Source organism: Pigmentiphaga sp. NML080357 (genome assembly GCF_002188465.1).
In the GTDB taxonomy this organism is placed as follows: Bacteria; Pseudomonadota; Gammaproteobacteria; order Burkholderiales; family Burkholderiaceae_B; genus Pigmentiphaga.
The window spans coordinates 390645-446620 of sequence record NZ_NINW01000049.1 but is presented as its reverse complement, the minus strand read 5'-3'; the positions used below and the strand labels follow the sequence as shown (position 1 = coordinate 446620).

At 67.9% G+C, this 55976-nt stretch carries 52 protein-coding genes and 1 pseudogene (1 of these 53 only partly in view); 24 read left to right on the top strand and 29 right to left on the bottom strand.

The genetic code is table 11. The features are described 5' to 3' along the window. Nucleotides 1-180 precede the first annotated feature (180 nt). The 4 genes from CDO44_RS24615 (at nt 181) to CDO44_RS24600 (ending at nt 4160) form a co-directional block, all read left to right on the top strand. Nucleotides 181-1212 (top strand): ketopantoate reductase family protein, encoded by a 1032-nt coding sequence (locus tag CDO44_RS24615; RefSeq protein WP_233146332.1) that lies wholly within the window; start codon nt 181-183, stop codon nt 1210-1212. A gap of 115 nt (nt 1213-1327) precedes the next feature. Continuing rightward, on the top strand, nt 1328-2308 hold the full coding sequence (locus CDO44_RS24610) for a tripartite tricarboxylate transporter substrate binding protein (RefSeq protein WP_158213429.1): 981 nt from the start codon (nt 1328-1330) through the stop codon (nt 2306-2308). Between the two features lie 21 nt (nt 2309-2329). After that, nucleotides 2330-3616, top strand: a complete 1287-nt coding sequence (locus tag CDO44_RS24605; RefSeq protein WP_087782864.1) for an aconitase family protein — start codon at nt 2330-2332, stop codon at nt 3614-3616. Between the two features lie 13 nt (nt 3617-3629). Beyond that, nucleotides 3630-4160, top strand: coding sequence for a 3-isopropylmalate dehydratase (locus CDO44_RS24600; RefSeq protein WP_087782863.1), 531 nt, complete (start codon nt 3630-3632; stop codon nt 4158-4160). Nucleotides 4161-4193: 33 nt separating this feature from the next. On the opposite strand, the gene CDO44_RS24595 is transcribed toward CDO44_RS24600, so the two are convergent. Then, nucleotides 4194-4826, bottom strand: a complete 633-nt coding sequence (locus CDO44_RS24595) for a glutathione S-transferase family protein (RefSeq protein ID WP_158213428.1) — start codon at nt 4824-4826, stop codon at nt 4194-4196. A 169-nt stretch (nt 4827-4995) separates the two neighbouring features. On the opposite strand from CDO44_RS24595, the gene CDO44_RS24590 reads away from it, so the two are divergent. Further along, nucleotides 4996-5865 carry a fumarate hydratase gene (locus CDO44_RS24590; protein WP_087782862.1) on the top strand — a complete coding sequence of 290 codons (870 nt, stop codon included), beginning with the start codon at nt 4996-4998 and terminating at the stop codon, nt 5863-5865. A gap of 28 nt (nt 5866-5893) precedes the next feature. After that, on the top strand, nt 5894-6520 hold the full coding sequence (locus CDO44_RS24585; protein ID WP_087782861.1) for a fumarate hydratase C-terminal domain-containing protein: 627 nt from the start codon (nt 5894-5896) through the stop codon (nt 6518-6520). 3 nt (nt 6521-6523) lie between these two features. Here the strand turns inward: CDO44_RS24585 and CDO44_RS24580 are convergent, their stop codons facing one another. From CDO44_RS24580 to CDO44_RS24555, 6 genes and pseudogenes are all read right to left on the bottom strand, one after another. Beyond that, the gene (locus tag CDO44_RS24580) at nt 6524-7171 is read right to left on the bottom strand and encodes a flavin reductase family protein (RefSeq protein WP_087782860.1); all 648 of its coding nucleotides are present in this window, start codon (nt 7169-7171) and stop codon (nt 6524-6526) included. Between the two features lie 49 nt (nt 7172-7220). Further along, entirely contained in the window at nt 7221-8198 is a 978-nt protein-coding gene (locus tag CDO44_RS24575; RefSeq protein WP_233146331.1) for a tripartite tricarboxylate transporter substrate binding protein, read from the bottom strand. A 149-nt stretch (nt 8199-8347) separates the two neighbouring features. Further along, the gene (locus tag CDO44_RS24570; RefSeq protein ID WP_087782858.1) at nt 8348-9319 is read right to left on the bottom strand and encodes a tripartite tricarboxylate transporter substrate binding protein; all 972 of its coding nucleotides are present in this window, start codon (nt 9317-9319) and stop codon (nt 8348-8350) included. Nucleotides 9320-9364: 45 nt separating this feature from the next. Continuing rightward, the gene (locus CDO44_RS24565; protein ID WP_087782857.1) at nt 9365-10501 is read right to left on the bottom strand and encodes a CaiB/BaiF CoA-transferase family protein; all 1137 of its coding nucleotides are present in this window, start codon (nt 10499-10501) and stop codon (nt 9365-9367) included. A 1-nt stretch (nt 10502) separates the two neighbouring features. Next, the gene (locus CDO44_RS24560; protein WP_087782856.1) at nt 10503-11357 is read right to left on the bottom strand and encodes a CoA ester lyase; all 855 of its coding nucleotides are present in this window, start codon (nt 11355-11357) and stop codon (nt 10503-10505) included. A 9-nt stretch (nt 11358-11366) separates the two neighbouring features. Next, nucleotides 11367-11825, bottom strand: a pseudogene (locus CDO44_RS24555) (MaoC family dehydratase); the annotation flags it as partial. 124 nt (nt 11826-11949) lie between these two features. Here CDO44_RS24555 and CDO44_RS24550 point away from each other — a divergent pair. Next, on the top strand, nt 11950-12702 hold the full coding sequence (locus CDO44_RS24550; protein ID WP_087782854.1) for an IclR family transcriptional regulator: 753 nt from the start codon (nt 11950-11952) through the stop codon (nt 12700-12702). Between the two features lie 36 nt (nt 12703-12738). Here the strand turns inward: CDO44_RS24550 and CDO44_RS24545 are convergent, their stop codons facing one another. From CDO44_RS24545 to CDO44_RS24535, 3 genes are all read right to left on the bottom strand, one after another. Beyond that, nucleotides 12739-14532 carry a PAS domain S-box protein gene (locus CDO44_RS24545; RefSeq protein WP_087782853.1) on the bottom strand — a complete coding sequence of 598 codons (1794 nt, stop codon included), beginning with the start codon at nt 14530-14532 and terminating at the stop codon, nt 12739-12741. A gap of 283 nt (nt 14533-14815) precedes the next feature. Then, nucleotides 14816-15817, bottom strand: coding sequence for a tripartite tricarboxylate transporter substrate binding protein (locus CDO44_RS24540; protein ID WP_087782852.1), 1002 nt, complete (start codon nt 15815-15817; stop codon nt 14816-14818). Between the two features lie 41 nt (nt 15818-15858). Continuing rightward, entirely contained in the window at nt 15859-16776 is a 918-nt protein-coding gene (locus tag CDO44_RS24535; RefSeq protein ID WP_158213427.1) for an amidohydrolase family protein, read from the bottom strand. 108 nt (nt 16777-16884) lie between these two features. Between CDO44_RS24535 and CDO44_RS24530 the strand changes: the two genes are divergently transcribed. Then, nucleotides 16885-17349 carry a MarR family winged helix-turn-helix transcriptional regulator gene (locus CDO44_RS24530; RefSeq protein ID WP_087782850.1) on the top strand — a complete coding sequence of 155 codons (465 nt, stop codon included), beginning with the start codon at nt 16885-16887 and terminating at the stop codon, nt 17347-17349. A 73-nt stretch (nt 17350-17422) separates the two neighbouring features. Here CDO44_RS24530 and CDO44_RS24525 read toward each other — a convergent pair whose 3' ends face one another. Further along, complete coding sequence (locus tag CDO44_RS24525) at nt 17423-18013, bottom strand: hypothetical protein (protein ID WP_144389590.1); 591 nt, start codon at nt 18011-18013, stop codon at nt 17423-17425. 276 nt (nt 18014-18289) lie between these two features. Beyond that, nucleotides 18290-20518 (bottom strand): NADP-dependent isocitrate dehydrogenase, encoded by a 2229-nt coding sequence (locus CDO44_RS24520; RefSeq protein ID WP_087782848.1) that lies wholly within the window; start codon nt 20516-20518, stop codon nt 18290-18292. Between the two features lie 449 nt (nt 20519-20967). Between CDO44_RS24520 and CDO44_RS27735 the strand changes: the two genes are divergently transcribed. From CDO44_RS27735 to CDO44_RS24500, 4 genes are all read left to right on the top strand, one after another. After that, nucleotides 20968-21882 (top strand): hypothetical protein, encoded by a 915-nt coding sequence (locus CDO44_RS27735; protein ID WP_087782847.1) that lies wholly within the window; start codon nt 20968-20970, stop codon nt 21880-21882. A gap of 159 nt (nt 21883-22041) precedes the next feature. Further along, nucleotides 22042-23241 (top strand): MFS transporter, encoded by a 1200-nt coding sequence (locus CDO44_RS24510; protein ID WP_087782846.1) that lies wholly within the window; start codon nt 22042-22044, stop codon nt 23239-23241. A 145-nt stretch (nt 23242-23386) separates the two neighbouring features. Next, the gene (locus CDO44_RS24505) at nt 23387-25342 is read left to right on the top strand and encodes a PAS domain S-box protein (RefSeq protein ID WP_233146330.1); all 1956 of its coding nucleotides are present in this window, start codon (nt 23387-23389) and stop codon (nt 25340-25342) included. Nucleotides 25343-25370: 28 nt separating this feature from the next. Then, entirely contained in the window at nt 25371-26012 is a 642-nt protein-coding gene (locus CDO44_RS24500) for a glutathione S-transferase family protein (protein ID WP_087782844.1), read from the top strand. Nucleotides 26013-26025: 13 nt separating this feature from the next. Here CDO44_RS24500 and CDO44_RS24495 read toward each other — a convergent pair whose 3' ends face one another. Next, on the bottom strand, nt 26026-27975 hold the full coding sequence (locus CDO44_RS24495) for a choline BCCT transporter BetT (protein WP_087782843.1): 1950 nt from the start codon (nt 27973-27975) through the stop codon (nt 26026-26028). A gap of 178 nt (nt 27976-28153) precedes the next feature. Between CDO44_RS24495 and CDO44_RS24490 the strand changes: the two genes are divergently transcribed. Both CDO44_RS24490 and CDO44_RS24485 read left to right on the top strand, forming a co-directional pair. Further along, nucleotides 28154-29122 (top strand): tripartite tricarboxylate transporter substrate binding protein, encoded by a 969-nt coding sequence (locus CDO44_RS24490; RefSeq protein ID WP_087782842.1) that lies wholly within the window; start codon nt 28154-28156, stop codon nt 29120-29122. 8 nt (nt 29123-29130) lie between these two features. Further along, nucleotides 29131-29553 carry a RidA family protein gene (locus CDO44_RS24485; RefSeq protein ID WP_087782841.1) on the top strand — a complete coding sequence of 141 codons (423 nt, stop codon included), beginning with the start codon at nt 29131-29133 and terminating at the stop codon, nt 29551-29553. Here the strand turns inward: CDO44_RS24485 and CDO44_RS24480 are convergent. After that, entirely contained in the window at nt 29535-30218 is a 684-nt protein-coding gene (locus tag CDO44_RS24480; protein WP_087782840.1) for a Crp/Fnr family transcriptional regulator, read from the bottom strand. The genes CDO44_RS24485 and CDO44_RS24480 overlap by 19 nt on opposite strands. A gap of 106 nt (nt 30219-30324) precedes the next feature. Here CDO44_RS24480 and CDO44_RS24475 point away from each other — a divergent pair, with 106 nt between their 5' ends. Next, complete coding sequence (locus CDO44_RS24475) at nt 30325-31596, top strand: cyclopropane-fatty-acyl-phospholipid synthase family protein (protein ID WP_087782839.1); 1272 nt, start codon at nt 30325-30327, stop codon at nt 31594-31596. Between the two features lie 60 nt (nt 31597-31656). Here the strand turns inward: CDO44_RS24475 and CDO44_RS24470 are convergent, their stop codons facing one another. From CDO44_RS24470 to CDO44_RS24445, 6 genes are all read right to left on the bottom strand, one after another. Next, nucleotides 31657-32394 (bottom strand): sulfite exporter TauE/SafE family protein, encoded by a 738-nt coding sequence (locus CDO44_RS24470; protein WP_087782838.1) that lies wholly within the window; start codon nt 32392-32394, stop codon nt 31657-31659. A 10-nt stretch (nt 32395-32404) separates the two neighbouring features. After that, nucleotides 32405-33808, bottom strand: a complete 1404-nt coding sequence (locus CDO44_RS24465) for an FAD-binding oxidoreductase (protein ID WP_087782837.1) — start codon at nt 33806-33808, stop codon at nt 32405-32407. Beyond that, entirely contained in the window at nt 33805-35133 is a 1329-nt protein-coding gene (locus CDO44_RS24460; protein WP_087782836.1) for a M28 family peptidase, read from the bottom strand. The genes CDO44_RS24465 and CDO44_RS24460 overlap by 4 nt, the downstream gene beginning before the upstream one ends. After that, on the bottom strand, nt 35130-35801 hold the full coding sequence (locus tag CDO44_RS24455) for a dienelactone hydrolase family protein (RefSeq protein ID WP_087782835.1): 672 nt from the start codon (nt 35799-35801) through the stop codon (nt 35130-35132). Before CDO44_RS24455 ends, CDO44_RS24460 begins: the two co-directional genes overlap by 4 nt. A 46-nt stretch (nt 35802-35847) precedes the next feature. Further along, complete coding sequence (locus CDO44_RS24450; RefSeq protein ID WP_087782834.1) at nt 35848-36822, bottom strand: tripartite tricarboxylate transporter substrate binding protein; 975 nt, start codon at nt 36820-36822, stop codon at nt 35848-35850. A 78-nt stretch (nt 36823-36900) separates the two neighbouring features. Then, on the bottom strand, nt 36901-37842 hold the full coding sequence (locus tag CDO44_RS24445; protein WP_087782833.1) for a LysR substrate-binding domain-containing protein: 942 nt from the start codon (nt 37840-37842) through the stop codon (nt 36901-36903). A gap of 160 nt (nt 37843-38002) precedes the next feature. Here CDO44_RS24445 and CDO44_RS24440 point away from each other — a divergent pair, with 160 nt between their 5' ends. The 5 genes from CDO44_RS24440 to CDO44_RS24420 are packed head-to-tail and all read left to right on the top strand — an operon-like array spanning nt 38003 to nt 43099. After that, complete coding sequence (locus CDO44_RS24440) at nt 38003-39040, top strand: glutamate cyclase domain-containing protein (RefSeq protein ID WP_087782832.1); 1038 nt, start codon at nt 38003-38005, stop codon at nt 39038-39040. A gap of 23 nt (nt 39041-39063) precedes the next feature. Continuing rightward, the gene (locus CDO44_RS24435) at nt 39064-40041 is read left to right on the top strand and encodes a tripartite tricarboxylate transporter substrate binding protein (protein WP_087782831.1); all 978 of its coding nucleotides are present in this window, start codon (nt 39064-39066) and stop codon (nt 40039-40041) included. A 24-nt stretch (nt 40042-40065) separates the two neighbouring features. Further along, the gene (locus tag CDO44_RS24430) at nt 40066-40866 is read left to right on the top strand and encodes an aspartate/glutamate racemase family protein (protein ID WP_087782830.1); all 801 of its coding nucleotides are present in this window, start codon (nt 40066-40068) and stop codon (nt 40864-40866) included. Beyond that, nucleotides 40769-41833, top strand: a complete 1065-nt coding sequence (locus tag CDO44_RS24425; RefSeq protein WP_087782829.1) for a LysR family transcriptional regulator — start codon at nt 40769-40771, stop codon at nt 41831-41833. The genes CDO44_RS24430 and CDO44_RS24425 overlap by 98 nt, the downstream gene beginning before the upstream one ends. 33 nt (nt 41834-41866) lie before the next feature. Next, on the top strand, nt 41867-43099 hold the full coding sequence (locus CDO44_RS24420) for a cystathionine gamma-synthase family protein (protein WP_087782828.1): 1233 nt from the start codon (nt 41867-41869) through the stop codon (nt 43097-43099). Here CDO44_RS24420 and CDO44_RS24415 read toward each other — a convergent pair. Next, complete coding sequence (locus CDO44_RS24415; RefSeq protein WP_087782827.1) at nt 43096-44784, bottom strand: ATP-binding protein; 1689 nt, start codon at nt 44782-44784, stop codon at nt 43096-43098. The two genes, CDO44_RS24420 and CDO44_RS24415, sit on opposite strands and share 4 nt — an antisense overlap. 183 nt (nt 44785-44967) lie before the next feature. Between CDO44_RS24415 and CDO44_RS24410 the strand changes: the two genes are divergently transcribed. Continuing rightward, nucleotides 44968-45306, top strand: coding sequence for a 2Fe-2S iron-sulfur cluster-binding protein (locus CDO44_RS24410; RefSeq protein ID WP_087782826.1), 339 nt, complete (start codon nt 44968-44970; stop codon nt 45304-45306). Here the strand turns inward: CDO44_RS24410 and CDO44_RS24405 are convergent. Next, on the bottom strand, nt 45260-46219 hold the full coding sequence (locus CDO44_RS24405) for a LysR family transcriptional regulator (RefSeq protein ID WP_198951438.1): 960 nt from the start codon (nt 46217-46219) through the stop codon (nt 45260-45262). The two genes, CDO44_RS24410 and CDO44_RS24405, sit on opposite strands and share 47 nt — an antisense overlap. Nucleotides 46220-46341: 122 nt before the next feature. Between CDO44_RS24405 and CDO44_RS24400 the strand changes: the two genes are divergently transcribed. Continuing rightward, nucleotides 46342-47553: a 3-hydroxybenzoate 6-monooxygenase gene (locus tag CDO44_RS24400; protein WP_087782825.1), complete on the top strand. Its 1212-nt coding sequence runs from the start codon at nt 46342-46344 to the stop codon at nt 47551-47553. Between the two features lie 122 nt (nt 47554-47675). After that, complete coding sequence (locus CDO44_RS24395; RefSeq protein ID WP_087783109.1) at nt 47676-48908, top strand: PepSY domain-containing protein; 1233 nt, start codon at nt 47676-47678, stop codon at nt 48906-48908. Here CDO44_RS24395 and CDO44_RS24390 read toward each other — a convergent pair whose 3' ends face one another. The 3 genes from CDO44_RS24390 to CDO44_RS24380 form a co-directional block, all read right to left on the bottom strand. After that, nucleotides 48909-49457 carry a hypothetical protein gene (locus CDO44_RS24390; protein WP_087782824.1) on the bottom strand — a complete coding sequence of 183 codons (549 nt, stop codon included), beginning with the start codon at nt 49455-49457 and terminating at the stop codon, nt 48909-48911. A 171-nt stretch (nt 49458-49628) separates the two neighbouring features. Beyond that, on the bottom strand, nt 49629-50579 hold the full coding sequence (locus CDO44_RS24385) for an aldo/keto reductase (RefSeq protein ID WP_087782823.1): 951 nt from the start codon (nt 50577-50579) through the stop codon (nt 49629-49631). A 99-nt stretch (nt 50580-50678) separates the two neighbouring features. After that, entirely contained in the window at nt 50679-51179 is a 501-nt protein-coding gene (locus CDO44_RS24380; RefSeq protein WP_087782822.1) for an acyl-CoA thioesterase, read from the bottom strand. A gap of 123 nt (nt 51180-51302) precedes the next feature. On the opposite strand from CDO44_RS24380, the gene CDO44_RS24375 reads away from it, so the two are divergent. Further along, the gene (locus CDO44_RS24375) at nt 51303-52139 is read left to right on the top strand and encodes an NAD(P)-dependent oxidoreductase (RefSeq protein WP_087782821.1); all 837 of its coding nucleotides are present in this window, start codon (nt 51303-51305) and stop codon (nt 52137-52139) included. A 29-nt stretch (nt 52140-52168) separates the two neighbouring features. Here the strand turns inward: CDO44_RS24375 and CDO44_RS24370 are convergent, their stop codons facing one another. The 4 genes in view from CDO44_RS24370 to CDO44_RS24355 are tightly spaced (at most 19 nt apart) and all read right to left on the bottom strand, a layout consistent with a single transcriptional unit that may run on beyond the window. After that, entirely contained in the window at nt 52169-53539 is a 1371-nt protein-coding gene (locus CDO44_RS24370; RefSeq protein WP_087782820.1) for an NtaA/DmoA family FMN-dependent monooxygenase, read from the bottom strand. Then, nucleotides 53536-54672, bottom strand: coding sequence for an LLM class flavin-dependent oxidoreductase (locus CDO44_RS24365; RefSeq protein ID WP_158213424.1), 1137 nt, complete (start codon nt 54670-54672; stop codon nt 53536-53538). Before CDO44_RS24365 ends, CDO44_RS24370 begins: the two co-directional genes overlap by 4 nt. A 19-nt stretch (nt 54673-54691) precedes the next feature. Next, the gene (locus tag CDO44_RS24360; RefSeq protein ID WP_087782818.1) at nt 54692-55489 is read right to left on the bottom strand and encodes an ABC transporter ATP-binding protein; all 798 of its coding nucleotides are present in this window, start codon (nt 55487-55489) and stop codon (nt 54692-54694) included. A 17-nt stretch (nt 55490-55506) separates the two neighbouring features. Beyond that, nucleotides 55507-55976: the 3' end of an ABC transporter substrate-binding protein gene (locus CDO44_RS24355; RefSeq protein WP_087782817.1), read on the bottom strand. It continues 547 nt past the right edge of the window; 470 of the gene's 1017 nt are visible here — the last part of the coding sequence; its start codon lies off the right edge, out of view — the gene reads right to left on this strand; its stop codon occupies nt 55507-55509.

Sequence of the window (55976 nt, the reverse complement as noted above, 5' to 3'; positions counted from 1 at the left end):
CCGGCAAGACTGCAATGCGTCCATGCGCATAACGCCGTCCATGGTCCGCTATATCCGCCGGGCACAGGCAGAAATGCCTGCCGGGTGCACCACGCGCGCGACAGGGGCCGGAATAATGGAGCGAGAGCGGGCTGCCGCCGGCGGACTCGCAGCCCCCCATATCCGCAGGAGACATCACCGATGGACAACGCCCAAGAACGGACCATGCCGGCTCCCGGCCGCCTGAGGATAGGCATCGCCGGAGCGGGCGCCATCGGCGGATTCCTGGCGGCGCGGCTGGCCCTGGCGGGCAACGACGTCAGCGTGCTGGCGCGAGGCGCCACGCTGCGCGCGGTGAACGAACGGGGCATACGCCTGGACAGCGGCGGCGTGGAATCGGTGGCCCGGGTGCGCGCCAGCGACGATCCCGGGCGGCTGGGCGTGCAAGACCTGGTGATACTCGCGGTCAAATCGCCCTCGCTGCCGGCGCTGGCCGACCGGCTCGCGCCGTTGCTGGGGCCGGACACAGTCGTGCTGCCCGCCCTGAACGGCGTGCCATGGTGGTTCTTCCAGCCAGGGGGCGGCCCGCTGGCGGGACATCGCCTGCGCGCGGTGGATCCGGAGGGACGGCTCGAGCGGGCCATTCCCGCCGATCGCATCCTGGGCTTCGTCGTTTTCCCGTCCTGCTCGTGCCCGGAACCCGGCGTGGTGGTCCACGCATCCGGATCGCGGCTGGTGGTGGGCGAACCGGGCGGCGGGTCCAGCCCGAGGGCGCAAGCCGCGGCGCAGCGCCTTGCCGACGCCGGCTTCGACGCATCGGCCAGCCCCAACATCCGCGGCGTGGTCTGGGAAAAACTGCTGGGCAACGCCTGCTTCAATCCCGTCAGCCTGCTGACGGGCTCGGCCACCGACCTCTTGATCGACGACGAGCGCGTCAACCGCCTGTTCCAGGCCATGATGCGGGAACTCCTGGCGATGGGAGAAGCGCTGGGCCTGCCGCTGGCCATCTCGCCTCCCGAGCGCCTGGCGGTCACGCGCAAGCTGGGGCACGTCAAGACGTCGATGCTGCAGGACGTGGAGGCCGGCCGCGCGGTAGAGCTGGACAGCATCCTCGGCGCCGCCGTGGAGATTGCCGGCGAGCTGGGCATGCCCGCGCCGCTGCTCGAGACCGTCTACGCGCTGGCGCGCGTGCGCGCCGAACGGCTGGGCCTCTACACCTCGCCCGGCCGTTAACGCGCACGCCATAGCAGCTTTGCACCGCGGCGCCTATCGACGCCGCGGCACGCCCGATACCATGCCCGGACATCGACAAGACGCGGCGGCACCGCCCGCCGAAGAGGAGACTGCCATGCGCGCCAGACGCCTTGCGGCATGCCTGATCGCAAGCTGCACCCTGGGAATTTTCTCGGCACCGATCCTGGCGCAAAGCGCCTCCTGGCCCACCCGGCCGATCCGCTTCATCGTGCCCTTCCCGCCCGGCGGGCCGACCGACACCTACGTGCGCACCATCGCGGGTCCGCTGGGCGAGGCCCTCAAGCAGCCCATCGTCGTCGAGAACCGCGCCGGGGCCGGCGGCTCCATCGGCACCGCGGCGGTGGCCAAGGCGACGCCGGACGGCTACACGATGGGACTGGGCGCGGGCGGCGCGCTGATGGTGATGCCCCACCTGATGAAAGTTCCCTATTCGGTGCAGCAGGACTTCACCTACGTCTCCAGCCTGGCGCAGGTGCCGGCGGTCATCGCCGTCAACGCCAAGTCCGGCATCACCAATATGGCGCAGTTCCTGGAGCGGGCCAAGAGCCACCCGGGCAAGATGAACTACGGCAGCGCCGGCACCGGAACCATGGTCCACCTGGCCGGAGAGCGTTTCAAGCGCGCGGCCGGCGTCGACATCGTGCACGTGCCCTACGCCGGCGCGGCGCCTGCGATCACCGATCTGCTGGGCGGACAGGTCGAGTCCATGGTCTCGGACCTGACGCCCATCCTGCCTCACGTCCAGGCCGGCACCGTGCGGGTGCTGGCGGTCACCACGGAAAAGCGCACGCCGCTGCTGCCCGACGCCCCCACCCTGGTCGAGCTGGGCTATCCCAAGGTCGTGCAGGCGACCGAGTACGGCGTCATCATGCCGCCCGGCACGCCGGCCGCCATCGTCGATCGCGTCCAGCGGGAACTGGCAACGATCATGGCTACCCCCGAAGTGCGCAAGGCTTACGAGCAGATGGGCTCGCTTGCCGTCTCGAGCTCGCCCGAGCAGTATCGCAAGAACGTGCTCGCCAGCTACGAGTTCTGGGGCCAGTTCATCAAGGAAACCGGCATTTCGCTCAACTGATCGGTCCAATAGGAACTTGCCATGCCAGCCTCCACCGGCCAGACCATCGCCCAGAAGATCCTGGCCCGCGCCGCCGGCCGGGAGACCGTGGCGCCGGGCGAATACGTCAATTGCGTGCCGGACCACGTGGTCACCCAGGAGATGGTCTGGCCCATGCACAAGCGCAACCTGGAGAAGATAGGCGCGACCTCGTTCGCCCGGCCCGAGAAAGCCATCATCGTCATCGACCACACGCCGGCGGCCGCCACCGGTTCGCCGCACGCGGCGACGCACCACATGCTCAAGCAACTGACGCGCGACTTCGGCGTCGACAACTTCTACGGCCCCAACACCGGGCTGCGCCACCTGGTGCTGGTCGAACGCGGCTTTGCCCGGCCCGGGTCCCTGGTGTTTTCGGACGAAGGCAACATCGCGTCGATCGGCGCGGTCGGCGCCCTGAACATTCCCATGTCCACCGACGTGCTGGCGCCGTTGCTGAACGACCGGCACTGGGTGTGCGTGCCGCGCACGGTACGCATCGAGCTGGTGGGCAGCCTGCCCTTCGGCGTGACCGGGCGGGACCTGGTCCAGGCCATCATCCGCGACCACGAGGAACAGGGTACCTTCCTGCAATGCTGCGTCGAATACGGCGGGCCGGCGCTGGCGCAGCTGAGCCTGGACGACAGGCAGGCCATCCTGGCCTCGACCTTCCATACCGGTTCGGACACCGCCATCATGGACGTGGACGCGCGCGCGCTGGACTACGTCGACGAACGCGCGGACGGCCGGCCCTACCAGGTGATGCGCAGCGACCCGGACGCGGACTACGCGGCGGTGCTGACCTACGACCTGTCGCAGCTGACGCCCATGGTGACCGTGCCGCCCACGCAAAGCGGCGCGGTGGACGTCGCGCGGGTGGCGGGCCGGCGCATCGACCAGGCCGCCGTCGGGTCCTGCGCCAACAACCGGCTCGACGACATGCGGGCGGCGGCCGCCGTGCTGCGCGGCCGCCGGATCGCCCCGCACGTCACGATGTACATCTCGCCCGGCAGCCAGAACGTCTACGCCGCGGCCGCGCGCGAAGGGCTGCTCGAGGTGTTCGCCGAGGCTGGCGCCACGGTGCTGTCGCCCGGTTGCAATACCTGTTGGGGCTACCTGGGCGTGCTGAGCGGCGAGGACGTCTCGATCACCACCCACCAGTTCAACTACCAGGGCCGCAACGGCAGCACCCAGGCCTCGGTGCACCTGGCCTCGCCTTATACGGTGGCGGCATCGGCCGTGGCGGGAGAGATCGCGGATCCGCGCCCGCTGCTGGCGGGCAGGCTTTGAGGAGCGGCACGACATGAACGAAGCATCCTCCGTGCGCACCCTGCGGGGCCGGGTCTGGAAATTCGGCGACCAGGTCTGCGGCGACGATGGCATCATCGAATTCGCCGCGGTGCGGGACGGCTTCGGCAAGCCGTTCGACCTGGACGCGCTCAGGCAGATGTGCTTTCGCCAGCTGCGGCCCGAGTTCCCGTCGCAAGTCCGGCCGGGCGACATCGTCGTCGGCGGCAAGAACTTCGCGCATCACAACCACGTGGAAGTCAGCGTCGCCATCAAGGCCTCGGGCATCGCGGCCGTGCTGGTGGAGTCCTGCGAATCGGGCTTCATCCGGCGGGCGCTCAGCCAGGGGCTGCCGATACTGCTGGTTCCAGGCATCACGCAGGCCGTGGCCGATGGCGACGTAATCGGCGTCACGCCGGCCACCGGAGAGATCGAACTGGCCGACGGCCGCGTCATCCCGTCACCGCCGTTCTCGCCGCAGATGGTGCGGATCTGGGAAAGCGGCGGACTGGTCAACGCGCTGGCGAGCGAGTTCGCCGCGCGCTAGCTTCGACGGCGGGGATGAGGACTTCTGTCGGCACTAACCTGGTTTTTGCAGGCGCGGGTCGAACTGCACGGTCCGGCGCAGGGATTCGCGCTCGGCCATGCTGTCGGCCCAGGCCGACAGGCGCGGCCGCGTGGCGCGCCACTGCAGGTCGGCAAACCGGAAATCCGCGTGGCCGACCCCGACCGCCACGCCCAGGTGGCCGATGTCGAACTCGCGACGGTCCAGCTCGTCCACCGTGGCTTCGAGCGCGTCCAGCGTAGCCAGCGTCTTGGCACGGTAGGAGGACAGGTGCGCCGGCGACTGGAGCGCCGGATCGCGCCCCCGCTCGTTGTTCCACAGGATCAGGATGTCGGTCAGCCCGTTGCCCAGCGCATGCCAGCGCAGCGCTTCGAGGCGCTGGTCGAACTCACGCGGGAACAGCCGGCCCTTGCGGCTGTGGTGGTCCAGGTATTCGCAGATGACCAGCGAGTCGTACAGGGCCACGCCCTCGTCGGTCACCAGGGTGGGTATCTTGCCCAGCGGGTTGTCGCGCTCCACGTCGGCGTTCACGGTCGACAGCGAGACGATGGACAGCCGGGTCTGGATGGACGCGTCCAGCCCGGTCTCGATGGCCGCCGCCATGACCTTGCGCACGTAGGGCGAACGGGTGGACCAATGCAGCTTCATGCGCTCCTTCCGTCGAGACATTGCACGTGCCGGCCAGTATATCCACCACGGTTCCGGACAGACGCCCGCAAAGCAGGTGTGCCGGCCGGGTGATAGCAGCGGCCCGGCCGCGTCGTTATAGTCCGGAGACCAGGAACGCGCGCGCCCCGACGCGCCACAGGGGAGACAGATGGCCATCAGCTACGACCTCGTGCGGTCGGTCAGCGCCCAGCTCTACGAACGCGCGCTGAAGAAGATACCCGAGGACACCAAGGCGGCGCTGCGCGAGGCCGAGCAAGGCGAGCGCAACGAGGTCGCGCGCGGCACGCTGCGCATCATGCTGCAAAGCGCGGATGCCGCCGAGGCTCGCCAGCACTTCGTCTGCTCCGACTCCGGCGTCCCGGTGTACTTCGTCGGCATCGGCACCGCCGCCCGGCTGGAGGGCGACATCAAGCGCGCCTTCGCCGACGGTTTCGACGATCTGGTCGCCGCCATCCAGCCGCCGCTGCTCGCCCACGTGACCAATCCCCTCACCAACGAGCGCGGCTACAAGGGCAAGGACATGCCCATCGTCACTTTCGACCTGATCGACGGCGCCGACTACGTGGACATCACCTGTTCGCCCAAGGCGCTGGGCTCGGGCCGCTGGGCCGCGCTGGAGATCTTCACCTTTCCCAGCCTGGAGACCATCGAGCGCTACGTGATGGAGGTCATCCTCAAAGCCGGGTCGCAGCATTGTCCGCCGGTGGTGATCGGCGTGGGCATAGGCGGCACGTTCGACTATGCCGCCAAGCTGGCCAAACAGGCCACGCTTCGGTCCATCGGTACGGTCAACCCCGAGCCCGTGCTGGCCGCCATGGAGGATCGCCTCAAGGAAGCGGCCAACGCGACGGGTTTCGGCCCCATGGGCACCGGCGGCGACAGCACGGCGATGGCCGTGCACGTGGACTATGCCTCGGGCCACGGTTTCACGCCGGTGGCGGTATGTTTCAACTGCTGGATCAACCGCCGCACCCGCGCCCGCATCCATGATTCGGGCCGCGTGGAGATCATCGAATGACTGGCCGTCATGACAAGGACCCGACACCGTGAGCACCGTCCACGAACTTGAGTTGCCGCTGAGCGAAGAGGCGGTCCGGTCGCTACGCGTGGGCGACCAGGTCCGGCTGCATGGCGAGGTCGTGCTGTGCGCCGGCATGACGACGCATGAACGGCTGATGGAACTGCTCGACCGTGGCGAGGCGCCCCCCATCGACCTGAAGGACGCCGCGCTGCTGCACCTGGGCAGCTACAGCCGGGAAGCCGGCGGCCATTTCGAGGTGCTATACCTGAACCCGACGACGAGCACGCGATTCAACGGGTTCATGCCGCGGTTGATACGCGGATTGGGGTTGCGGGTGGCGGGCGGCAAGGGCGGGCTGGACGCTCGCAGCGTCGAGGCGATGCGGGAGGCGGGGTGCGTCTACCTGTCGTTCCTGGGGGGTGGATGCACGCTTCTATCCGAGGCGATACGGGAAGTGGTGGCGGTGCACTGGAACGACCTGGTGCACCACTACCGGCTGGTGAAGCTGCGGGTGGAGGGGCTGGGCCCCGCCACGGTGGGGATCGACGCGCAAGGCAACAGCCTTTACGGCGACCTGGCGGAGACGGCCCGGGAGCGGTTGCCTGAGATACTGGCCCGGTTGGATGAGCGGCGGAGTTCCGCCCGGGATTGAGCTCTAAGGTCTGGGGGCTGGATCAGGCTCCGCGCCGGGCTGGCGTTGGAGCATGGGGCGGTGGAAGATCTCGCCCAGCGCGGCGTAGAACGGGCCGCCCAGGCGGGCCACGGGGCGCATGGCGGCGCTGTTGACGCGGCGGCCGTCGTAGATGTCGGGAGACAGGTGGAAGGCGACGACCTGCCCGATGTAGAGGGTGTTATAGCCTTCGCCCAGGGGGATGGCCTGGTCCAGGCGGCATTCCATCTGGACAGGGGTGGAAGCGATGCGGGGCGGCCGGACATGGTGGCTCGGAAGGAGCGCGATGCCCAGGGCTTCGGGCTCGCTGATCTCGGGCGGGTACTCGGCCGCGCTGGCATGCATGGTCTCCAGGTCGGCCTCGGTCGAGACGTTGACGACGAACTCGCCGGTTTCCACGATATTGCGGGCCGTGTCCTTGAGCTCTCCGTCCAGCGTCGAGATGTTGACGGCCAGCATGGGCGGCCGGCTGGCGACGTAATTGTAGGAACTGAAGGGGGCGGCGTTGACCCGGCCGCTCCGATCCTGGGTGGTGATCCAGGCAACGGGACGCGGCACCACGCATCCCACGACCAGTCGATAGGCGTCCGCGGGATCGAGGCCGGGGACGTCGACGCGAATGAATTCTTTCATGTTCTCCGCTTCCGGGCGCGGCGCGAGGAAGGCGCCGCGCCGTGGTGTTTCATTTGGCCAGCATGTCCAGGGCGCCCAGCAGTTCCGTCATCGCGGTCTTGTCCTTCTGCGCGAAGGCGGTGACTTCCGAAGGCGTCATGTTGTCGATGCTGCCGTCCTGCTGCGCCAGGAAGCGCTGGTGTTCCGGCTCGGCGTTGATCGCCGTCAGCGCCGCGCTCAGCTTCTCGATGATAGCCGCTGGCGTGCCGCGTGGCGCGGCCAGGGCGTACCAGGTGGAGACCTCGTTCCAGTTCTTGATGCCGGCCTCTGTCATGGTCGGCACGTCGGGCAGCAGCGAGGACCGCTTGGCGCCGGTATAGGCGATGGCCTTGAGCCGGCCGTCCTTGACGAAGGGCAGCACGGGCGAGGCGCTCAGCATGCCCAGCTCGACCTGGCCACCGATCAGGTCCTGCAAGGCCGGGGCGGCGCCCTTGTAGGGAACGTGGGTGATCTCTATGCCGGCGCGGCGGCGCAGCAATTCCCCGGCCAGGTGGGTCGGGCCGCCGGTGCCGGCCGACGCGAAATTCAGCTTGCCCGGCTGCTTGCGCGCCCGGTCGAGCAGGTCCTGCATGGTGTTGATGCCGAGCTTGGCGTTGGCCACCAGGACCACGGGCTGGTTGGCCACCAGCCCGACGAGTTCGAAGTCCTTCAGGCCGTCGTAGGTCACGCGCTCGATCAGCGGGCCGACCACCATGCCGGGCGAAGTGCCCATCAGCAGGGTATAGCCATCGGGCTTGGCGCGCGCCACGTAGCCGGTGCCGACCATGGCTCCGCTGCCCGCCTTGTTCTCGACGACCACGGGCTGGCCCAGGCGCTCCTTCAGCCGGGATGCCAGTTCCCGGGCCAGCGTGTCGGCGGGGCCGCCCGGCGCGTAGGGATTGACCAGGGTGATCGGCCGGCTGGGATAGTCGGACTGGGCGTGGGCGGCGGGCAGCAGCAGGGCCGTGGCCGCCAGGCCTCCGAGCAGGATGGCGAATGCGCGTTTCAAGGTCGTCTCCATGGCTTATGGTTGTCCGCCATCCGGCCGCCTGCGGCCATGGCGCTGCGACCCACTATAGAAGCGCGCCCTTCCCCATCCCAGGACCGGAGAAGGCAAAGCTGATATGTATGGCGGCGCAACCGGCGCCGCCGTGGAGGCTATTCCGCCTGGATCCCCGCGTGCCGGATCTGCGCGCCCCATTCCTCGTACTGGGCGCGCACGAAGCGCTGGAACTCGTCCCCGGCCAGGAAGTCGGTTTCCATGCCCATGCCGCGCAGGCGTTCCCTGACCTCCGGCTTGTTCAGCGACAGCTTCAACTGCTCCTGCCACCACTGCACCGCCTGCGCCGGCAGCCGCGCCGGCCCCGCCACGCCTATCCAGCCGGTCAGATCCAGCCCGGACAGCCCGAGCTCGGCGGCGGTGGGGACACCGGGCAGGATGGTGGAGCGCTTGTTGGACACCAGCGCGACCGCGTGCAGGTTGTGCGCGCCGATCTGCGGCAGCACGGCCCCCAGGTCGGAGGAGACGAAGTCGACCCGGCCGCCCAGCAGGTCGGTCACCGCCGCGGGCTGCCCTTTGTAGGGCACGCTCAGCACCTCCATGCCGGCGGCGCGGCTGAAGGCGGCCGAAGCGACCTGGCCCGTGCCCGAGCCATAGCCGGTGGCCAGCGATTTCGGCTTGGCGCGGGCGGCGGCGATCAGGCTTTTCGCGTCGGCGTAGCCGCCCGCCGCGCGGGTCACGACCACCACGTCGAAGCGCACCATGCGGGCCACCTGGGTGAAGTCGGCCAGCGCGTCGTGCTTCTGGATGGCCTTGGACAGGAACGGCCCCGAGGAACTGGTGGCGCTGGAACTGGGCATCATGGTGTAGCCGTCCGGCGCGGCGCGCGCCACCGCGTCCACGCCCAGCGCACCCAGCGCCCCGGCCTTATTCTCGATGACGATCACGGCGCCGGTGCGGGCGCGGATGTCGTCCAGCACGATGCGCGACACGTTGTCGATGGAGCTGCCGGCCGGAAAGCCGATCACGAAGCGTATGGTCCTGCCCGCCTCGGGATAGGACTGGGCCTGCGCGGGCATCCAGGCCATGAGGGCGGCGCTTGCCAACCCCAGCGCGATCACCTTCCGCATAGAAGTCTCCTCTGTCGTCCCTCTGGTCAACGCGATGCGGCCGTCCTAGCCGCGCAGCACTTCGTCGGTATGCTCGCCCAGGTTCGGCGCGTGCCGCCGGATGTCCCCCGGCGTTGCGCCAAAGTGCACGGGAATACCGGCCTGGCGCAGGCGGCCCTCGGTCGGATGGTCGCATTCGCGCCAGAAGCCGATTGCCGCCAGATGGGGATCGCGCAGCAGATCGTCGAACGCGTTGACGGGCGCGAAGGGAATGTCCGCCGTCGCGAGGGCATCCAGCCATTGGGCGGTGGTCCGCGTGCGCAGCGTGTCCTCGACGTACCGGTACAGCTCGGGGAAATGCCGGCTGCGATCCCGGGCGGTGCGATAACGCGGATCGTCCGCCATGCCGGGATCGCCCGCCAGGGCGAAGAAGCGGCGCCACTGGGCGTCGGTGTAGGGCACGACGCTGAGGTAGCCGTCCCGGGTGGCGAACGGCCGCCGGTACTCGTTGAGCAGGCGCGCATAGCCGGCCGGACCCTCCGGCGGCACGAAGGTCCGGCCGGCCAGGTGTTCGGGCGCGAGAAACGCCACCATGCATTCGAACATGGGCACCTCGACGGCCTGCCCGGCGCCGGTCCGCTCGCGGGCGTACAGCGCGCAGGCGATGGCATTGGCCACATAAAGGGCGACCACCTTGTCGGCGACCACCGAATTCACGTAGCGTGGCGCCTGCCCGCCGGCGCCTCCCTGCAGCCACGCCAGGCCGGATACCGCCTGGATGGTGTCGTCGATGGCCGGCCTGCCGGCATACGGCCCGCGCTCGGAATAGCCGTAGCAGACGCAATGGATGAGCCGGGGAAAGCGCCCGGCCAGAGAGGCATGGTCCAATCCCAGCCGGCGCAGGGCCGGCGCGCGCATGTTGGACACGAAGACGTCCGCCTCCTCGAGCAGCGCGACGAGCTGTCGCCGGCCGGCCTCGGTCTTGGCGTCGATCACCGCACTGCGCTTATTGCGGTTCAGGTTCAAGTGCGCGTGGCTCATGCCGGGATGGCGCTGGGGCGTGACGTGGCGGAACACGTCACCCTCGGGCGGCTCGACCTTGATCACGTCGGCGCCCATGTCGCCCAGCATCTGTGTCGCCATCGGCCCCATGCCCACGGCGCTCATGTCCAGGATGCGTACGCCGTCGAGCGGGCCGGCCATGTCATTCCTCCCCCAGCAGGCGCCGCGCCAGCCGCAGGTGCGGCCGGTCGATCATCTTGCCGTCCAGGTTCAGCGCGCCGGCGCCGGGATGGGCATCGAACGCCGCCACCACCGCCCGGGCCCACTGGAGCATGGCCGCGTCGGGCGACATGAGCGCATTGATGGCATCCACGTGCCTGGGATGAATGGCGAGCTTGCCGACGAAGCCGTCGCGCACGGCCTCGCGGGTTTCCTCGGCCAGCACCTCGGGCGCGTCAAGATCCACGCACACGGTATCGACGGCGCGCACGCCGGCAGCGGCCGCGGCCATCAGGCACAGGGAACGCGCCAGCCGGAACGGTTCGGTGTAGCGGCCCGCCGCGCGGTTGGCCTGGGCGCCCACGTCGGCGGCGAGATCCTCCGCGCCCCACGACAGGCCCCAGAGCCTGGGCGTGGCGCCGGCATAGTCGTGCAGGCCGAACAGCGACCGCGCGGTCTCGGTCGCGATGGCCAGGATGCGGACATCGCCCGCCGGCAGGCCCGCCATGGCCTCGCAGGCGTCGAGGTAGTGCGCGGCCCGCTGAAGATCGGCGCGGCCCGCGCACTTGGGCAGCACGATGCCGAACGGCCGCCCGGGCACGACGGCGGCGAGGTCCTCGAGCGCGACGCCGCTGTCCAATGCGTTGATCCGCACCCATAGCTGCTTGCCGGCGGGCGGCCGGTCCAGCATGCCGCGCACCGTATCCCGCGCCGCCGGCTTGGCATCGGGCGCCACCGAGTCCTCCAGATCGAGGATCAGGGCGTCTGCGGAACTCGCGGCGGCCTTGTCGAACTTGCGCGGCGAATCGCCGGGCACGAACAGCATGGAGCGGATCATGGCGGACTCCTAGGCCGGCGCCTTGTGCATCAAGGCGGAGCGCTTGCAGCGGGCGACGATGTCGTCGTCCTGGTTCAACGCGACGTGCTCGAACTCCACGATGCCGGCGTTCGGACGCGAGCGGCTCTCGCGCACCGATAGCACGCGGGTGCGCACGTGCAGCGTATCGCCGGCGAACACCGGCTTGGGAAAAGCCACTTCGGTCATGCCCAGGTTGGCCACCGTCGTGCCGAGCGTGGTGTCGTTCACGGTCATGCCTATCATCAGGCCCAGCGTGAACAGGCTGTTCACCAGCGGCCGCTTGAACTCGGTCTGCGCGGCGAAATGGGCGTCGATATGCAGGGGCTGGACGTTCATCGTCAGGGAACTGAACAGCACGTTGTCCATCTCCGTGACGGTACGCGTCCAGTCATGGACGAATTCCTGCCCGGGCGAGAACTGCTCGAAATACAGTCCGGCCATCGATGTCTCCTTCCGGTTCGATCGTTCTTATTTATGAATAAAAGTTTATATACTTGAACAAAAACATTCAACCGGGGATTTCCGCCCGGGAAAGTAGCGCCGCCCCCTTCGTGCATATAGACTTTTTGCCATGAACACGAACGACGTAAAAAGCGCCAAGCGCGTGCTGACCATCCTGCAGTACTTCGCGCAGACCAAGGCGCCCGCCTCGCTGTCGCAGATCTCGGCAGCCCTGGGTTTTCCCAAGTCCAGTTGCCTGGCGCTGCTCGACACGCTCGAGGGAGAAGGCTACGCCCACCAGGCCGGCGGGCGCTACTACCTGACGCGCCGGTGGTTCAACGAGGCCCGAGTCATCGCCGAGCACGACCAGTTGACGGCCCGTATCCGCCCGGTGCTCGAAGAGTTGCGGGAAAGCCTGAGGGAAACACTGATCCTGGCCCAGCGCTCCGGCGACCAGGTGGTCTACCTCGACGTGGCCGAGCCCGAGCGCATCGTCCGCTTCACCGCCCGGACCGGCGAACGCAAGCCGCTGCACGCCGCCGCGTCGGGACGCGCGCTGCTGGCCGCCATGGCGCCCGCAGAGCGCGACGAGCTGATCGCCCGCATGCCGCTGTCCCGCTTCACCGACCGGACGCCGACCACACGGGAACAATTGCGCAAGGCGCTGGAAGAAGGAGACCGGCGGGGCTATCACGTCAACCTGGGGGAACACCAGGCCGATACGCTGTCGGTGGCCGCGCCTCTCGTGCTGTACGGCACGCCCTACGCGCTCACGGTCGGCGCGCCGCTGGAACGGGCCAAGCCGCGCGTGCGCGAGATCGGGCGGATGCTGGTCGACGCGGCGGAGAAACTGGCCGCGGAGGCCGACTCGGCTTCGGCATGAATCGCGGCGCCGACCCGGCCTCCGGCCCGCCGGGGCTCAGGCCTGTTCGTGCAGGTGCAGCGACCGGGCCAGTTCGCTGATGCGGTTCTTGGTTTCCTCGACCAGGCCGTCGATCTCGCCGGCCGACTTGGAAGAGCGCATCGCCAGCTTGCGAACCTCGTCGGCCACCACGGCGAAGCCCCGTCCCGCATCGCCCGCGCGAGCGGCTTCGATTGCCGCGTTGAGCGACAGCAGGTTGGTCTGCGCCGCAATCTCGTTGATGACGGCCACGATCTGGCCGATCTGCTCGCTCGAGGCCAGCACGGAACTCATCGCGCTGTGCGTCGTCTGGCGCTCCTCGTGCTCGGCCTGCACGTTCTTGACGAAGGCGGTATAGGCGATCTTGCCTTCCAGCCGGATCTTCGAGAGCGACAGCAATCCCCAGATGCGGGTGCCGTCCTTGCGCTCGATGGGCACTTCGCGGCTGGTGCCCACGATCTTGTCCACGCCGGTGCTGCGGTTGGCATGGACCAGCCGGTCGTGGTCGCCCTGGATGGCCTGCGGCACGAGCATCTTCACGTTACGGCCGATAACCTCGTCGCGGCGGTAGCCCCACATCCGCTCGGCCGCGGCGTTGAAGAAGGTGACGAGGTTGTTCTCGTCGATGGTGACCACCGCGTCCAGCGCCTGCTCCAGCGTCTGGTTCATCATTTCGCGCGCGTCGCGCTCGCGGGTGATGTCCTTGACGAAAGCGGTGTAGGTCACGCGGTCGCCCACGCGTACCCGCGACAGCGACAGGTTGCCCCATACCGAGGAACCATCCTTGCGTTCGATCAGGACGTCGCGGCTGGTGCCTACGATCTTGTCCACGCCGGTGCTGCGGTTGGCGTTCACGTAGCTGTCGTGCACGGCCTGGATGGCATGCGGCACCAGCATCTTCACGTTGCGCCCGACCACCTCCGACCGTTCGTAGCCCCACAAGCGCTCGGCCGCCGCGTTGAAGAAGGTCACGTTGTTTTCGCCATCGATGGACACGACGGCATCCAGGGCCTGCTCCAGCGTCTGGTTGATGACCTCCCGCACTTCGCGCTCGCGCGAGATGTCCTTCACGAACGCGGTATAGACGATGCGCTCGCCGACGCGGATCTTGGACAGCGACAACGCCCCCCAGGCCAGGGTGCCATCCTTACGCTCGACCTGCACCTCGCGGCTGGTGCCTACGATCTTGTCCCGGCCCGTCTTGCGATTGGCATCCACGTAGTCGTCGTGCATGGGCTGGATGCCCCGTGGCACCAGCATCTTCACGTTGCGGCCCAGCACTTCGTCGCGCGCATAGCCCCAGAAGCGCTCGGCCGCGGCGTTGAAAAACGTGACGTTGTTCCGTTCATCGATGGAGACGACGGCGTCCAGGGCCTGCTCCAGCGTCTGGTTGATGGTCTCGCGCTCCTCGTGCTGGGCCGTGATGTCGCGCACGAAGGCGGTATAGGTAATGTGCCGGCCGATCTGCACCCGCGACAGCGACAGGCTCACCCAGACCTTGCCGCCGTCCTTGCGCTCGACCTGTACCTTGCGGCTGGTTCCCACGATCTTGTTGCGGCCGGTCTCGCGGTTGGCATTCACGTAGCCGTCATGCGCCGCCTGGATGGCCTGGGGCACGAGCATCTTCACGTTACGGCCGATAACCTCGGCACGGGTGTATCCCCAGAGCCGCTCGGCGGCGGCATTGTAGAAGGTCACGTTGTTGTGCTGGTCGATACTGACCACCGCATCGATGGCCTGCTCCAGCACCTGCGTCGAGCGGTCCCAGCGGAACTCCAGTACGCGCGCCAAGCGATTGCCACTTCCCGACATGCCGATCTCCTGTTGTCCACGACTTCACGTGGCGATTGTCGACCGTTCACGAAAAGGGCACGCATGGATAAGAAGTCGGATCGCGTGCCATTTCGCGCGAGAGCCGCCGACGAGGCAACAGGATCTCGGCACGTTGCCGATCAGAGTGGACTCAGGAAAACCCTTGCGCCGCTGAAGTTGCAGAAGAAGGATTTTGCGCAGTCCGCATGAAAACCCCATGAATCTGCGAATTACGCAAATCGATTGCCGGCCCGGCCCACATGGACCGCCGCGTACCCTCTTCCTACGATCCCTTCAGCCGCACGACATCGAACACCTGCTCCAGGCGCCTCACCTCACGGGCATAGATGCCGCCCGCCTCCCCGGCCGATTGCGCATGCCGCAAGGGTATGCCTCCCGATTCGCGGATGAAACTCTGGAACGCCTCTTTCTTCATGGCCGCATCCACGGCGGCCCGGACCTTGTCGACCACGGCATCCGGCGTGTCCTTGTGCACGAACACACCGGTCCACACGGTGTAGTCGAAGTCCTTCAGGGCGGCTTCGGTCCTGAGCGAGGGAGCCCGGTCCAGATGAAGCACCGGTCCGGTGCCGGAGGTCCCCAGCAGCCGCAGTTTGCCCTGGTTGATGAAACCGGTCAGGTTGCCGGCCAGGGGCAGGAAGGCCACGTCGACCTGGCTGCCTAGCAGGTCGTTGATTTCCGGCGCGATGCCGCGATAAGGAACGTGGGTCAGCGCGGCGCCCGTCAGTTGCCGAAAATGCTCGCTGACCAGATGGTAGAGCGTGCCGCTGCCGGGGGTCGCGTAGTTCACGCTGGCCGAGCCCTTGCCGGTCGTGTGCGCGAGCAACTCCTTCAGGTTCTTGAACGGCGCGTCCGGGCGCGCGACCAGGGCCAGCTGCGTATGCGACAGTTGCGTGACCAGCTTCAGGTCCTCGGGCCGGTACGTTACCGAGGGCAAGGTGCGCGGCGGCAGGATGGGCTCGGCCAACGTAGTCAGCAACAGCGTGTGGCCATCGGGCGGCGCGGCCAGCACCTTGCCGACGCCGATCGAACCGCCGGCGCCGCTGAAATTTTCCACGATCACGGTCTGGCCCAGCACTTCGCGCATGGCCGGCTGCAGCACGCGTGCCGTGCCGTCGGCGGGCCCGCCCGCCGGGAACGGCACCACGATGCTGACCGTCCTGCGCGGATAGGTCTCCGCGGCGGCGGCATGCCCGATGGACGACAGACCCAGGACGCTCAACGCAATGAGCGCGCGGGAAAGGAAGTTGCGTTCGATATTCATGACGGCCTCGCTACGGTGACGGCGTCGATGGCGAATCCAGTTCAGCGCCCCAGCGCCGCCCGGTCGATCCGGTACAGCCGGCAGGCATTGCCGCCGAGAATGTGCTCCAGCGCGTCCTGCGGGATCTCGGGCATGCCTATCTCCGCCGCCACTTCGTTGATTGACATCACCGTCTTGTGGAAGGTGCGCATGAAAGGATTTTCCGAGCCGTACAGCAGGCGATCCCAGGAATTCACACAGCCGAAGTCGTGGATCAGCTGGTAGACCTTGCGCGGATGGTGGAAACCGAGCGCGCTCAGGTCGGCATGGAAGTTCTCGTGCCGCGACACCAGCCCCATGGCTTCCTCCGCATAGGGATAGCCCATGTGGCACACCACCACCTTGAGCTTTGGAAAACGGCGCCCGACCTCGTCCAGCAGCCACGGCTGCTGCAGTTTCATGTCGGCGCCGCAGACCGGCGTATAGCCCATGTGGAAATGAATGGGAATACCGAGCGCCGAGGCGGCTTCGTACACGGGCTCGCACGCCTTGTCGCGCGGGTCGAAGTGGGCGTAGGTGGGATACAGCTTGCATCCGCGGAAGTCCTCGTCGCGGACGCAACGCTCCAGTTCGTCGGCCGCATCCCACGGATCTACGATGGGGTCCACGCTGCAGATCCCGATCAGCCGTCCGCCCGATTGCGCTACCTGCGTGGCGACGAAGGCATTCGGCACGTTGTAGGGCCGCTGCTCCGGGGGCAGGACGCGGTTCCAGTTACCCGCCAGCACGCAGCAGACATCCAGCCCCGCCTCGTCCATGACGTCCACCAGCGCCGTCACCTCCCGCTTCTCGGATGCCACTTCGACGCTGTGATAGCGAAAGCCGCGTTCCGTCCAGTTCTTGCGCAATTCCTTATAGATGTAATCCGACACGTGCACGCCCGGCTGGCCGAGGTGGATGTGGTTGTCGACGATGAACATGTCTCCTCCGTCCTCCATTGATGAGGCGGAGCATAGTCGGATATTTGTTCATCGTCAAACAGTTTTATATCGAACAATATCGGCGAATCCATCCCGGAGCGTGAAACGATGACTTTCAGTACACTCGCTCACGACATGGCCAAGACTATCCAGCAAAGCAGCCTGCCCAAGCTGATCGGTTTCAAGCTGCGCCGCGCCCACTCCGCCGCGCTGCGCGACATCGACGCCAGCCTGGCCGAACTCCAGCTCACCACCGCCATGCATGGCGCGCTCGAGGTCCTGGACGCCAACGAATTCGTCGCCCAGGGCGCGCTCGGCCAGGTCCTGGGCCTGAGCCGGTCCGCCATGGTGCCCATCATCGAGAAACTGCAGCAGCGCGGCCTGGTCGCGCGCGAGCGGACGAGCGAGGACCGGCGCACGGTCCTGCTGCGCATCACGCCGGCGGGGCGCCGGCAATTGGTTGAGCTGCGGCGCCTGGTAGCCGCGCACGAGGCGCGGCTTCACAAGGCGCTGGAAGGCGTAGACCTGGACGGCTTCATGAAGGCGCTGGACCGGCTGATCCGGTTGGGGTGAGGCCATGCGGAGCCGGATCCGTGGCGCCCTTGAAAAAGCGCGCCGGTTCCATGCCGCGCCCAGGTCCCCGGCTTCAGGGAGACGGCTTGCGCCCCGCCAGCATCGCCAGCCCGACGACCAGAGCCGTGCCTCCCATTGCCAGCAGGTAGATCTTCGGCGGCGTGAAGCTCCACGCCGCCCAGGCGGCGAAGAAGGATCCGAGCACGAGGAGGCCTCCTATCGTGCGCGCCAGCGGTCCGCCATAGAAGCGCGTGCGCCCGGCCTGCGGCGTACCGGCAGGCTGGGACGCATGCCAGGCTTCGATGGACCGGATGAACTGCCCGCACAGGCGGGCATAGTGGCCGGTCTGGCGGCCGGCGACGAGCAAGGTGGTCCGGCCGGCGCGCTTGAGCTTGAGATAGTCGTCGGCGCCGTAGCTCAGGATCTCCGAATAAGGCACCCAGCCCCGGCGCGAAAACGCCAGACCATGGGGCTGGACCACCACGGTGTCTTTGGACGGAAAGCCCCGGAACGCAATCAGCCCGGGGCCCAGCAGGCCGATCATGCCGAGCACGATCCCGATGACGAAATCGTGCCAAAAATGGATCACGGATATGGCAAGCGCCGGGCACAGCACGATGCCGCCGATGACGGACCCTTGGTGCCAACGGGTATAGACGCTCACGAGCAACTCGTCAGGGGGATCCATTCCGGCACGGCATTCATTCGCCATAAGCGGCCATCTTCCTCGCAGAAAAACAAAACGCCCGCACGCGGGCGTTTTTCGTTCAGACCGCGGCGGGCATTCGCCCATCCTGTCGGACCCAGGGCACAGCGGATCGGGCTTTGCCGGTCCGCCAGTGCCGCTCCCTACGGGGCCCGACGTCCTCGCGGGGCTGCCGCGTAGCGGCTGGGGGGCTCACCGCCGGGCGCGCGTAAGCGCGCAGGGGGGAGCCTCTCTCTAGCCCAGCTTGGCCAGTGCCGCGTTCAGCGTGGCGCTGGGACGCATGGCCTTGCTGGTCAGCTCGGGGCTGGGGCGATAGTAGCCGCCGATGTCGTTCGGCTTGCCCTGCACCGCAGCCAGCTCGGCCACGATCTTGGCCTCGTTGTCGGCCAGTTCCTTGGCGATCGGGGCAAAGGCGGCCTGCAACTCCTTGTCCTCGGTCTGGGCGGCCAGGGCCTGGGCCCAGTACAGGGCCAGGTAGAAGTGGCTGCCGCGGTTGTCCAGGCCGCCGACCTTGCGGGCGGGCGACTTGTCCTCGTCCAGGAACTTGCCGGTAGCCTGGTCCAGCGTGGTGGCCAGCACCTTGGCCTTGGCGTTCTTGTACGTGTCGGCCAGGTGTTCGATGGAAGCGGCCAGGGCCAGGAACTCGCCCAGCGAATCCCAGCGCAGGAAGCCTTCTTCCAGGAACTGCTGCACGTGCTTGGGCGCCGAGCCGCCGGCGCCGGTCTCGAACAGGCCGCCGCCCGCCATCAGCGGAACGATGGACAGCATCTTGGCGCTGGTGCCCAGTTCCATGATGGGGAACAGGTCGGTGAGGTAGTCGCGCAGCACGTTGCCGGTGACCGAGATGGTGTCCTGGCCCTTGCGGATGCGCTCGACCGACAGCCTGGTGGCCTCGACCGGCGACAGGATGCGGAGATCCAGGCCGCTGGTGTCGTGGTCCTTCAGGTACTTCTCGACCTTGGCGATGATCTGGGCATCGTGGGCGCGGTTCTTGTCCAGCCAGAACACGGCCGGGGCGCCGGTGGCGCGGGCACGGCTGACGGCCAGCTTGACCCAGTCCTGGATCGGAGCGTCCTTGGTCTGGCACATGCGGAAGATGTCGCCGGCTTCCACGGGCTGCTCGAGCAGCACCTTGCCGGCCTCGTCCACCACCCGGACCGTGCCGTCGGCCGGAAGCTGGAAGGTCTTGTCGTGCGAACCGTATTCCTCGGCGGCCTGCGCCATCAGGCCGACGTTGGGCACCGAGCCCATGGTGACGGGATCGAACGGACCGTTCTTCTTGCAGTCCTCGATGACGACCTGGTAGATGTCGGCGTAGCTGCGGTCGGGAATGACGGCCTTGGCGTCGTGCAGCTGGCCGTCGGGGCCCCACATCTTGCCCGACTCGCGGATCATCGCGGGCATCGAGGCGTCGATGATGACGTCGCTGGGCACGTGCAGGTTGGTGATGCCCTTGTCCGAATTGACCATGGCCAGTTCGGGACGCTTGGCGTATTCGGCCTTGATGTCGGCCTCGATCTCGGCCTGCTTGTCGGCCGGCAGTTCCTTGATCTTGGCGTACAGGTCGCCCAGGCCGTTGTTGGGGTCGAAGCCGACCTGCTTGAGCGCGTCGGCGTGCTTGGCCAGCACGTCCTTGAAGAATACCGAGACGACCTGGCCGAACAGGATGGGGTCCGAGACCTTCATCATGGTGGCCTTCAGGTGCACCGAGAACAGCACGCCCTGCTTCTTGGCGTCTTCGATCTGCGCCTCGATGAAGCTGGAGAGCGCCTTCTTGCTCATGACGGCGGCGTCGATGATCTCGCCCGCCTTGACCGCGATCTTCTCCTTCAGGACCTTGGTGGAGCCGTCCTTGCCGACCAGTTCGATCCGGACATTGCCGGCGTTCGCCACCACGGTCGATTTCTCGCTGCCGTAGAAATCGCCGCCGTCCATGTGGGCGACGTGCGACTTCGAGTCGGCGCTCCAGGCGCCCATCTTGTGGGGGTGCTTGCGGGCGTAGTTCTTGACCGACAGCGGCGCGCGGCGATCGGAGTTGCCTTCGCGCAGGACCGGGTTCACGGCGCTGCCCTTGACCTTGTCGTAGCGGGCCTTGACGTCCTTGTCGGTGTCGTTCTTGACCTCGTCCGGATAGTCCGGAAGCTTGTAGCCCTTCTGCTGCAGTTCCTTGATCGCGGCCTTGAGCTGCGGGATCGAGGCGCTGATGTTGGGCAGCTTGATGATGTTGGCTTCGGGCTTGGTCGCCAGCTGGCCGAGGTAGGCCAGGTCGTCCGAGATCTTCTGCGCGTCGGTCAGGTACTCGGGGAACACGGCGATGATGCGGCCGGAAAGGGAGATGTCCCGCGTTTCGACGTCGACGCCGGCGGAACGGGTGAAAGCCTGGACGATGGGCAGCAGCGAGTACGTCGCCAATGCAGGCGCTTCGTCAGTGAGGGTATAGATGATCTTCGACGATGTAGACATTCTTTATTGAATCTCACTCGATTACGGAAGTAGCGGAGATTCTCCGGCGATGCGGAGCGGCCCGGGCCGCCGGACCCGGGTTGGAAGGCTCCGCTGCGCTGGAAGAATCGCGTCCTCGCGAAGGCCGGGGTGACGGGGGCCGCCCGGGGCGGTCCGGTCCTTGGCTTTCACAATGTGGTTTCGGATTTTAGCACCGCCTGCGCGCGCGAATCCCCTGGCGCTCCTCCCCGGCTCGACCGGCGGGCACGGTGCTTGCGCAGGCAACGCGCCGGCGATGAGGGCGCCAGCGCCCCCCGCCTCCCACCCACTCTTCCGGAGACATTCATGCGCGCCATCCTGCTCTGGCTTCTGGGCGTTCCCATTCCCATCATCATCCTGCTCGCCCTGTTCTGGCATTAGCGGGTACTTCGCGGTTCGACGCCTCTCTAAACCACAAAAAAGGCCACGCCATGGAAAACGCTACGCCCGTTGGTAATTCTTACGTATCCGGCACCGCCGCCGCGCGGGTCCATGAATCCCCGACCTCGGCGGTATCCTGGGCCGCCGTCATCGCCGGCGCCGTCATCGCTTCCGCCGTCTCTTTCATGCTGCTTGCCGGCGGTACCGGACTGGGCTTCGTGTCGATGTCGCCCTGGTCCGGGGAAGGCGCCTCCGCCGCCACGCTAGGCATCGGCGCCATCGTCTGGATGATCGCCACCCACATCATTTCCTTCGGAATAGGGGGCTACATCGCCGGCCGCCTGCGCACGAAATGGGTAGGCGTCCATACCGACGAGACCTACTTCCGCGATACCGCGCACGGCTTCCTGGTCTGGGCTCTGAGCGCGGTCGTCAGCGCCATCCTGATCGGCTCGGCGCTGATATCGGCCGCGGCGGGCACCGCGCGCGCCGGCGCGGCCATCGCCGCGGGAACCGGTACCGCCGCCGCGGCGGCTGCCGGGCAGGCGCTTCCCGGCGGCCAGGGCGGCATGCCCACCGACTACGTCGCCGACCTGCTGCTGCGGGCCGAACAGCCCAATCCCGCCGGCGAGCCGGGGGCGGCGCGCGCCGAAGTGGGCCGCATCGTCGCCGCCAGCCTGGCCAAGGGGGAAATGAGCGCCGAGGACCGGACCTACGTGGCCCGGGTCGTGGCGGCACAGACCGGCGTCGACCAGCCCACCGCGGAAAGGCGCGTGGACGAGGTGATCAACCGCGCCCGGCAGGCGGCGGAGCAAGCCAAACAGACCGCCCGCGAAGCGGCGGACACGGCGCGCAAGGCCGCGGCCGCCTTCGCCTTGTGGGCCTTCGCCTCGATGCTGATCGGCGCGTTCGTCGCGAGCTGGATGGCCACGGTGGGCGGCAAGGGACGGGACGACATCGTCTAGCCCCACCTGCGCCAGCGGGGCCGCCGCTGCCGGCCCCGCCGATTTGCGCGACAATGACGGGATTGTCCATACGCGGCGCCGGCCGGTGCCGCCCCGTGGCGGGCCGTCATCGCCGACCCGCCGGCATGCCGGCCGGCGCCACCATCCCTTCCCCTACCGATGACAGCGCCGAGCAGCGATACCCCCTTCAGCCTCAAGAAAATCGCCATCCCGGCATTCGGTCCCTCGGTACTCTACGGCGTCGGCAACGGCGCGATCCTTCCGGTCATCGCGCTGAGCGCGCGCGAGCTCGACGCCTCCGTCGCGCTGTCAGGGCTCATCGTGGCGCTGATCGGCATCGGGTCCCTGGTCAGCAACATCCCCGCGGCGATGATCACATCCCGCTACGGGGAACGGCGGTCCATGGTCGGCGCCGCGATCCTCAGCGTGCTGTCGCTGTTGCTGTGCATTTTCGCGACCCATACCTGGATGCTGGCGACGGGCGTCTTCCTGGTCGGCGTCGCCGCTTCGGTCTTCCTGCTCGCCCGCCAGACCTACCTGATGGACGCCGTGCCATCCTACATGCGGGCCCGGGCACTCTCCACGCTGGGCGGCACCAACCGCATCGGGGTTTTCGTCGGCCCGTTCGCCGGGGCGGCCATGATCCACTTCGTGGGGCTGCAAGGCGGCTACTGGGTGGCCGTGGCGGCCTTGGCCGGCGCCGGCCTGATCGCGCACCTGGCGCCCGAAATGGCCCCGGCCCAGCGCCCCGGCGCACCGCAGGCAAAGCCGCGGGTCCAGGACATCGCGCGCGACCATGCCAAGGTCTTCCTCACGCTCGGCCTGGGCATCCTGCTCGTCAGCGCCCTGCGCGCCTCGCGCCAGGTGGTGGTCCCGCTGTGGGCCGACCACCTTGGGCTGACGGCGACGTCGACCTCCATCATCTACGGCCTGGTGGCCGCCATCGACATGTCGGTGTTCTATCCCGCCGGCACGATCATGGATCGGCACGGAAGGCTGTGGGTCGCGCTGCCGTCCGCGCTGCTGATGGGCTTCGCGCTGATGGCCACCTCGCTGACGACGGGCGTGGCCACATTCCTCATCGTGTCGCTGATCCTCGGCTTCGGCAACGGCATCAGCTCGGGCATCGTCATGACCCTGGGCGCCGACGCCTCCCCCGCCCACGGCCGCACCGAGTTCCTCGGCATCTGGCGGCTGATCGCCGACCTCGGCAACAGCCTGGGACCGGTCGTACTGTCCGCCATCACCGCCGTCGCGTCGCTGGCGGTAGGCGTGGCGGCGATCGGCACGCTGGGGCTGGCAGCGGCCGCGGTCTTCTGGAAATGGCTGCCGGCTAATAGGCCGCCCCCTGCGCGCTGAGGGGAAACCCACCCCTCCGCGCTTCGCGCGTAAGCCGCGAGGAGTGGGCTTCCCCTCGATTCACCTTGTTACAGGCCCGCTATGATGGCGTGTATAGACTCGACTTCCTAGCACGATCAAGGTGATGCCATTGGACTCCTCTGCCATGGATACTTCCAGGCTCCAGGCCGAGACAGACGACACAGGAGCCCGCCCGCCGGCGGAGCTTGCGTACGATACGGAAGCCAGTTTCCGGATGCTGGTCAACGGCATCGAGGACTACGCCATCTTCATGCTGGACCCGACCGGATGCGTGGCGACCTGGAACGCCGGTGCGACCAAGATCAAGGGCTATGCAGCCGAAGAGATCATCGGCAGGCATTTCTCGGTGTTCTACACCGACGAGGCCAACGCGCGCGCCTGGCCCCAGTACGAACTGGAAGAGGCCGCCCTCCACGGCCGTTTCGAAGACGAAGGCTGGCGCGTGCGCAAGGATGGCACCACCTTCTGGGCCAATGTCGTCATCACCGCCCTGCACGATGCCTCCGGCGCGCTCAAGGGCTACGCCAAGGTCACACGGGACCTGACCGAGCGCCGGCGGCACTCCGAAGCGCTGCGGCAAAGCGAGGAGCGCTTCCGGCTCCTGCTCGAAGGCGTCGAGGGCTATGCGATCTACATGCTCGACGCCGACGGCATCATCACGAGCTGGAACACGGGGGCATCGCAGATTACCGGCTATCGGCGCGACGAGGTCCTCGGCCGCCATTTCTCCCTCTTCCATCCGGTCGACGACACATCGGGCGAGAAGGCGGACGACGTACTGCGCCGGGCACGGGCCGAAGGCCGCTTCGAAGAGGAAGGCTGGCGCCAGCGCAAGGACGGAACGCTGTTCTGGGCCAATGTGACCACCACGGCCGTCTATAACGAGACCGAAGAGCTCCGGGGCTATGCCGAGATCACGCGCGACATGAGCGAGCGCAAGCGCCTGGAAGAGCTGGAGCTCGCCAACCGGCGCATGAGCGAGTTCCTGGCGACGCTGGGGCACGAGCTGCGCAACCCGCTGGCGCCGGTGCGCAACGCCATCGGGATCCTGCAGATGGACCAGGACATCAGCCCGACCGTGGCGCGATGCCGCGACATGATCGATCGCCAGCTCTCGCATCTGGCGCGGCTGGTCGACGACCTGCTGGACATCGGCCGCATCACCTCCGGCAAGATGGAATTGCGCCTGGCGGAGATCGACATCCGCAACGTCGTCGAGCGCAGCATCGAGTCCTCGCGTTTCCATCTTGACGCCAAGCACCAGCGCATCGCCGTCGACCTGCCGGCCGAGCCGCTGACCGTCAAGGGAGACATGACCCGTCTGGTGCAGGTGGTGCACAACCTGCTGCACAACGCCTCGAAGTTCTCCCCTCCCGACTGCACGATAGCGGTCTCCGCCACCAAGCACACCCGGTCCGTGGTGATAACGGTGCGCGACCCGGGACAAGGCATACCGGAGCATGCGCTCGACTCCATCTTCCAATTGTTCGTGCAGGAGGACAGGACGGCCAATCCTACCGAAAGCGGGCTCGGCATCGGACTGACCCTTTGCCGCTCGCTGGTGCACATGCATAGCGGCGCGATATCCGCCGCCAGCGCCGGGCCAGGGCAGGGCAGCACCTTCACGATCCGGCTGCCGGTGGCCGAACCGGAGTCCCGCTCGCTGCAGGCCTCCGCCGCGGCCCGCCCCGTTTCGGACACCAAGCGCATCATCGTCCTGGACGACAACCGGGATTCGGCCGACAGCCTGGCCATGCTGCTGGAACTCAAGGGCCACCAGGCGCGGGCGCTGTACAGCGCCGAAGCGGCCTTGCGGCTCGCGCCCAGCTTCCAGCCCCACGTGGTCTTCATCGACCTGGCCATGCCCCTGATGGACGGCTTCGAGGCCCTGCGCGCGCTCAAGGCCCTGCCTCAGCTGGCGGGGACGGCATTCATCGCCATGACGGGCTATGGTCAGGAACACGACCGCCGACAGACCGCGGAGGCCGGCTTCGACCTGCACCTGGTTAAGCCGGTGGACATTTCCCAGCTCGGCCATATCGTCGACGCCGCGCCGCACGTATCATTGCCTCCCAAATGAAAGGGCCGGATCATCCCGGGGAGATTCCATGAACGACGAGCTCGTTTTCTATACCCACCCGATGTCGCGGGGCCGAATCGCCCGCTGGATGCTGGAAGAAGTCGGCCAGCCCTACCGCATCGAAGTGCTGGATTTCGCGACCTCCATGAAGAGCCTTTCCTACCGGGCGATCAACCCGATGGGCAAGGTCCCCGCCATCCGCCACGGCGACACGGTCGTGACCGAGGCGGCGGCGATCTGCGCCTACCTGGCGGACGCCTTCCCGCAAGCCGGGCTCGCACCCCCGCCCTCGAGTCCGCTGCGCGGCCCTTACTATCGGTGGATGTTCTTCTGCGCCGGGCCGGTGGAAGCCGCGGTAACCAACCAGGCGCTGGGAATAAGCATTCCCGAGGACAGGCAGAGAATGGTCGGCTACGGCACGCTGGCGGCCACGCTCGATACCCTCGAGTCGGCCGTGGCCGGCGACGCCTACGTGGCGGGCGACCGCTTTACGGCCGCCGACGTCTACGTCGGCTCGCAACTGGCGTGGGGCATGATGTTCGGCACCATAGAAAAGCGCCCGGCCTACGAACGGTACGTACGGCGCGTCACCAGCCGCCCGGCGGCGGCCCGGGCCGCGCAGCTCGACGACGAGCTGGGCGCGGCGCTCAAGTCCGGCCAGGGCGGCTGAACGCAGGCCGCCGCTATCGCACCACGTGCAGGTAGTGGCGGTGCCGCTCGTACTGGTCGAGGATGTCGCCGATGACCGCGTCGCGGCTCCATCCCATGATGTCGTAGTCCTGCCCGCCCTCGCGCAGATGGACTTCGGCGCGGAAGTATTTGCGCTGCTCCTCGTTCGCGGCTTCCTCGGCGGTCAGGCTGGGCCGCACGAAGGACAACGCGCGCACGGCATAGGAAAAGTCCAGGGCGCCCTGGTGCACCACCTCCAGCGCCACCTCGCCTTCTTCGCCATCGGTTACCCGCGCCTCGTAGCCCAGCTTCTGGAGTTCCTCCACCACCGCTTCCATCGAAGGCCGCACCACGTCGGCGAGGAAGCGCATCACGTGCGCGCGGCGCGGCATCATGACCATGTTGCGCAGCCGCGATTCCCATGATTCCCCTCCCCCCACGGGCCGCGACAGCGCCAGGGACTGATAGTGGATACGGCGCTTGGTGGCGTCGAGCTTCAAGGCCTTGAACAATCCCCACAGGGAGAGCAACAGCACCAGGGAGAACGGCAGCGCGCTGGCGATGGTCGCGGTCTGCAGCGCCTGCAGACCGTCGGCCAGCAGCAGGGCCACCGCCACCACGCCGGTGAGCACCGACCAGAAGATGCGCTGCCAGACCGGCGTCGATTCCGCGCCGCCCGAAGCCAGCAGGTCGACCACCAGCGCCCCGGAGTCGGCGGAAGTCACGAAGAACACCACCACCATGGCAATGGCCAGCATGGAAATCGCATAACCCCACGGATAGTGCTCGAGGAAGGCGAACAGGGCCAGCGAGCTGTCCGCCTTGACGGTGTCGGCCAGGCTGCCGAAGTGCTCGAACAGGACCAGGTGGATGGCCGAGCCGCCGAATACCGTCATCCAAAGGAAGGTGAACCCGGTGGGTACCAGCAGCACGCCCATCACGAACTCGCGTATGGTCCGCCCCCGCGAGATGCGGGCGATGAAGAGCCCGACGAAGGGCGACCAGGCGATCCACCAGCCCCAATAGAACAGCGTCCAGCCGCCGATCCAGTCGGTGGGATGGTAGGCATAGAGGTTGAATGTCTTGGCGACGATGTCCGACAGATAGGCGCCGATGTTCTGCAGGAAACTCTGCAGGAGGAAGATCGTGGGCCCGACGACCAGCACGAAGATCAGCAGGATCACCGCCAGGTACAGGTTGACCTCGGACAGGATGCGTATCCCCCGGTCCAGGCCGCTGGCCACCGACAGGGTGGCGAGGCCGCAGGCAATGGCGATCAGGATGATCTGGGTGAGCGTGTCGACCGGCAGGCCGAACAAATGGTTGAGGCCGCTGTTGATCTGCGCCACCCCCAGCCCCAGGGAGGTCGCCACGCCGAACACGGTGCTGATGATGGCGAAGATGTCGACGGCGTTGCCCATGGGTCCGTGGATGCGGTCCCCGATGAACGGATACAGCGCCGACCGCAGCGTCAGCGGCAGGTTGTGGCGATAGCTGAAGTAGGCCAGGATCAGCGCCACCACCGCATAGATCGACCACGCGTGCAGTCCCCAGTGGAAGAACGTGATCTTCATCGCCTCGCGGGCGGCCGCCACGGTGCCCGCCTCGCCGACCGGCGGGGCGATCAGGTGCATGACCGGCTCGGCCACGCCGAAGAACATCAGCCCTATCCCCATGCCGGCCGAGAACAGCATCGCGAACCAGGTGAAGTTGCGATAGTCCGGCTCGCTATGGTCCGGCCCGAGCTTGATGTTGCCATAGCGGCTGACCGCGACGAACACGACGGACAGCAGGATGATGGCCACCGACAGGATGTAGAACCAGCTGGTGTTGGTCAGTATCCATTTCTGGATCGCATCGAACACGCCTTGCACGATGCGCGGCACGGCTATGGCGCACGCGACCAGCGCCAGGATGAAAGCGGCCGCCGTGAAGAAGACCGGGCGATCTATCGTTGTTTTCATGAGAACTCCCCGTTGGACATGCATGCGCACGCCTGCGGCGCGCGCGGGGCGGGTGTCGCCTGGGCCGCATTTTTTCATCCAAAGCCTGCCGCTGGCAAACGGTGGCTGGTGTTAACCAGTTAACCGACGCCGTTGCGGGAGCCATGCAGAATGCCTTTCATCCTTGTGGAGCACTGCGATGCCGTCGATACGCGCCGTCCTGGCAACCCTGCTGATCGTATCCGCGACGGCCCCCGCCGCCGCGGCCGAATTCCCCATTCGCCCCCTGAGCCTCGTCGTTCCCTTCGCCGCCGGCGGCACGACCGATCTGCTCGCTCGTACGGTCGCCGCAGGGATGAGCAAGCGCCTGGGGCAAACCGTCGTCGTCATCAACCGGCCGGGAGCGGGAACCGTAGTCGCCGCGCAATCGGTAGCCAAGGCCGCTCCCGATGGCTATACGCTGCTGGTGGCCAGCAATGCCACGCTGGCCATCAATCCGTTGTTGATGAAGGACGTCGGCTACTCGCCCATCGACTCCTTCAGCTACGTATCCCTGCTCGGATCCGTCCCCAATGTCGTCGTCGCGCGGCCCGACGCCCCTTGGCAAACCCTTGCACAGGCATTGGACCAGTCGCGCAGCCGCCCCAAAGGACTGTCGTACGGATCGATGGGCGCCGGCACGTCCAACCACATCGCGATGGAACTGGTGGGACTCGAGCGATCCGCCGCGCTGCTGCACGTACCCTACAAGGGCAGCGCGCCGGCGCTCGTGGATCTGCTGGGCGGCAACGTCGATACGGTGGTCGATACGCTCGCCGCCACATTGCCCCAGATCCGCGCCGGCAAGCTCAAGGCTCTGGCGATCCTCAGCGCCCGACGATCGCCGCTGGCGCAGGAAATCGGCACCGCCAGAGAACAGGGCGCCGGAGACGTCGATCTCTATTCATGGTTCGGCATCGTCGCGCCAGCCGGTACGCCGGAACCGGTTGTCGAACAGCTCAACGCCAGCGTGCGCGCCGCCTTGGCGGACCCCGCCATCGCGGCAGCGCTGCGGCAAGCGGCCATTGAACCGTCGGGTTCCACGCCATGGGAATTCGCCGCCTTCGCCCGCGAACAACGCGACATCTATGCCCGCATCATCGAACGCACCGGCATCACGCTCAATTGACAGGCCTCATGCACCCATTCGCTTCTTTCATCAATCCCCCGCGCCTGCCGCCTCCCAACGGTTTCTCCCACGTGGCCATCGCGCCGGCAGGCCGTTTGGTCGTCGTCTCGGGCCAGGTCGCCTACGCGCCGGACGGCCGCATCATCGGCAAAGGCGACCTGGCAGCGCAGACGCGGCAAGTGCTCGAGAACCTGTCGATCGCGCTGGAAGCAGCGGGCTCCTCGCTGCGACACGCCGTCAAGTTGACCTACTTCGTCAAAGACCTGACCGAAGACGCCGTGGCGATCATCCGCCGGGAGCGGGCGCCTTACCTGGATCCCGGCCGTCTTCCGGCCAGCACATTGGTCGGCGTCGCGGCGCTGGCCAAGGCCGACCTGCTGCTCGAGGTCGAGTGCCTCGCGCTGACGGGACCTCAGCAGGCACCCGTATAAAGACCGACCAGGCGAGCCGCTTCAGGTATCAGCAGTCGGCCGCGCGCCCGTCGAACCAGGCCGGCGCGCTCGAACTCCGCCAGCCGCAGGCTCACCCACGTGCGGCTGATTCCGGCCATCTTGGCGAGGTCGGTCTGGGTCACGCCGACGATTTCCACCGAGCCACCGTCATAGCCGGGTACGGCAAGTGCGAGATCGTGCAGGATGCGCGCCAGTTTTGCGGTGGCGGAATCCAGAACCCGCGGGCCTGAGCGGGCAATGCTGTTGGCCGCCAGCGAAGCCGCGACCTTGGCAACGTTGATGGCAAACCGTGGCATTGTTTCCATCAGCGCGAGCAGGTCGGCGCGCTCCATGGACAGCAGCGACACTGTCTCCAGCGCCTCGCACGAAATGGCGCGCGGCTGGTCCAGCAGTGCGCTCAACAAGCCCAGCGTATGGCCGGTGGACCACACCGCGGTCGTGAATTCTTCACCCCCAGGCGAAAGATGGTAGGTCCGCATGCGCCCCGACCGGATCACCCAGAAACGAGGGCTCGGCTCGGCTTGGCGGAAAAGCGTCTGTCCGGGCGACAGCCTGCGATGAGCCAGGCACCGATGCACGGCGTCCGCCTGCGCATCGGGCAGGCCGTCCAATAGCAAGGCGAAGGCGGTTTCGCGGGTGGCCATGCGGCATTCTTGTAGGCGCCGAGGGAAAAATCAATCACCCGTGACCGGCGATTCATTACACTAGGCCCAGCAGTTCCTGTCCTGTCTACCCATCGCGGAAACCACGATGCTCCAACCGTACGCGGAACGCCTGCTCTCCGGCACCCTGAACGAACTCGTCAAGCGCGGCACGCTGGAAGTCTCGATGCCGAACGGCAAGCGCCTGGTCTTCGGTGACGGCACGGCTCCACGCGCAGCCATCCGCTTTGCCGATACCAGCGCGGCCTTCGCCCTGTTGCTCGATCCGGACCTGCGCCTGGGCGAACTCTTCATGGACGAGCGCCTGGTGGTCGAGGAAGGCCGGATCTACGACGTGCTGGAACTGCTGCTGCGCGACGCCAAGGCGGTACAGCCCGGCCCGGCCGTGCGCATGCTCGACGCCCTGCGCATGTCGGTGCGCCGTTTCCTGCAGAACAACCGTCCCGGGCGGGCGCGGGCCAACGTCGCCCACCACTACGACCTGGACGATCGGCTCTACGCCCTGTTCCTGGACGACGAACGCCAGTATTCGTGCGCCTATTTCGAACATCCCGGACAAAGCCTCGAAGAGGCCCAGCGCGCCAAGCAACGGCACATCGCCGCCAAGCTGCTGATCGAACCCGGGCACCGGGTGCTGGACATCGGCTGCGGATGGGGCGGCCTGACCCGCTATCTGGTCGAGGTCGCCGGCGCCGGCCACGTCACCGGTACCACGCTATCGTCCGAACAGCTCAAGGGCGCGCGGGAGCTCGCCGCCCGCAGCGCGCATCCGCAGGCCTACGAATACCGGCTGGAAGACTACCGCGCCACCCGAGGCGCATTCGACCGCATCGTCTCGGTGGGCATGTTCGAGCACGTGGGCGTGGGCTTCCACGACGCGTTCTTCCGACGATGCCGCGAACTCATGGCCGAAGACGGCGTCATGCTGCTGCACTTCATCGGCAATTCCGACGTGCCGGACTTCAACAATCCCTGGATAGAGAAATACATCTTCCCCGGGGGCCACATTCCTTCGATGTCGGAATTCACGCCCGCCATCGAGCGCTCCGGACTCGTCATCACCGACATCGAGGTGCTGCGGCTGCACTATGCGCGCACGCTGCGGCTGTGGCGCGAGCGCTTCCTTGCGCGGCGCGCCGAAGCGGTGGCCCTGTACGACGAGCGTTTCGCGCGGATGTGGGAGTATTACCTGTCGATGTCGGAAACCGCGTTCCGCTACCAGGACATCGCCATTTTCCAGGTGCAGCTGGCCCGGCGCCAGGAAAGCGTCCCGCTGACGCGCGACTACGTGCGCGAGCGGGAAGCCGCGCTGCGCGAGGCCGAGCGGCGAATCGAAGGCGCAATGGCCGCCGCCGGCTAGGATGCCGTCCCGGCGATGCGCCGCATGACGGGCGTTCCGCCAGGGACCGGAGCCCGTGCGTCAGGCCTTCAGGAACATGAAGGCGCTCATCACGACGCCCACCGCGACCACGACGGCCCGCATCCAGGCGGCCGGCACGCGGCGCGCCAGCCGCGCCCCGAGAAACCCGCCCGCCGTCGCGCCGACGGCCATCACCGCGGCTTCGCGCCATTCGACAAGACCACCCGCCGCATACACGATGGCCGCCACCACGGTCAGCACTCCCGAAAGGAGGTTCTTGATTCCGTTGATGGCGCTGAAACTGCGGTGTTTCGACATGCCGAACAGGGCGAGCAGCATGATGCCCATGCCGCCGTTGAAATAGCCGCCGTACAGGCTCACGGCGCCCAGGCCCGCCGCCGTGCCCGCGGAAGACAGAACCTGGCCCCGCGCCGCCCTCGGCATGACGGGTGCGCAAAGGAACACGACCGTGGCGAACAGCAGCAGCCACGGCGCGAGACTCCGGAACATGCCGCCCGACGTCCAGAGCAGCAGCAACGCTCCCGCGCTCCCGCCCGCCAGGGCGATGGCCGAGAGAAACGCGAGCGAGCCCGGCTCGGACTGCGCAATGTCCCGCCGCAATGCCCAGGCGCCCGTCAGGTAGCCCGGCAGCAGGGCGACGGTGCCGGTGGCGTTCGCCACCGACGCAGGCAAGCCCACCGCGACCAGGGCGGGCAGCGTGAGGAAACTCCCGCCGCCCGCCGCGGCGTTGAGCATGCCCGCGCCGCAGGCCGCCGCCAGCAAGAGCAAATCCGACATGCCTTCCCCGCTACCTGAGCCGCGCGCTCCGGAGCGGGGCGACCGCGCGCATGTCTATGCCCGGGTCGCGGCCGCTCGCGACGTCGGCGATCACGCGCCCCGTCAACGCCGCCAAAGTGACGCCCAGATGTCCGTGTCCATAGGCGAGCAGGACATGGGGCGCCCCGGGCGCCTGCCCCAGGATGGGCCGGCTGTCGGGCACGGACGGGCGCGGGCCGACCCATCTAGAAACCGGCTCGGCGTCCAGGCCCTGGACGAACCGCTCCAGTCCGCGGAACACCCGCTCCGCCCGCGCATGGTCCGCCCGGGCATCTGCCGCCGCAAACTCCGCCACGCTGGCCATCCGGATCCCCGCCGCCATGGGCGTCAGCGCGACCTTGCGCTCCACCATCAACACCGGCATGCGTAGCGGGCTGCTGCCCGGAGCCAGCATGACGTGATAGCCGCGCTCGGAGACCAAGGGGATGTCCACGCCCAGTCCGCGCGCCAGCCGATGGGACCATGCGCCGGCGGCCAGCACCACGCGGTCTGCGTCGAGCCGTCCCTCCTTCGTGCGCACGCCGCGGGCGTCCACGCCCGTCGCCTCCGCGCGCAAGATGCGGCCGCCGCGCGATTCGATACGCTCGGCCAGGCGCCGCGCCAAAGCCAGCGTGTCGGTCACATAGCCCATCCCGGGTATCCATACGACGGCGCCTACCTGCTCGGTGAGCGCGGGCTCCATGGTCCGCGCCTGTTCGAGATCGACAGGCGTGCACGTCACCCCGAGGCTGCGCCGCAGGTCGTAGGCGGCCTGCGCAGCCCGCAATGCCGCCTGCGAGCCGAAGACGTGCAATGCGCCGGACTGGCGCACCAGCTCGCCGCCGCCGATGTCTTCCAGCACGGGCTGCCAGGCGTCCCAGGCTTGCGCCATCATCGCGGCCATGGCGTGGGTTCCGGCGCGCGCGCGCTCGGCCGTTCCCTGTGCGACGAAGCGGGCGAACCAGGGCAGGTGCCGGGCGGCATAGCCGGGCCGGACGATGAGCGGACCCGCGGGGTCCTTCAACAACCGGATCGTCTGCCCGATAATGCCTGGCGTCGACTGGGGAATGATGGAAGCGATGGCGATGTGGGCGGCATTGCCGAAGCTCGCCCCCTCCCCGACGCCTCCGCGATCGACCACCGTCACGGTGAACCCATCGCGTTGCAAGGCGTGGGCGCAGGCAAGTCCCACCAGACCCGCGCCCAGCACGACGACGGAACCGCGCGGACGCACCGGTGTGGCCTCCTGTCGCTGCGCGACATCCTCCCCGGGGGAGGACGCGCCCCCTTCGGGCGGCCGGGCGGGCGCGCTAACTGGACCACCCTCCTGTCGCTGCGCGACATCCTCCCCGGGGGAGGACGCGCCCCCTTCGGGCGGCCGGGCGGGCGCGCTCATGCCGCCTCCTTGCCCGCGCGATCGCGCAGGCTGGCCAGGCTATCTGCGCGCAGGGCGCGCCACAGTACGCCGGCTGCGAGGAGGGTGGCGTTGCGCAAGTGTTTTTCGTCCACCAGCGCTCTCGTATCAGCGGGAGTGAGCAGCAGGCGCAGCGCGCTGTCCGGCTCGTCGAATCCCGCGATCAGGCGCAGCGCGGGAATGCCGCAAGCCGCGAAATTCGCATGGTCGCTGTTGGCCATCAGCGGCAGATGAACGCCCAGGTCGCCGCCGGCCAGCCGTGCGCCCGCCCGGGCGAATTCGCCCAGGCGATCGAATCCCGAGGTCAGCGCGGTCAGGCGGGCGGATCCCGCCAGCGAATCGAGGTTGACGTTGAGCGCCATGGCCGCGCGCCGGGCCTCGGGCAGGGCCGCCAGCCACTCGCGCGAACCGTTCAGGGCCCATTCTTCCGCGCTGAACAGACACAATGTCAGGCCTCGGCGCATGGCGTGCATGCGGGGCGCGAATGCGCGGGCGAGCGCAATCGCCGCCGCCACGCCCGTCGCGTTGTCCAGGGCGCTCTCGGCCAGCGGATGGCCGTCGATGTGCGCGGACAGCACCACGCGCTCTTCGGCTTGGCGGCCTTCGCCGCCCGGCAGGTCGAGCACCAGGGTGTCGGTCCGTGCCTGCGGCAGGTCTTCCCCGCTGATGGCGAGGCGGACACGCGCGCCCGAAACCTGCAGCGCCCGCGCAGCCTCGGCGGAAATGCCCATGGCGGGAATGCCCGGACCGCCCGCCCGCCCCGAAGAGCCCGACACCGGACCTATCCCTGCTTCCGGCTGGACGACCAGCAAGGCGGCCGCCCCCGCTCGCTGTGCGGCGGCGAGCTTGACGCGCCGGTGAACGGTCTGGGAGGAAAAGGGATACTCGTGCCGGACCATGACCGCATGTCCGCGGACGGCATCGCCCGCGGCATCGATCATGTCGGGCGTCCCCCGTCCCAGGTCGAGCACCGGCAAGTCCAGCCCCTCCGGCGGCGTGAACGCCGTTCCCAGCAGGGGAACCGCCTCCAGCGGCAGGCCATCGGGCTGGCGCGTCAATGCGGCATGGTCGCACCGCCATCCGGCATAGGATGTCGGCTCGCGCGACACCGTGCCGAAGGCGGCCAACTGGTGTTCGCACCAGTCCTGGGCGGCCCGCTCGCTCGCGGTGCCTGCCAGGCGTCCGCCGTGCCGGCACAAGGCCTCGAAATCGGTCCACAGCTCCTCGTCGTGACGAAGGTGCCTGCCGATCTCGTCGAATGCCGCCCGCTCCGTCTCCGCGCCGCCTCTCGCTTCGCCTGCCGTCATGCCAGGTGCTCTTCGAGGAACGCCAGCGTGCGCTGCTGGGCCTGGGCCGCCGACTCCGCGTGATAAAGATCGCGCTGGTCGCAGTTGAAGCCATGTCCGGTGGGATAGAAGTGGACGGTTACCGCGGGAGCGGCGCGGCCGGGCTCCAGCATCTTCTCCTTGGATACCAGGTGGTCGTGCTCGCCCCAGTGCAGCATCATGGGAATGCGCGGCGTAGGCTCTAGCACGGTGGGAATCGCGTTGCCGTAGTATGAGACCGCGCATGCGAATCCCGTGCCGCGTCCCGCCGCCACCCAGGCCGCGGTGCCTCCCCAGCAGAAACCGACGATGCCCACCTTGCCCGCTTCGGCCGCAAGGCGGCCGGCGGCCTCGATGTCCTTCAGCGCGTCGTCCCAGTCGACGCGCCGCATCAGCGCCTGCCCTTTGCGCACGTCGTCCTCGCCATACCCCAGGTCCAATCCCGGCTCCACACGGTCGAAGACGCTGGGCGCCACGGCCAGGTATCCCCACCCCGCGTACCGGTCGGCGACGCTGCGGATATGGCTGTTCACGCCGAATATCTCGGGCAGGATGACGACCCCGGCGCGAGGCGCGCCCGCCGGCCGGGCCACGTAGCCGTCGAATTCGAAACCGTCCGCCGCCGTCAGACGCGTCAGCACACCGCTCATTTCTCATGTCCTCCTTGTTCGCACGAACGCCTGTCGGCGCAATCCATCAATCCACTTTGATGCCGGCCCGCGCGACGACATCGCGCCAGGCAGCAAGGTCTTTGCTCATCATGCCTGCGAAGGCTCCCGCATCGCGCGCCGACGGCGAGATTCCCAGCGCCGCGAAGCGTTCCACGATGGCCGGCTCGCGCATGGCCGATTCCACGGCCTTCGCGATGCGGGCCGATATGTCGGCGGGCAGCCCGGCCGGCGCGACCACGCCCCACCAGTTCAATACATGGACGCCTTGCACGCCGAATTGCGCGAACGTGGGGATGTCGGGAAACTCCTTGATGGGCTGCGGCGCCGCGACGGCAAGCGCCCGCAGGCGACCGCTCTTGACCAGCGGCATGCCCGAAGCCGTGCTGGTAAAAGTGGCATCGACCTGGCCCGCGATGGTCTCGTTGAGCGCGAGCCCCGATCCGCGATAAGGCACGCTCACCAGCGTCGTCTGCGTGCGCAGCTGGAGCAGCTCGGCGGCCAGGTGGCCCAGCGAACCGGGGCCGGCATTGGCGACGTTCATGGGACGGTCGCGCCCCTGCTTGAGGAACGACGGCAGGTCCGCCGCGCCCGAGGCCGGGACGAACAGCACCAGCGGCGCGGCCCCGACCTGGACGATCGGGGTGAAATCCTTCGCCACGTCGTATCCCGGCGAGGAACTGCGTACCGCGGCATTGAGCACCAGGGCCGCGTCGGCCAGCATGATGGTGTACCCGTCCGGAGTGGCCCGTGCCAGCTGGGTGGCGGCAATGGCCGTGTTCGCCCCGGCGCGATTGATGACCACTACCGATACGCCGAGCTGCTTCTGCAAGTGCGGCGCCAGCGCCCTCACGACGATATCGGAGGCGCCGCCCGGCGCGTACGGCACGACGAACTCGATCGGCCTTGAAGGATAGGAGTCGGCAAGAGCGGGAACGGAAGCCGCCGCCGCGGCGCAGGCCGCGCCGGCCAGGAAAAGGCGGCGAGAGGAAAAGGCACGCATGTCGTGGACGCCCGGTAGAAAGAGAGGCGCCACATTAAGTTCACGTCCGGGAGGGGTCAAACGAAAACTTCAGGACCCTCATTCCTCCATGGAATGCCACGAATCCAGGTGCTTTTGTATGCGCATCTGCGTCGTCTCGGACTCGACCAGCATCCAGTCCAGGAAGCGGTCGCGGGCCGCGCCATGGCTGGCGCCCGTAGGCAGCACGGCGTGATAGGCGTACCGGGTACGCACGCACTCTCCCAGGGGCCGCACCAGGCGGCCGGCCTCGAGCTGGTCGAGCACGAGGAAGAGCGGGCATATGGCCACGCCCAGCCCGGCAACCACCGCCGGAATCAGGACGGAGAACCCTTCGAACAGCAATCCCGCGCCGGCACGGGGGTTCCAGCCTGGTGCCGCGCTTGCGCTCCATTCCCGCCAGTCATAGCCGCGCTGCGCACGATGCAGCACGGGCAGGCCCTGAAGCTGCCGCAGCGTGGCACGCGTGTCCCCCAGCAGTTCGGGACTGGCCACGAGCGCCATTTCCCGGCCGAGCAGACGAATGGCGCGGGCGTCGGGCCATCGCCCCGCTCCCACCCGGACCTCCAGATCGAAGCGCTCGGTGACGGGCGAAAAATCCGGTAGCCGGGGACGAACGATCAGCCGCGTGCCGGGCGCCCGCTCGCGGAAACCCGGCAGGCGCGGGATCAGCCAGTACGAAGCGAAGGCCGGCGATGCGGAAATCTCGACCGCGGAGGCGGGCGCCTTCTCCCCGGCCACCTCCTGCGCGATCGCACGGCCTTCCTGGAGCATGGCCAGCGCGTCGTTCGCATGCGCCAGGTACGCGTGCCCGGCGGGCGTCAGCGCCAAGGTTTTCCCCGAACGCACGAACAGCCGGCAGCCCAGTTGTTCCTCCAGCGTCTGGACCTGCTTGCTGACGGCGCTCTGGGTCAGGCACAGCGTATCGGCCGCGCGGGTGAAACTGTTGCACCGGGCAACCTCGATAAAGGCGCGCAGCACGGGAATGGACGGAATATTCATGGTGAAGGACGCAGAACCGGAAGACCCGCCGGCAAGCGGCACTCGCCGCCGCTCTTCATAACATTCGCTTATCGATGGCGCCGAGAATTCGATTATGCGGCCGGGCGCGGGACGACACAGAATGGCTCAAGTCTAATCCAGAGCCATCCCGGAGCGTTCGATGCCGGACATCATCGGCGAATATGTGGACCGTCTCGTCACGGTCGAAATGCGCAATCGCGCAATGAATCACAACATCATCGGCAGGATCTACGAGCAGGCGCGCGCGGAAGGCGGCGGAAGGCCGATCAGCGCGCGCGCCGCGCAAGCCCTGGTCGAAAGAGTGCGGCCCGGCGATCGGGTCCTGATCGTGACGGGAGCCGGCTACGCGCCCGAGGCGCCGAACGGCGAAAGCGACGGGCCGCCCGGCGCGGCGGCACTGGCCCACGCGCTGTTCTGGGGGCTGCGGGCGGTACCGGTATTCGTGACCGAACCCTGTCATGCCCCGCCGGTCGTGGCCAGCAGCCGGGCCGCGGGCATCATGGTGCGCGACTATGAACTATGCCGCGACCGCCGGATGGGCGCGGCGCTCGCCGTCTCGCCCGAGCGGCAGGACGAGGTGCGGGCATGGGCGGCCGCCCTGCTCGACGAGTACCGCCCGAGCGCCATCCTGGCCGTCGAGCGCCTCGGCCCCAACGAGCAGGGTGTGATCCATTACTCCACCGGCGTGCGTCCGGAACATTGCATCGACCTCGCCCCGCTCTTCGAGCTGGCCGCCGAGCGCCGCGTCCTGTCGATCGGGATCGGCGACAACGGCAACGAGATAGGCTTCGGACGGATCTTCGCGTTCATGAAGGACTTCCATCCGTATGGCCGCCGATGCCAGTACCCGGGTGGCGCCGGCGTCCCGACCGTAGTCCCGACCGACATCTTCCTTCCCGCCTCGATATCCAACTGGGGGGCCTACGGCCTGAGCGCCATGCTGGCCTTCCTGTGCCGCCGGCTCGACGTCCTGCACACCCCGGCCATCGAACGCGACATCCTGCGGGCGTGCCTGGATGCCGGCGGCTGGGAGATGCGCTATTGCACGTCGCGCTTCATCGTGGACGGCACCGAAGGCGAAAGCTCGATGGCGATCATCCAGCTGCTGCGCGACATGGTCCGCGTCAACATCGCGCAGCCCGACCGCGGGCTGTCCCACGGCACCCTGGATCATTGATTCCCCCCTCTCAGGAGTTCAACATGTCCGCATCGCTCAGGCGCGTGCTCGCCTTCCTGCTCGCCTCGCTCGGCGCATCCGGCGCCGTCCACGCCCAGGCGCCGGCGCCTTCGGGTCCCCGCCCGTTGCGTATCGTCGTGCCTTACGCCGCCGGCGGACTGGCCGACATCACGGCCCGGCTGCTTGCCGACCACCTGGCCGCGCGCCTGCAGCAGCCCGTGGTCGTGGAGAACAAGCCGGGCGCCAACGGCACGATCGGCACGGCGCTCGTGGCGAAAGCCCCCGCCGATGGCAACACGCTGGCGCTGGTGGTCAGTTCGCACGTGTTCGGGCGCGCGCTCATGCCCGACCTGCCATACGACCCGATCAAGGATTTCGCGCCCGTCACGCTCGCCACGCGCACGGCCATGGTGCTGGTGGCAACGCCCTCTCTTCCCGTGAGCAACGTGCCGGAACTCGTGGCCTATGTCCGCGCGCGGCCGGGCCAGCTTGCCTTTGCCTCGGCGGGCAACGGCAGCAATGTCCACGTTTTCGGTCAATGGTTCGCCGACCTTGCCGGACTCAGGATGACCCACGTGCCCTACAAAGGCAGCGCAGCCGCGCATCTGGACCTGATCGCGGGCCGCACGCACATCGTCTTCGATACGCTGGGCGCCGTGCAGCCGCACATCGCCGCGGGCAATCTCAAGGTGCTGGCTGCGGGCGCGGAGCGGATGCGGCAATTCCCCGACGTGGCCACGGTCGCCGAGGCCGGATACCCCGGATTCCGTGCCGAGTCCTGGGGCGCCGTGCTGGCGCCCGCGGGCACGCCGCCTGCGCGCATCGACCAGCTCAACCGCGAGATCGTCGCGGCACTGCGGACGCCGGCGATACGCAAGCGGCTCGAAGATGCCGGCGCGCAAGTGATCGGCGGCACGCCGGCCGAACTGGGCGAGGTGCTGATGTCCGAGGAACGCAAGTACGGCGAACTCATCCGCCGCATGGGAATCAAGCTTGACTAAACCCACGCCGAGAAGCACATATCCATGAAAGCCGTTTCCCTTTATGCCCCCTATGGCTGGAAGGCCAAGATCGGGCTGATCGTCCCCTCCACCAATACGGTGAACGAACCCGAGTTCTGGCGCATGGCGCCCACGGGCGTCGGCGTGTTCGCCGCCCGGGCGCTGCTGCTGGGCCACGCGACCCAGGAATCCTACGTCGCGATGGCGCAGGCCGTCGGTGCAGCCGCCGAGCAGCTGGCCACCGCCGAGATCGACATCGTCGCCTATGGCTGCACGTCGGGCTCGTTCATGTGCCCGATGTCCGAGCTCGTCTCCGACATGCAAGCGCGCACCGGCAAGCCTGCCCTGGCCGCCGCGGGCGCGGTCGTCGCCGCGCTGCGGGCGCTCGGTGTCCGAAGGGTGGCGGTCGCGACGCCCTACGTGGAATTCGTCAACCGCCGCGAGCGGGAATTCCTCGAGGAGTACGGGTTCCAGGTGACCTCATTGCAAGGACTCGGACTGGGCGAAACCCAGGAGGAACGGCGTGGCATCGGACGCGTTCCACCCGAGGCCATCTATCGGCTGGCCCGCATGGTCGACCGGCCGGAGGCGGACGCCGTCTTCATTTCCTGCACCAACCTGGCCTCGCTCGGGGTGATCGCGGCGCTGGAGCGGGACCTCGGCAAGCCCGTCATCACCAGCAATCAGGCCTGCTTCTGGGCATGCCTGCGTCGCCTGGGCCTCGGCGATGCGCCGCAAGGCTACGGACGGTTGCTCGAGACCTGCGTCGCGCCTGTCGACGACTCCGCCTTCGAAGTATCATCGGCCCTGTCCGCGCCCCGATGACCTCTTCGCTGCCTTGCCACGCCCGCTGAACTTCCGCCAGCTAGAAGCATTCCGCGCCGTCATGCTGACCGGCAGCATGACAGGCGCGGGGCATTTGATGTCCATTTCGCAACCGGCGGTCTCGCGCCTGGTCCACGACCTCGAGCACGAGCTGAAGCTGGCGTTGTTCCAGCGGCAGGGCGTGCAAATCATCGCGACCGACGCGGCGCATCAGCTATACAGGGAAGTGGAGCGACACTTCTCCGGCGCCGAGCGGATCCGCGAAGCGGCCCGCGCGATCCGTCTTTCGACGGCGGGCTACCTGCACGTGGGCGCCATGCCGAACCTGTCCTCGCATTGCCTTCCCGAAGCCATCGGCCTGTTGCTGCGGCACCATCCCGACGTCGTCGTCTCGGTCCATCCCGACAGTTCGATCAATCTCATCTCCATGCTTCGCCATGCGCAGCTGGACATTGCGTTCGCGTCGCCGCCGCCGGACCTGGGAGGCCTGGAGCACGACCCCTTTCCGGCAACGCAGGCGGTCTGCGTCATGCCCAAGGACCATAGGCTGGCGGGAAAGAAGCAGATTTCGATCAACGACCTGGACGGCGAGGATTTCATCGCGCTGGGGCAGAGCAGCCATCAGCGCATGCAGCTCAACGGCGCGATGCTGGAAGCCGGCGTCAAGCCCAACATACGCGTGGAGACCATGCACTCCTCCTCCGTCATCGGCTACGTGAGCCGGGGAGTGGGAATCGCCGTCATCGATCCCATCGCCATCATCGGCTCCCAGACGTCCACGGTCGCCATCCGGCCATTCACGCCCACGATCTCGATGGCGTTCTCGGCCGTCTATCGCCGCCCCGCGCCCCGATCGATTGTCGCCGCCACGCTCACCCATCTGCTCAAGCAAGTCGTCGCCGACCGCCTGCGCGCGCTGGATACCCGGATTCCCCGCACGGGTCGCCGCAAGCCGGGCAAGGTTTAGAATGACCGCAAATCTCCCTCGACGATCCCGATCATGTCCCAAGGCTTCACTACCCGCATCCTGCACAGCGACCGCCGCTCCTCCGTCGAACACGGCGCGCTGCACAAACCCATGCACACCGCCTCCGCCTTCGGCTACGAAGACGCGCAGACGCTGGTCGACGTATTCCAGGGCCGCAACCCCGGCTATTCCTACGGCCGCCAGGGCAATCCGACGACCGCGGCGCTGGAGACCAAGATCACCGACATGGAAGACGGCATCGGCACGGTCTCGTTCGCAACCGGCATGGCGGCCATCGCCGCGGTGCTGACGACCTTGCTGCGCGAGGGCGACCACATCGTCTCCAGCGGCTTTCTGTTCGGCAACACCAACAGCCTGTTCGCCACGCTCAAGGGCCTGGGCGTGGAGGTGGACTTCGTCGACGCCACCGAGGTCGCCAACGTCGAACGCGCGCTGCGCCCCAATACGCGGCTCGTATTCGTCGAAACCATCGCCAACCCGCGCACCCAGGTCGCCGCGCTGGCCGAGATCGGCGCACTGTGCAAGGCCAAGGGCGTGCTGTACGTGGTGGACAACACCATGACCTCGCCCTACCTGTTCCGCCCCAAGGCGGTCCAGGCGGACCTGAGCATCAATTCGCTCACCAAATACATCTGCGGCCATGGCAACGCGCTGGGCGGCACGGTTACCGATACGGGCCTGTTCGACTGGACGGCCTATCCCAACATCAATCCCGCCTACCGCGGCGTCAAGCCGGCCATGCAGGGGCTGCAGCAGATCAAGAAGAAAGGCTTGCGCGACATGGGCGCGACGCTGGGTTCGGAAGCCGCCCACCGCATCGCCGCGGGCGCCGAAACGCTCAGCCTGCGCATGGAGCGGGCCTGTGCCACGGCGGCCGCGCTGGCCGCGCAACTGGCCGCCCATCCCAAGGTCAAGCGGGTCTACCACCCCAGCCTGCCGGATCATCCGCAGCACGAACGCGCCCGGGCGCTGTTCAAGCGCGGCGGCGCCCTGCTGAGCTTCGAGCTGCAGGACGGGCTGGATCCGGTCCGCTTCCAGAACCTGCTGCGCATCGTCATCTCCGCCACGCACCTGGGTGACAACCGCACCCTGGCCATACCGGTGGCGCAGACCATTTATTGGGAAATGGGCCCGGAGCGGCGGCGCGAGATGGACATTGCCGATTCGCTGATCCGCGTGTCGGTGGGTATCGAGGACCCGGAAGACCTGCTCGGCGATTTCGCGCAGGCCTGCGACGCAATCTAGGACTGCCCCGCGGCGCCGCCTTCGTCCGCGGGGGCGGCGCCTTCGCTGCTGCCGCGTATGGCGGCGATAAGGGTCGCCGCGCGATAGGGCTTGGTCACGTGGGTCTGGAAGCCGCTGGCGAGCGCGCGGCGGCGATCGTCGTCGCGGGCCAGGGCGGTAACGGCCACCGCCCGCAATCTCTTCGCGTCCACCCCCATGCCTTTGCGCACGGTCTCGATCAACTGGTAGCCGTCCATGCCCGGCATGCCGATGTCGGCCACCAGCACGGTATAGAAGTCGGGACCACGTTCGGCCAGTTCCTCGAGCGCCGCGTAGGCCGAGGTCACGCCGGTGACCTCCGCGCCGTATTCCCTCAGCAGGTAGATGAGATATTCCAGCACGTCGGGCTGGTCTTCCACGGCCAGGATGAGCTGGCCGGCCAAGCTGTCGGCATGCAGCAGGTCGCCTTTCTCGCCATGGATCTCGCCCGCCTCGGTGGCGATGAGCGGCGACCGGTAGACCGGCAGGCTGACGGTGAAGCAGGCACCGCGATTCAGGCCTTCGCTTTCGGCCCAGACCTCGCCGCCATGCATCTCCACCAATTGCTTGACGATGGACAGGCCCAGCCCCAGCCCGCCGTAGCGGCGCGACGTGGAGCCGTCGGCCTGGCGGAAACGGTCGAACAGGTGAGGTAGGAAGTCGGGCTCGATGCCCACGCCGCTGTCGGCCACCGACACCTCGAACCGCGAGCCGGTGTTACGGGCCGCAATGCTGATACGGCCATTGGGCGGGGTGAATTTGATCGCGTTGGAAAGCAGGTTCCACAGGATCTGCTGCAGCCGCGTGGCGTCGGCCAGCACCAGGCAGACCTCGAAGCTGTGCTGGAACTCCAGCCGTATCCCCTTGCCCTGCATGGAGGGCTCGCTCGATTGCACCACGCGCGCCACGTGCTCGAAGCCGTCCAGCGGCTCGAGGTCGAGCTTGACCTTGCCCAGGAAGATCGCGCTCATGTCCAGCATGTCGGAAATCAGCGTGGCCTGCGTGCGGGCGCTCTGCAGGATGTTGGCCAGGCCCTTGCGCTGCTGCTCGTTGTTCGGATCGGCGCGCTTGAGCAGCAACTGGCTCCAGCCGATGATGACCGACAGCGGCGTGCGAAGCTCGTGCGACAGCGTGGCGAGGAATTCGTCCTTCATGCGGGTGGCGGTCTCCGCATCCCGCCGCGCCGCGCGCTCGGCTTCCAGCAGCTGCTCGCGCTGCGACTCCATCATGTAGCGCTCGGTGATGTCGCTGAACAGGATGGCGACCGTGGCATCCTCCGGCTCGCCCAGGCGGAAGGCATAGACGTCGAACCAGCGGCCCAGCGCCTCGGCCCGATGCTCGAAACGGGCGGGCCGGCCGGTCAGCGCGACGTCGCCGTAGATCTGGTACCAGTGCTCTTCATGGCCGGGCGCGAGCTCGCGCATGCGCTTGCCCAGCACGTGCCTGAGGCCGGTATGGGTCTCGAAAGCGGGATTCGCCTCGAGGAAACGGTAGTCGACCGGCTTGTCGCCGTCGAACAGCATCTGGACGACACAGAACCCCTGGTCGATGGACTCGAACAGCAGACGGTACCGGTGCTCGCTGCGTCGCAAGGCATCCGCGGTGGCCTCTTCATCCAGGCGCCGCTTGCCTCGGAACCGGTAGGACGCGATATCCCACGGCTGCATGCGCGTCGTTGCCCCCGTTCGCTGGTTGCCGATCGAAGCCGCAGTGTACTCGCGCCCCGGAGAGCATGTGTTTCAAGGCATGACCCTTGCGAAACTCGCCCGTTCGCGGAAATGCGGGGCGGGATGCTAGCATCCGGCTGACCCTGTCCCGCCGCCGGGCGGGCACTCCTACTCTGCCATGCCGTGAGTTCTTCGTCGCCCGATTCCCCCGAAAACACGTCCCAGCGCCACGTCGTGACGCTGGAACCGCAGCAATGGACCTTCACCGCCGGGCCGGACGAGAGCCTGTTCCAGGCTGCGCGCCGCGCCGGCATCCGGCTGCCCAGCATCTGCCGCAACGGCACATGCCGCACCTGCTATTCCAGGATGGAAAGCGGCAGCGTCCGCTACCTGGTCGAATGGCCGGGGCTGAGCGCGCGCGAAAAGGAGGAAGGCTTCATCCTGCCCTGCGTGGCGGTGGCGACCGCGCCCATCGTCATGGTGAATCCTCACGCCGAGAAGACCGAGGGCGCGTCCGGCTGAGGCTGCCGGGCGGCGGTGCGCCGCTCTCCAGAAACAATTCGGCCAGGGTCTGCCTCAGCCAGGCGTGGCCGGGATCGCGGTGGTACCGCGCATGCCAGTACTGGTTGACGCCATAGTGTTCGATGGGGATGGGCGGCGCATGGACGCGCAGCCCTTCCTGACGGGCGACGATCTCGCCCAGCAGCCGGGGCACGGTGGCGACCAGGTCGGTCTGCGCGATGACGGCGGCCAGGCCCAGGTAGCTCGGCAGCCGCAGCACGACCTGCCGCGCCAGCCCGGCGCGCCGTATGGCCTGCTCCACGATCAATTGACTGGTGGTCGAAGGCGACACGTCGATATGACCTTCGCGCGCGAAATCGGCGCGCGTGAAGGCCTTGCGGATGCGCGGATGGCGGGGCCCGGCCACGCACACGAAGTCCTGCTCGAACAGCCGCTGGCGATAAAACCCGGCATCGAGCTGCGGCATGAAGCCGATCGAGAGATCCGCTTCGCCGCTTGCCATGTGGGCCGGCGTATCGGGGCTGATGCGCTGGACCTCGATGCGCACGCCGGGCGCGACCTCGCGCAGGTGGTTCACGATGCGCGGCAGCAACACGATATGGCTGATGTCGGTCATGCTCAACCGGAATACCCGGTCGGACGCTTCCGGCAGGAAGGTGGGCGGCTCCAGCAGGGCCTGCATCGCGGCCAGCGCGGCGGCGACCCGGTTTTCGAGCTCCAGCGCCCGGGCGGTCGGCTCCATGCCGGCGGGCGTGCGCACGAACAGCGGATCGCCGAACACCTCGCGCAGCTTGGCCAGGAAGAAACTCATGGTGGACTGGCTCATGCCCATGCGCTCGGCCGCCACCGATACGCTGCCGGTGCGGCGGATTTCGTCGAACACCCGCAACAGTTTCGTATCGATATTTTCCAATTCTCAATGCCGTCTATATCGAGTATATCGATTCAGCCTATCGATAGCGCTCCATGGAGTCAAGCGCGCCGGCTCACTAAGATGGCGGCCATCCATCCCCACATGTGCGAGGCGCCACTCCAATGACTACAGCAACCCAAGCAACCGCCATCGTCGTCGGTGGCGGCATCGGCGGCCTGGCGGCCGCCCTGGCACTGGCCAAGGAAGGCGTGGCGGTCGAGCTGCTGGAACAGAGCCCCACCATCGGCGAGATCGGCGCGGGCATCCAGCTCGGCCCCAACGCCTTCGCCGCGCTGGACGCGCTGGGCGTGGGCGAGGCCGCCCGCCGCCGCGCCGTCTTCACCGAACGGCTCATCATGATGGACGCCGTGGATGCCACCGAAGTCGGCGGTTTCGAGGTGGGCGAGGCGTTCCGCAAGCGCTTCGGCAATCCCTATGCGGTCATCCACCGCGCCGACATCCACCTTTCCATCCTGGAAGCGGTGCAGGTCCATCCGCTCATCCGCTTCAAGACCTCGACCCGGGTGCGGGCGCTGGAACTGGGCGACGGCAAGGCGACCGTGGTGGATGACCAGGGCGGACGCCATACGGCCGACGTGGTGGTGGGCGCAGACGGCGTCAAGTCGGTCATCCGCGACACCCTGATCGGCGACGAGGCCAAGGTCACCGGCCACGTCGTCTACCGGGCCGTGGTCGAGGAGGCCGACATGCCCGAAGACCTGAAGATCAACGCCCCGGTGGTATGGGCTGGCCCGAACTGCCACCTGGTGCACTACCCGCTGCGCGGCGGGCACCAGTACAACCTGGTCGTGACTTTCCACAGCCGCGAGCCCGAGGTCTGGGGGGTGCGCGAAGGCAGCAAGGAAGAAGTGCTTTCCTACTTCGAGGGCATCCACCCCCGTCCGCACCAGATGCTGCACCGACCGACCTCGTGGAAGCGCTGGGCCACCGCCGACCGCGACCCGCAGCCGCGCTGGGGCCATGGCCGCGCCACCGTGCTGGGCGACGCCGCGCATCCGATGACGCAATACCTGGCGCAGGGCGCCTGCATGGCGCTGGAGGACGCAGCCACGCTGGGGGCGGCCGTGCGCCATTGCCGGGGCGACCTGGAAGCGGCGTTCCGGCTGTACGAGAATTCGCGCATCACGCGCACGGCCCGCGTGGTGCTCTCCACCCGCGCCATGGGCACGCTCTACCATGCCAAGGGCGTGGAGCGCCTGGTGCGCAACTCGCTGTGGGTGGGCCGCACCCAGGAGCAGTACTACGACGCGATGCAGTGGCTGTACGGCTGGCGCGTGGAGACCTGCCTGAACCACTCGGTGCAGAAGGCCTGACGGGACGGGGCTGATGCCCCGTCTTTTTATCCCGCCCTTTATTGAGACTAATTCGCGTTATCATTCCCCATCATCAAAAGACTCGGGGAATCGCCGCGGCCCGGCGGCGATGCATGCTCATGCTGCGCAAATTCGGAGTTCTGCTGCACCGCTGGATAGGCCTCAGCGTGGCGGTTTTCCTGTTCATCGCCGGCCTGACCGGCGCCTTCATCTCGTGGGACCACGAGCTGGACGCCTGGCTCAACCCGCATTTGTACGAACCGGCCACCCAGGGCGACCCCCTGCCGGTCGAGACCTTGATCGCCAGGCTGGAGGCCCAGGATCCGCGCGTCATGGTCACCTTCAGTCCGCTGGAGGTCGAACCCGGCCATGCCTTGCTGGTATCGGTCACGGGCCGCATCGATCCCTCCACCGGCAAGGCCTACGACCTCGGCTTCAACCAGGTCGCGCTCGACCCGGTCACCGGCCAGATCCAGGGCAAGCGCGAGTGGGGCGCGATCTCCCTCAGCCGCGAGAACCTGCTGCCCTTCCTGTACAAGCTGCACTACACCATGCATCTGCCCAACGTGAACGGCGTCGAGCTCGGCATGTGGTTCATGGGGTTCGTCAGCATCGCATGGTTCCTCGATTGCTTCATCGCCCTGTACCTGTCGTTTCCGTCCTGGCGCACCTGGCGCAAGTCCTTTGCGTTCCGGCTGCGCAAGGGGGGCTATGCGCTCAATTTCGACCTGCACCGTTCGGGCGGCGTCTGGCTGTGGGGCCTGCTGTTGCTGCTGGCGGTCACCTCGATCTCGCTGAACCTGAACACCGAGGTGGTGCGGCCCGTGGTCAACATGATCTCGCCATTGACGCCGACGCCGTTCGAGACGCGGCCCATGCGGCCGCTCGACGAGCCCATCATGCCCGCCCTGCAGCGCACGCAGATCGTCGAGCTGGCCAGGGCCGAGGCCCGGCGCCTGGACATCGCCGAGCCGGCCGGGGGCGTGTTCTATGGGGCCTTGCAGGGCATCTACGGCGTCGGCTTCTACGAGCCGGGCAACGACCACGGCGATGGCGGCCTGGGCAACACCTGGCTGTATTTCGACGAAAAGGACGGCAAGCCGCTGGGCGCCCACATCCCGGGCACCGGCAGCGCGGGCGACATCTTCATGCAGGCGCAGTTCCCGCTCCACTCGGGCCGCATCCTCGGCATCCCGGGCCGCATCCTGGTGTCGCTGCTCGGCCTGACCGTGGCCATGCTGAGCGTGACCGGGGTGGTCATCTGGGCCAGGAAACGCAAGGGCCGCACGGCATCTGCCAAAAACGCGCCGGCGGGCGTGCGCCTGGGCACGGACCGCGCGCCGGCGGTGCAATAGCTATCGATTCGCCTGGTCTTTCCTGGCGAGGGACGGAAACGGCCGGTGCGTGGACCGGCCGGACACGCCCGGAAAGGCGATGGACAGCGCGAGCGCGTCCAGGGCCGTATTGCAGCCGAGAACCAGCGTGGCGTTGAGCGTATCCAGCAACCGCATCATGCGGCCGCGCATGGCTTCGAAAGGCGCGATGCCGTCCGCTCGCTCGAGGTCGTCCAGGCTCATGGGCAGGGTCGGGTAGCTGCCGATGCTGTTGCCATGGCCCACGAACAGCTCCACGCGCTCGAAACTCGGCCGGGCGCCCACCACGATGCGCCGGTTCACGCCGGGCCAGCGGGCGACACAGGCGATCGAGGCCGCGACCAGCGAAAACACGTCCTCCCCATACCCCCGCACGAGCAGCGGATGGCCAGGCAGGTCCGCGTCCACGTGCCGGACGTACCCCCCGGGTGAGATGCGATGCGCGTCCACCGCCGCTTGGGCGAGCAAACCCAGATCGCAAAGCGGGCCTGCCACGTGCGGCTCGGCCAACTCGCCAATTCGGTCGTTCATGGAATTCGATGCGCCAGGACGGAACTACGTCGCACCGAGTCTACGTATAAGCCGCGAAACGATTCGCAAACAATGCACAACGAACGCGATGGCGGGGTGCCGTGGCGCTTCGATGCCGGCCGCCTGCTCAGGCGGCCGGCCTTCCGGACCGAAGACCCGGGGGAATACGCCCTAGTAGGCGCTGGCCCGCGTCAGCAGGTCCAGGGCCTCCTGCCCCAGCGCGAGATGCGCCGCGGCCTCGAGCGAATCGAGTTGCGCCTCGGACGTCGCGCTGGCGATGGGAGCCGTCACCGCCGGCTGGTGCAACAGCCAGGCCAGGGCCACCGCGGCGGGCGTGGACCGGTATTGCGCCGCCACCTCGTCCAGCGCCGCCAGGATACGCAGGCCACGCTCGTTCAGGTATGAGGCGACGCGGCCGCCGCGGGCCTTGCCTTCGAGGTCGGCCGCCGTGCGGTACTTGCCGCTCAGGAAACCGCTGGCCAGGGCGTAGTAGTTGATGACCGCGATCCGGTTCTTCAGCGCCACCGGCGCCAGTTCGGTCTCGAACGCCTGGCGTTCGACCAGGTTGTACTCGGGCTGCAGGGTGGCATAGGCGGCCAGGCCGTTGGCCTGGCTCACGTCCAGGGCTTGCTGGAAGCGGGCCGCGGTGTAGTTGGATGCGCCGATGGCGCGGACCTTGCCGGCCCGCACCAGCTTGTCGAACGCCGCCAGGCTTTCTTCGAGCGGCGTATCGGCGTCGTCGTCATGGGCCTGGTAGAGGTCGATGTAGTCGGTCTGCAAGCGGCGCAGCGAACCCTCCACCGCCTTTTCGATATAGGCCGCCGACAACCCGCCCGGGTTGCCCAGCGCGGGCTTGCCCACCTTGGTGGCGAGGATCACGCTGTTGCGCTTGCCGGTGCGCTTGAACCAGTTGCCGATAATGGTTTCCGACTCGCCGCCCTGGTTGCCGGGCACCCAGCGCGAATAGGCGTCCGCGGTGTCGATGAAATTCATGCCGCGGCCGGCCAGCGCGTCGAGGATGCGGAACGAGGCCGCCTCGTCGAGCGTCCAACCGAAGACGTTGCCGCCGAAGGTGATGGGAAATACTTGCAGGCCGGTGGTGCCGAGCGCGCGATGAGTCATGGCTGCCTCGAACGGAGTGGGACGGAACCGGAAATAGTAGGGGATTCCGCTTGCCCGGCCAAATGCGCAAAGCGCATGGACCGGGCCCGTTAACGTTGCTCAGCCCTGCGCCTGCCCGGCCGTGCGCTCCTTGATCGCCTGGTGACGCCGCTCCATTTCCTGCCGCAGCTCGCGCCGCAGTTGCGCGGCCTCGAAGCGCTGGCGCTCTTCCTCGGTCTGCGGCTCCAGCGGCGGCACCGGCACGGGCACGCCGGCGTCGTCCACGGCCACCATCGTGAAATAACAGCTGTTGGCGTGGCGCACCGTCTTGCTGCGGATGTCCTCGGTCACCACCTTGATGCCGATCTCCATGGAGGTCCTGCCGGTGTAGTTGACCGAGGCGTAGAAGGTGACCAGCTCGCCGACGTGGATGGGCTGGCGGAACACGACCTGGTCCACCGACAGCGTGACCACGTAGCGGCCCGCATAGCGGCTGGCACAGGCATAGGCGACCTGGTCGAGGTACTTGAGGATCGTGCCGCCATGGACGTTGCCCGAGAAGTTGGCCATGTCGGGCGTCATCAGGATCGTCATGGAGAGCTTGTGCTGGGAATCGTTCATGGCGAACCTTCGCTGCGGGGATACTGGCGCCATTGTAGCCACCGGCCGCCGCGGCAGGCCGGGCGGCGTTAACATGCGGGAAAGAAGCGGTCACGCCCGCTTTCCCACTTCCCAGGACATGCCATGCCGAGCCGAACCATCGCCCTCCTGCATCCCGGCGCCATGGGCGCAGCCCTAGGCGCCTGCCTCGTATCGCGCGGGCATCGCGTACTTTGGAGTTCCGCCGGCCGCAGCGCCGCCACCGCGCGGCGGGCGCAGGCCGCCGGCCTGGAAGACGCGGAAAACATGGCGGCCGCGCTGCGGGACGCGGACATCGCCATTTCGGTCTGTCCGCCTCACAACGCGCTCGAACTGGCGCGCGCCGTGGCCGAAAACCGGTACGCGGGCGTCTTCGTCGATGCCAACGCCGTCTCGCCCGCCACGGTCCGCCAGATCGAGGAAGCGGTGCGGGCCGGCGGCGCGGACTTTGTCGATGGCGGCATCATCGGCCAGCCGCCGCGCAAACCGGGCAGCACACGGCTGTACCTCGCCGGCGGCAAGGCGGCCGAGACCGCGGCCCTGTTCGCCGGCAGCGCGCTGGAAGCCATCGCCCTGGACGGCCCGGCTGGCAGCGCATCGGCGCTGAAGATCTGCTATGCCGCCTGGAGCAAAGGCGCCACCGCCCTGCTCGGCGGCATCCGGGCCCTGGCCCGGCACGAAGGCGTGGAGGCGGCGCTGCTTGCCGAATGGCAGTTGTCGAGCCCGCAGACGCCCGCGCGCTCGGAAGAGGTCGCGCAAAAGGCGGAAAAGGCCTGGCGCTGGGTGGGGGAAATGGAAGAGATCGCCGCCACGTTCCACGCCGCCGGCCTGCCTTCGGGCTTTCACCTGGCGGCGGCGGACATCTACCGGCGGCTCGACGTCTACAAGGATGCGGCCCAGCCTCCCGCCGTGGACGAGGCGCTGGACCGGCTGCGGCGCTGAGCCTATCCGGCCGTGGCGCCTGATCCTCGTCAGGCAGCCTCCGGCAGTCGCGGGGCGGGCAGGTCCAGGCCCAGGTGATGGCGAAAGGTCGGCCCTTCGTAATCGAGGCGGAACAGGCCGCGCCGCTGCAGCACCGGCACCACCAGTTCCGCGAACGCCTCCACCGCGCCCGGCACGTAGGCCGGGAAGATGTTGAAACCATCCGCCGCCCTGGCATCGAACCACGACTGGATGAAATCGGCGACCTCTTCCGGATTGCCCACGACGACGGCGCCCATCGCGCCGGCGGTATCGATGAGGTCGCGGTAGGTGATGCGGCGCGCACCGCCCTCGAGCGTCCGGCGCGTGCGGCGCGCGGTTTCATCGATCAATTGCCGTCCCGCATCGGATACGCGCGCATACAGCCCCGGCGCGACCGCCTCGCCGTAGCCGTTGCCGCGCACGTCCACGCCCAGGACGTCGGACAATGCGCCGAGGTTGCGGCGGCGGCCGCGGCCCAGCCCGCCCTTGCGGACCTCGCCCACCGCGTCCTCCGGATCGAGGGGCAGGAAGGCATTGAGGCGATCGTAGATGGCGACCGCCTCTTCGGTCGTGGCCGCCACGATGGGCGTGAGGCCGGGCAGGATGGCGATCTCGTGCTCGCCGCGCCCGTGGCGGCGGGCGCGTGCCTTGATGTCCGCGTAATAGGCCTGCGCGGACGGCAGGTCCGGCTGGCCGGCGAAGATGACGTCGGCTTCGCGGGCGCCGAGTTCGCGCGATCGGTCCGAGGTACCGGCATGCAGGATGACCGCGTGCCGCTGCGGCAGGCGCGGGACGTCGAGCGGACCTTCAATGCGGAAATGCGCACCCTCGTGCCGCAGCGGCAGGCCGGCCGGGTGCACCTCCGAGGGAGCGCCGTCCCACAGCGCCTTGACCACGCTTACGAATTCGTCGGCCCAGTCGTAGCGCTTCTGGGTCTCCCAATGCTCGGTGCGGCTGAAGTTGGCCGCGGCGATGTCGTCCGCGCCCGTCACGATATTCCACGAGGCGCGTCCGCCGCTGACGTGGTCGAGCGAACCGATCAGCCGCGCCACGGTGTAGGGGTCGTAATAGGTCGGATTGGCCGTGACCACGATACCGATGCGCGAAGTGGCCGCCGCCAGGCTGGCGGCGGCGGTAAAGGGCTCCAGGCGGGACATCTGCGAAGGATTGGTGCGCTGCAGCCTGGGATCGGTGGCCAGCCGGTCCCCCAGGAACAGGAAATCGAACCTGGCGCGTTCCGCGATCTGCGTCACGTGCTGCAGGAACTCGATGTCGAAGGCGGCATCCTCTTTCGAACCTGGCAGCCGCCACCCGGCGGCGTGGGTGCCGGTGGCCCAGAACATCAGGCCCAGGTGCAGGCGGCGGTTTGTCGTGCTCATGTCGTTTGTCCGGAAAGGGTTGGCGCAGCGGCATGGCGGTTGGCCGGGCGCGCCAGGCCCAGGCGCTCGCGCAGGGTGGCGCCCACGCCGGGCGCCGGCCCGATGGCGCCGCGGCGCGCCAGTTCGGGCAGCACGGCCTCGGCGAAACGCGGCCACTGGCCGGCCACGGGCGCCGGCAGCACCGCATAGCCATCCGCGACGCCTTGTTCGACCCACCCATGGAGGCGATCCGCGACCTCCCCGGCCGTCCCCGCCGCCACGATGCCGGCGGGCAAAAGGGGCGCCCATCGCGCGTGCAGGTCGGCCGCCTCGGACGGGCTCGTCCCTACCAGGGGCACCACCCGGGCCAGCACGGCGAGGGCATCGGCATCCCGTCCGCCGTCGGCGGCCCCCAAGCGCAGGGCTGCGCGAGCCGATCGCGCGCCAGCCTCGTCCGGCTCGGCCACGATGACGACGTCGGCCTCGGTTGCCGCCCATTCCCGGGTCGCGGCGGAACGCTCGACGTGCACGAGCGGCAATTGCCCCTGCGGCGGACGCGCCACGTTCAGGGGTCCCTGGACCTGGAAGTGCTCGCCGCGATGGGCGATGGCGTGGATCTTGGTCCCGTCGACGAAACGGCCGGTTTCCTTGTCGCGGATGAAGGCGTCGTCTTCCCAGCTGTCCCAGAGGCTGCGCACGATATGCAGGAATTCTTCGGCATGGCGCTGCCCGTCCTCGGGGGCCGCGCGATGACGCACGCCGAAATTGGCCGCCGCCGACCGCGCCGGATCGAGCGTCAGGTTGAGCGCCGCGCGGCCGTGCGTAATGTGGTCCAGCGACGCGGTCAGGCGCGCCAGGTTGAACGGTTCGTAGTAGGCGGCATCGGCCGTGACGGCGAGGCCCAGGTGCCGGGTGCGGGTCGCTACGAACGACGCCGCGGTGAAAGGGTCGAGGCGTGCGGCCGGCACCGGGCCTCCGGCCTTCGGTTCGTCGTCGAACAGCAGGAAGTCGAAACCGGCGCGTTCGACCTCGAGCGCGAGGCGCGTGAGCCGTGCGGCAAGATCACCGGCGGGCTCGGCCGCGCGATGCAGATAGGCGAGCCGCATGCCGGAGCGGGGCGCAGGCAACGTGGAGGAGTCGATGGATGCGGACATGGCGGGAAACGGTGGCGGGTCAACCCGCCGCCGCCAGGGCGCGCAGGGGCGCCCTGGCTGGCGACGCGTCGTGGTCGATGGCATGCAGGGCGTCGTAGATCGCGGCTTCCAGCTTCAGGAGCGCAAGATCGCCGCGACGACGCGGCCGGGGCGCGCCCACGCGGAAGGTCTCGAACACCTCTCCGGGCCGCGGCGAGAGCAGCACGATGCGGTCGGCGAGGAACACCGCCTCCCCCACGTCGTGCGTGACGAACACCACCGTACGGCGATGGGCCTGCCAGATCCGGATCAGGTCCTCCTGCAGCTTGATGCGCGTGATGTGGTCCACGGCGCCGAACGGCTCGTCCATCAGCAGCACGCCGGGCTCGTTGGCCAAAGCTCGCGCGATGCCCGCGCGTTGCCGCATGCCTCCCGACAACTGGTGCGGATACTTGTCGCCGAAGCCGGCCAGGCCGACCAATTCCAGGTACGCATCCGCCGTCTGCCTGCGCCAGGCCTTGTCCCGCCCCCGGATTTCCAGGCCCAGCTGGACATTGCGCGCAACGGTGCGCCAGGGCAGCAGCGAAGCATCCTGGAACACCACGCCTACCGAGGGGAACGGGCCGGCGATGGGACGGCCGTCGAACAGCGCCTGGCCGCTGGTGGGGCGCTGCAAGCCGGCCAGGATCTCCAGCAGCGTGCTCTTGCCGCAGCCGCTGGGGCCGAGCAGGACGACGAACTCCCCTTCGCCGACCTCGAGATCGATATCGCGCAATGCATGCACCGGCTGCGCGCCGCCGTAGACCTGGTTGAGCTTCCTGATCGAGAAAATGGACACGGCCGGGACTCCCTTGGTCAGCCTTTCAGCGCCGCCGATTGATTGGGATAGACGAATGGCTTGACGTATTCCCTGGGCAGGAAGCGCAGGTCGATGTACTTGCCCGCGTCGTAGAGGACCTTCTGGTTCTGCTGCGCGATCTCCACCCGCTGGGTGGCCTCGATCGCGGCCGGGTCGACGTCGGGATTGTTGTCCCAGATGTCGTCCTCCTGCTTGAGCGCCAGCTCCACCGCCCGCGGATTGAGCTTGAGCCGGGCCTGCAGCCAGGGCAGGTATTCCGGATAGTGGGCCTTGGCGTAGGCGTAGGACTTGAAATACGCCCGCAGTCCGCGCCGCAGCAGGTCGGGATCGGCCGCAATGAGCCGGTCCCCGGCGATGAGCACGCCGGTGTGATAGGTGGGCAGGTAGTCCCAGCCCCGCGCGAGCGTGCGGCTGGTCTTCTCGAGCTCGCCCAGGGCGGCGAAGGGCTGATGGATGATGGTGGCGT

What these genes read in the sequence shown, in the direction of transcription:
- CDO44_RS24495 (WP_087782843.1), bottom strand. Translation starts at nt 27,975, where the DNA reads ATGAAAACAACGATAGATCGCCCGGTCTTCTTCACGGCGGCCGCTTTC.
- CDO44_RS24595 (WP_158213428.1), bottom strand. Translation starts at nt 4,826, where the DNA reads ATGAAGCTGCATTGGTCCACCCGTTCGCCCTACGTGCGCAAGGTCATG.
- CDO44_RS24455 (WP_087782835.1), bottom strand. Translation starts at nt 35,801, where the DNA reads ATGAGCGGTGTGCTGACGCGTCTGACGGCGGCGGACGGTTTCGAATTC.
- CDO44_RS24430 (WP_087782830.1), top strand. Translation starts at nt 40,066, where the DNA reads ATGAAAGCCGTTTCCCTTTATGCCCCCTATGGCTGGAAGGCCAAGATC.
- CDO44_RS24590 (WP_087782862.1), top strand. Translation starts at nt 4,996, where the DNA reads ATGGCCATCAGCTACGACCTCGTGCGGTCGGTCAGCGCCCAGCTCTAC.
- CDO44_RS24445 (WP_087782833.1), bottom strand. Translation starts at nt 37,842, where the DNA reads ATGAATATTCCGTCCATTCCCGTGCTGCGCGCCTTTATCGAGGTTGCC.
- CDO44_RS24520 (WP_087782848.1), bottom strand. Translation starts at nt 20,518, where the DNA reads ATGTCTACATCGTCGAAGATCATCTATACCCTCACTGACGAAGCGCCT.
- CDO44_RS24450 (WP_087782834.1), bottom strand. Translation starts at nt 36,822, where the DNA reads ATGCGTGCCTTTTCCTCTCGCCGCCTTTTCCTGGCCGGCGCGGCCTGC.
- CDO44_RS24365 (WP_158213424.1), bottom strand. Translation starts at nt 54,672, where the DNA reads ATGTCCGCATCCATCGACTCCTCCACGTTGCCTGCGCCCCGCTCCGGC.
- CDO44_RS27735 (WP_087782847.1), top strand. Translation starts at nt 20,968, where the DNA reads ATGGAAAACGCTACGCCCGTTGGTAATTCTTACGTATCCGGCACCGCC.
- CDO44_RS24540 (WP_087782852.1), bottom strand. Translation starts at nt 15,817, where the DNA reads ATGAATATCGAACGCAACTTCCTTTCCCGCGCGCTCATTGCGTTGAGC.
- CDO44_RS24610 (WP_158213429.1), top strand. Translation starts at nt 1,328, where the DNA reads ATGCGCGCCAGACGCCTTGCGGCATGCCTGATCGCAAGCTGCACCCTG.
- CDO44_RS24420 (WP_087782828.1), top strand. Translation starts at nt 41,867, where the DNA reads ATGTCCCAAGGCTTCACTACCCGCATCCTGCACAGCGACCGCCGCTCC.
- CDO44_RS24385 (WP_087782823.1), bottom strand. Translation starts at nt 50,579, where the DNA reads ATGACTCATCGCGCGCTCGGCACCACCGGCCTGCAAGTATTTCCCATC.
- CDO44_RS24535 (WP_158213427.1), bottom strand. Translation starts at nt 16,776, where the DNA reads ATGTTCATCGTCGACAACCACATCCACCTCGGCCAGCCGGGCGTGCAC.
- CDO44_RS24400 (WP_087782825.1), top strand. Translation starts at nt 46,342, where the DNA reads ATGACTACAGCAACCCAAGCAACCGCCATCGTCGTCGGTGGCGGCATC.
- CDO44_RS24440 (WP_087782832.1), top strand. Translation starts at nt 38,003, where the DNA reads ATGCCGGACATCATCGGCGAATATGTGGACCGTCTCGTCACGGTCGAA.
- CDO44_RS24425 (WP_087782829.1), top strand. Translation starts at nt 40,769, where the DNA reads ATGCGCCGCAAGGCTACGGACGGTTGCTCGAGACCTGCGTCGCGCCTG.
- CDO44_RS24605 (WP_087782864.1), top strand. Translation starts at nt 2,330, where the DNA reads ATGCCAGCCTCCACCGGCCAGACCATCGCCCAGAAGATCCTGGCCCGC.
- CDO44_RS24560 (WP_087782856.1), bottom strand. Translation starts at nt 11,357, where the DNA reads ATGATCCGCTCCATGCTGTTCGTGCCCGGCGATTCGCCGCGCAAGTTC.
- CDO44_RS24485 (WP_087782841.1), top strand. Translation starts at nt 29,131, where the DNA reads ATGCACCCATTCGCTTCTTTCATCAATCCCCCGCGCCTGCCGCCTCCC.
- CDO44_RS24615 (WP_233146332.1), top strand. Translation starts at nt 181, where the DNA reads ATGGACAACGCCCAAGAACGGACCATGCCGGCTCCCGGCCGCCTGAGG.
- CDO44_RS24475 (WP_087782839.1), top strand. Translation starts at nt 30,325, where the DNA reads ATGCTCCAACCGTACGCGGAACGCCTGCTCTCCGGCACCCTGAACGAA.
- CDO44_RS24565 (WP_087782857.1), bottom strand. Translation starts at nt 10,501, where the DNA reads ATGGCCGGCCCGCTCGACGGCGTACGCATCCTGGACATGAGCGCCGTG.
- CDO44_RS24370 (WP_087782820.1), bottom strand. Translation starts at nt 53,539, where the DNA reads ATGAGCACGACAAACCGCCGCCTGCACCTGGGCCTGATGTTCTGGGCC.
- CDO44_RS24435 (WP_087782831.1), top strand. Translation starts at nt 39,064, where the DNA reads ATGTCCGCATCGCTCAGGCGCGTGCTCGCCTTCCTGCTCGCCTCGCTC.
- CDO44_RS24480 (WP_087782840.1), bottom strand. Translation starts at nt 30,218, where the DNA reads ATGGCCACCCGCGAAACCGCCTTCGCCTTGCTATTGGACGGCCTGCCC.
- CDO44_RS24545 (WP_087782853.1), bottom strand. Translation starts at nt 14,532, where the DNA reads ATGTCGGGAAGTGGCAATCGCTTGGCGCGCGTACTGGAGTTCCGCTGG.
- CDO44_RS24460 (WP_087782836.1), bottom strand. Translation starts at nt 35,133, where the DNA reads ATGACGGCAGGCGAAGCGAGAGGCGGCGCGGAGACGGAGCGGGCGGCA.
- CDO44_RS24570 (WP_087782858.1), bottom strand. Translation starts at nt 9,319, where the DNA reads ATGCGGAAGGTGATCGCGCTGGGGTTGGCAAGCGCCGCCCTCATGGCC.
- CDO44_RS24500 (WP_087782844.1), top strand. Translation starts at nt 25,371, where the DNA reads ATGAACGACGAGCTCGTTTTCTATACCCACCCGATGTCGCGGGGCCGA.
- CDO44_RS24510 (WP_087782846.1), top strand. Translation starts at nt 22,042, where the DNA reads ATGACAGCGCCGAGCAGCGATACCCCCTTCAGCCTCAAGAAAATCGCC.
- CDO44_RS24465 (WP_087782837.1), bottom strand. Translation starts at nt 33,808, where the DNA reads ATGAGCGCGCCCGCCCGGCCGCCCGAAGGGGGCGCGTCCTCCCCCGGG.
- CDO44_RS24600 (WP_087782863.1), top strand. Translation starts at nt 3,630, where the DNA reads ATGAACGAAGCATCCTCCGTGCGCACCCTGCGGGGCCGGGTCTGGAAA.
- CDO44_RS24530 (WP_087782850.1), top strand. Translation starts at nt 16,885, where the DNA reads ATGACTTTCAGTACACTCGCTCACGACATGGCCAAGACTATCCAGCAA.
- CDO44_RS24380 (WP_087782822.1), bottom strand. Translation starts at nt 51,179, where the DNA reads ATGAACGATTCCCAGCACAAGCTCTCCATGACGATCCTGATGACGCCC.
- CDO44_RS24550 (WP_087782854.1), top strand. Translation starts at nt 11,950, where the DNA reads ATGAACACGAACGACGTAAAAAGCGCCAAGCGCGTGCTGACCATCCTG.
- CDO44_RS24415 (WP_087782827.1), bottom strand. Translation starts at nt 44,784, where the DNA reads ATGCAGCCGTGGGATATCGCGTCCTACCGGTTCCGAGGCAAGCGGCGC.
- CDO44_RS24580 (WP_087782860.1), bottom strand. Translation starts at nt 7,171, where the DNA reads ATGAAAGAATTCATTCGCGTCGACGTCCCCGGCCTCGATCCCGCGGAC.
- CDO44_RS24470 (WP_087782838.1), bottom strand. Translation starts at nt 32,394, where the DNA reads ATGTCGGATTTGCTCTTGCTGGCGGCGGCCTGCGGCGCGGGCATGCTC.
- CDO44_RS24375 (WP_087782821.1), top strand. Translation starts at nt 51,303, where the DNA reads ATGCCGAGCCGAACCATCGCCCTCCTGCATCCCGGCGCCATGGGCGCA.
- CDO44_RS24505 (WP_233146330.1), top strand. Translation starts at nt 23,387, where the DNA reads ATGGATACTTCCAGGCTCCAGGCCGAGACAGACGACACAGGAGCCCGC.
- CDO44_RS24490 (WP_087782842.1), top strand. Translation starts at nt 28,154, where the DNA reads ATGCCGTCGATACGCGCCGTCCTGGCAACCCTGCTGATCGTATCCGCG.
- CDO44_RS24390 (WP_087782824.1), bottom strand. Translation starts at nt 49,457, where the DNA reads ATGAACGACCGAATTGGCGAGTTGGCCGAGCCGCACGTGGCAGGCCCG.